We start from the raw sequence: 53,423 nt of genomic DNA on the forward strand, positions 1-53,423 counted from the left end.
CGTCCACGGTGATCTTCTGCGACAGGTCACCCTTCGCCACCGCCGTGGAGACCTGCGAGATGTTGCGGACCTGGCTGGTCAGGTTGCCGGCGAGCTGGTTCACGTTCTCGGTCAGGTCCCGCCAGGTACCGGAGACGCCGCGTACCTGGGCCTGGCCGCCGAGCTTGCCCTCGATGCCCACCTCCCGGGCCACCCGGGTCACCTCGTCCGCGAACGACGACAGCTGGTCCACCATCGTGTTCACGGTGTCCTTCAGCTCCAGGATCTCGCCCTGCGCGGCCACCGTGATCTTCTGCGAAAGATCACCCCGGGCGACCGCGGTGGAGACCTGGGCGATGTTGCGCACCTGAGCGGTCAGGTTCGACGCCATCGAGTTGACGCTGTCGGTCAGGTCCTTCCAGGTGCCGGCGACGTTCGGCACCTCCGCCTGGCCGCCGAGCATGCCCTCGGTGCCCACCTCACGGGCCACCCGGGTCACCTGCTCGGCGAAGAGCCGCAGGGTGTCGGTGAGCGAGTTGAAGGTGTGCGCCAGCTCGGCCACCTCGCCCTTGGCCGACACGGTGATCTTCTGCGACAGGTCGCCCTTGGCCACCGCCGCGGCCACCTGGGAGATGGACCGCACCTGGTACGTCAGGTTCGACGCCATGGTGTTCACCGAGTCGGTGAGGTCCTTCCAGGTGCCGGCGACCCCGCGTACGTCGGCCTGGCCGCCCAGCTTGCCCTCGGTGCCCACCTCACGGGCCACCCGGGTCACCTCGTTGGAGAAGGACGAGAGCTGGTCGACCATGGTGTTGACGGTGCGGCCGATGTGCAGGTACTCACCGCGCAGCGGGCGCCCGTCGATCTCCAGCGCCATGTGCTGGGACAGGTCACCGTCGGCCACCGCCATGATCACCCGGGCGATCTCGGTGGTCGGCCGGCCCAGGTCGTCGATCAGCGAGTTGATCGCTTGCTGGCCCTCCGCCCACGAGCCGTCCAGCCCCTCGTCGTCGAGGCGTTCGGTGAGCCGGCCGTCCCGGCCGACGATCCGGCTGATCCGGCGCAGGTCCAGGTGCTGCCGCTCCTGGAGCGACACCACGTCGTTGAAGGCGTCGGCCACCTGGCCGGCCAGGCCGGCCCGCCGGGGCAGCCGGACCTTGAGGTCACCGCGGCGCACCCGCCGCAGCGCCTCCACCATTTCGCCGAGGAGCACCTCGTGGTCGGGGGCGGACGGGTCCGCGGCTACCGACTTGTTCGCCGTGGTCATCATTCCTCGCTCAGCTCGGGGCCGTCTGGCTCGTGCCGACACGCGGCCATCACACCATTCTGCCCGCCTTCCGTCGAGGCCACGGCCGACGAGCACGCGCCACGCCCGGGCATCCGCGCGAGCGGCGTGATCGGGGGGAGCGCTTGGCACCCGGGGTGGCGGCGGTGGAGGATACGGAGGTGTCAGCGGAGGCGGGGCCGGCGACGAGCGGCGGCGCGGACGAGCATGTCCGGCGGGTCCGCCTCCCCGCGGACCGGCGTACGCCCGCTGCGGCCCGGGCCCTGGTCCGGTCCGTGCTCGGCGAGGCGGACCTGGACGAACTGCTCGACGAGGCACTGCTGCTCACCACGGAACTCACCACCAACGCCGTGGAGCACGCCCGCACCGAACTGGACATCGAGGTCGAAGCGGACAGCGGGGGTCTGACGGTCACGGTCATCGACTTCGCGGCCGGCCCGGTCGACGAGCTGGTGGTCGGCGTGCGCAACGTCACAGCGGACATCACCGAGGTGGCCGAGCGCGGGCGCGGGCTGCTGCTGGTCGACCACTTTGCCAGCCGGTGGGGCACCACCTACCTGCCCACCGGAAAGGGCATCTGGTTCCGGCTCGACCGGCACGACGACGAATCGCCCGCCCTGGCCACGGTCGAGAGCCCCGCGATGGACACCACGGTGGGCGGGGCGGAGGCCGACTCCCCGAACGCGGCCGCGATGAGCGAGCTGATGCAGACCAGCCCCGACCCGTACGCGGACGATCCGCTGCCGGAGTTCGTTACCGGGCTGCTGGCCCGGCTCGCCGAGATGGTGGGCGCGGCCGGCGGCGTGGTCCGGCTGGACCGGGGCGACGGGCAGGGCAGCCAGGTGCTCGCCCGCTACGGCCGGCACCCCCGGGAGGGGAACGAGCTGCTGCGGGTCCCGCTCGCCGTGCACCGGCCCTACGCCGGTGAGTTGGAGCTGGATGCGGCGCCCTCGGCGTACGCCCGGCCGCTGGCGGTGCTGGCCGCCGAACGGCTCTCGCTGCACCTGGAGAACGACCGGCTGCGCCGGGCGGACGTCCGCCGGTCGGCCTGGCTGACCTTCCTCGCCGAGGCGAGCGAGCTGCTCGCCCAGTCGCTCGACGTCGAGCTGACCATGGCGCTCATCCCGCAGCTCGTGGTGCCCCGGCTGGGCCAGTGGTGCGCGGTGCACACCACCGACGAGTGGGGCCGGCTGCGGCTCGCCGCGTCCAGCCACGCCGACGAGTCGGTGCTGCCGCAGCTGCACCGGGTGCTCCAGGAGACCGGGCCGGACTCGATCCAGGCCCGGCTGCGGGAGGCGTCCCGGAGCGCGGCGCAGGTGCCGCTGAGCGGGCCGATGGAGGGGTTCGCCGTACCGCTGATCGCCCGCGGGCAGCGGCTCGGCACCCTGGCCGTCGGCCGCCACCAGGGGCACCGGCACGATCCGGACGAGGTCTCGGTGCTGGAGGACGTGGCCCGGCGGGCGGCACTCGCGATCGAGAACGCCCGCATCCACGCCGAGCGTCGGCGGGTGGCGCAGACGCTCCAGCAGTCCCTGCTGCCGCCGGTGCTACCGGTGGTCGAGGGCATCGGCTTCGCCGCCGAGTACGTCCCGACGGGCGGCGACGCCGAGGTCGGCGGCGACTTCTACGACGTGGTGCCGCTGCCGGACGGCCGGTGGCTGGTGGTGGTCGGCGACGTCTCGGGCAAGGGCGTGCAGGCGGCGGCGGTGACCGGCCTGGTCCGGGACGTGATCCGGGTGCTGGCCGGCGACGGCAAGCCGTTGCCGGAGGTGCTCGTCCGGCTCAACGAGACGCTGGTCGAGCGGGGCAGCGGCCGGTACTGCACGCTGGCGCTGGCGGCGGTCGGGCCGGGCGAGGGGGACCAGCTCGACGTCTCCCTGCACCTGGCCGGGCACGACCGCCCGGTGCTGCTGCACGGCGGCGGTGGGGCCGCCTTCGTCGGCACGGGCGGTACCGCACTCGGGCTGCTCGACTCGATCACCACGCCGACGGCCGAGATCTCGCTCGACCCGGGCGACATGCTGATCTTCTACACCGACGGGGTCACCGAGCGGCGGCGCGGCCGGGAGCTCTTCGGCACCGAACGGTTGCGCGCGTCGGCGGCCCCGCTGGCCGGTTACTCCGCGGACGTGGTGGCCGCCCGGCTGCGTGCCACGGCGATCGGCTTCTCGACCGAGGCTCCCCGCGACGACATCGCCATCCTGGCGCTCCGCAACGACGCGCTCTGACCCCCACCCAGCCCCACAGGCCCGCCGCGTCGATCAAGAGGTTTGCGTCCGGCGTGGGCCGGATCCTGACGCAAACTCCTTGATCAACGAGAGTGGCGGCCCGGGGGTGGGGCAGTTGGGGTCAGAGGCCGCCGGGGAGGCGGCCGGGGGCCAGGCGCTGGTGCGGGTCGAGGTGTGCCTTCGCCGTGCGGAGGCGGGGCAGGGTGGGCAGCTCGCCCCAGAGGTCGACCACCCGGCGCACCGGAGTGGGGGCGGCGACCACCACGCAGCGGCCCTGGCGGGCGAGGAGCACCCCACGGACGGCGGCGAGGATCGCGGCCACCCGGTCTGCCGGCAGGGCGGCGGGCAACGTCGCGTACACCGTGCCGACCCCGGCCGAGCCCCGCACCGGCACCGGAACGCCGACGGCGTCGCGCAGCGCGTAGACCGCCGCGTGCAGGTCGTTGATCGGAACCTCCACCCGCAGCGCGGTGTCGCCCGGGCCGAACGGGTACCGCCCCCACCACTCGGGAGCCGCGGAAGCGGTGGTGGCCTCCGGGCCGAGCAGGGCGGCCAGGCGCTCGGCCCGCTCGGCGACGTCCGCCGGGCCACCCTCCAGCAGCACGACCAGGCTGCCCGCCGCGGCCGGCCGGGCCGGCCGCCCGGCCACCGCCGGATGATCAGGGCGGGCGAAGACGGACGGGTGGGACGGGTGCACCCGCCGGCGCGGCAGCGGCACCGGCACGGGCAGATCCAGCTCGACGGCCGCCGGATCGAGCCGTGCGGCGAGCACCGCGCGGACCAGGTCGTGCACCTCCAACGGGGTCCAGACCGGGCGGGACACCCAGACCCGGCTGGCGGGCACGGCCTGCACCCGCAGGGTCGCCGAGACCAGCACCCCCAGCCCGCCCTGCGAGCCGCAGAGCAGCCGGGCCACGTCCAGCCCCGGCAGGTCGCCGGTGCCGAAGAGCGCCGCGGCGCCGCCCGGCAGGCCCGGGGATGCCGCCGCCCCACCGCCGCCCGCCTGGTCTCGGGCCGTCGGAGCCGCCCGGCCCAGCGACGTCGTGCCGGACTCACCGATGCTGACCAGCTCGCCGTCCGCGTCCAGGTAGCGGACGCCGACGAGCTGGGCGCACGGACTGCCGTGCCGGTGCCGGAGCGGCCCGGCCTCGTCGGCGGCGAGCACCCCGCCCAGGGTCGCCCCGGGAGAGGGCACGTCGACCGGGAGGCGCCGGCCGGTGCGGCCGAGGCTCGCCTGGACCGCCCGCAGCGGGGTGCCGGCGCCGATCTCGGCCAGCGGGGAGCCCTGCGGCTCGTGCCAGACCCCGGCGAGCCGGCCGGTGTCGAGCAGGATGTCGACCTGGGCCGGCGCGGCCCCCCAGTCGATCTTGGTGCCGGCACCGCGTGGCACCACCGTCAGGTCGTGCGCGGCGGCCAGCCGCAGCACCTCGGCGGCGGCGTGCGGGCCGCCCGGCACCGCCACCCAGCGGGCCGTCCGGCCGGCCACCTCGTCGGCCGCGCCGGCGAAGCGGGCGAACGGCGGGCCGCAGATCTCCGCCAGTCGCCGGGTGATCTCGAGGGCTCCGGGTCGATTCGTGGAACTCGCTGCAGCCGCCATGGCGGTCATCGTACACATGTTCGAAAGTCGCGGACGGCAACTTGCCGGATCCGGCCGAGCGACCGCCCGGCAGCGACCGCCTGGCCGGTAACGTGACGCCGTGACCACCGAGACCCCCGACAACTCCAGCTCGGCGCGGCCGGCGCCGGGCCACGACCCGGAGCCGTCGCCCGTACCTGTCGCCAAGCGCGTCCCGACCGAGCGCACCCACCACGGCGACACCGTCGTCGACGAGTACGCCTGGCTCGCCACCAAGGACGACCCTGCGACGATCGCCCACCTGACCGCGGAGAACGCGTACACCGAGGCGCGCACCGCGCACCTGGAGGGGCTGCGCGCCCAACTGTTCGAGGAGACCCGCCGGCGCACCCAGGAGACCGACCTGTCGGTGCCCACCCGCAAGGACGGGTACTGGTACTACACCCGCACGGTCGAGGGCCAGCAGTACGGCGTGCACTGCCGCCGGGCCGTCCGGGACGGCGAGACCGTCCCCCCGATCAGCGCCGACGGCGCCCCGCTGGACGGCGAGGAGGTGCTGCTCGACGGCAACCAGCTCGCCGAGGGGCACGACTTCTTCGCCCTCGGCGCGTTCGACGTCAGCCCGGACGGGCGCTGGCTGGCGTACTCGACGGACTTCGCCGGCGACGAACGGTTCACCCTGCGGGTCAAGGACCTCAGCACCGGCGAGGTGCTGCCCGACGAGGTCCCCGACACGTTCTACGGCACCGCCTGGTCCACCGACGCCTCCACGCTCTTCTACGTCACGGTGGACGACGCCTGGCGGCCGTACCGGGTCTGGCGGCACGCCGTCGGCACCCCGTCGAGTGAGGACGTGGTGGTCCACCAGGAGGACGACGAGCGGTTCTGGGTGGGCGTCGAGCTGACCCGCTCCGAGCGGTTCGTGGTCATCGACATCCACAGCAAGGTCACCAGCGAGGTACGGGTGATCCCGGCCGCCAACCCCACCGGCGAGCCGGCGATCGTCGCGCCGCGCCGGCAGGGCGTCGAGTACTCGGTGGAGCACCACGGACACCGGTTCCTGATCCTGCACAACGACGGCGCGGAGGACTTCGCGCTGGCGTACACCTCGGCGGACGCGCCCGGCGACTGGACGCCGCTGATCGAGCACTCGCCGGGCACCCGGCTGGAGGCCGTCGACGCGTTCGAGAATCACCTGGTCGTCTCGCTGCGCGGCAACGGGCTGACCGGGCTGCGGGTGCTGCCGGTCGGCGGCGGCGACCCGTACGACATCAACTTCCCCGAGCCGATCTACAGCGTCGGGCTGGACGCCAACCCGGAGTACCGCACGAACGAGGTGCGGCTGCGCTACACCTCGCTGGTCACCCCGGACTCGGTCTACGACTACGACCTGGTCACCCGACAGATGGTGCGGCGCAAGCAGAAGCCGGTCCGCCCCGGGCCGGACGGGCGGGCGTACGACCCGGCCGACTACGAGCAGCACCGGGACTGGGCGCTCGCCGACGACGGCACCCGGGTGCCGATCTCGCTGGTCTGCCGGAAGGGCACCCCGCGCGACGGCTCCGCCCCCTGCGTCATCTACGGCTACGGCTCGTACGAGGCGAGCATGGACCCCTGGTTCTCCATCGCCCGGCTCAGCCTGCTCGACCGGGGGGTCATCTTCGCCGTCGCGCACATCCGCGGCGGCGGCGAGCTGGGCCGGCGCTGGTACGACGAGGGCAAGCTGCTCGCCAAGAAGAACACCTTCACCGACTTCGTGGCCTGCGCCCGGCACCTGGTGAAGGCCGGCTGGACGGCCGCCGACCGGCTGGTGGCCCGGGGCGCGTCGGCCGGTGGCCTGCTGATGGGCGCGGTGGCCAACCTCGCCCCGGACGCGTTCACCGGGATCGTCGCGCAGGTGCCCTTCGTGGACGCGCTCACCTCGATCCTCGACCCGTCGCTGCCGCTCACCGTCACCGAGTGGGAGGAGTGGGGCAACCCGCTCGACGACCCCGAGGTGTACGCGTACATGAAGTCGTACACGCCGTACGAGAACGTGGCCACGGTCGACTACCCGGCCATCCTCGCGGTGACCAGCCTCAACGACACCCGGGTCCTCTACCACGAGCCGGCGAAGTGGATCGCCCGGCTGCGGGCCGTCGCGCCGCAGGGCGACTACCTGCTCAAGACCGAGATGGGCGCCGGCCACGGCGGCCCGAGCGGCCGCTACGACGCCTGGCGCGAGGAGGCGTTCATCAACGCCTGGATCCTCGACCGCCTCAACCGCGCCTGACGTGAAAGGAGGGGTCCCCTGTTAACGCCTGCGGCATAGCAGGGGGCCCTTCCTAACAGGTCAGGCGGTGAGCGCCGACGCCAGCACCGCCGGGTCGACGTTGCCGCCGGTGACCACGGCGACGGCACGGCCGGACGGCAGTTCGTCGGCGTGGAAGAGGCGGGCGGCGACCGCCACCGCCCCGCTCGGCTCGACCACCAGGCGGGCGTCGCGGACCAGCCGGCCCATCGCCAGCGCGATCTCCTCCTCGGTCACCGTGACGATGCCGTCCAGGCGGGCCCGCAGGTGGGCCAGGGTCAGCGCGGACAGGTTGGTACGCAGCCCGTCCGCGCTGGTCCGGTAGGTCCGCTCGACGTCCCAGACCACCACCTCACCGGCGGCGAGGGAATCCCGGGCGTCCGCGGCCAGCGCCGGCTCCACCCCGATGACCGCCGCCGACGGGCGCAGCGCCTTCACCGCGGTGGCGACCCCCGAGGAGAGCCCACCCCCGCCTACCGGCACCAGCACCACGTCGACGTCGGGCAGGTCCGCCACGATCTCCAGCCCGATGGTGCCCTGCCCGGCGATGATCCGCCGGTCGTCGAAGGGCGGCACCAGCGCGGCCCCGGAGTCGGCGGCGATCCGCTCCGCCTCGGCCAGCCGGCGGGCCGGCGCGACCAGCACCACCTCGGCGCCGAGCGCGCGGATCCGGTCCACCTTGACCTGCGGCGCCCCCTCGGGGACGACCACGGTGCACGGGACGCCGGACACCCGGGCCGCGTACGCGAGCGCCTGGCCGTGGTTGCCGGACGAGTGGGTCACCACGCCCCGGGACCGGGCGGCCGGATCGAGCCGGGCCACCGCGTGGGTCGCCCCCCGCAGCTTGAACGACCCGACCGGTTGCAGGCTCTCCGGCTTGACGCACAGCTCGTCGTCCCACGGCGTCGACAGCAGCGGGGTACGCACGACGGTTCCGGCGATGTCGTCGGCGGCGGCCCGGATGTCCTCGATCGAGATCAGTTCCATCGACCCATCGTGCCTCGCCGTCGCGACGGTCCGCCGCCCCGGCGCTCGCCAAGATCGCCCTCAATCCCGGAAACACCCCCCATCTCGTGGCAGGAGGCCACTACCTCCACGATCGGGTGGGATCTTGCGAGGACATCCCCGCCGGGGACCTACACTGCGCGGGTGAGCCAGGCCGAGGAGGAGCCGGCCGGGGAGGAACCGGCCCCGGAAGGTGCGGCCCGACGCGGGCCGACCTGGGTGATCCTCGCGGTGGTGGCCTCCGCCCTGCTGGTCTGCTGCTGCTCGGCCGTGATCGGCCTGGCCGTCGCCTGGTCCGCCGGTCTGCTCACCGCCCGCTGACGTCCGCCACGCCCCGCCGGCTCAGCGCACCGGGGCCGGCGGGAACATCGCCGCCGCCTCCCCGGTGCGGGCCATCCGCTCCAGCGCAGCCGGCCGTGGCCGTACCGGCGATCACGGTCATCCGGCGACGCCGTCCGGTCCGGTCCACGAACACCGGCGCCGCACCGCCGGACTGGTTCCGCATGCTTGGTCGTCTCCTGCTGTTCCGCTGCTCGGTCGGCCGGTGCGGCCCCGCTCGGGGGCACCGCCCCAGCCGAACAGCTTCGGCGACGGCCACCGTGTCACGTCAGGTCGTCCGCAGCTCCTCCACCGCCGTGCTGGACCTCAGGAGGAGGACGCCGAATCCGACCGTGACCAGCACCGCGGCCAGGGCGCCGGCGCCATAGAGGGCGAGCAGGTCGGCCGGCACCTGCACGGCCCGCTCGACCGCCGGGACGAGGATCTCGCGGGTGTGCTGCGCCGCCGTCGCCGGGTTGTCGCAGATCTCCGGGCCCGCGTCGCAGGAGCTGTACGACGAGCCGCCCGTCCGGACGGTCCCGCCGAAGACACCCCGGACCAGCAGCGTCCCCACGGTCAACGCGACCAGGATCGCCGGGACGGCCGGCGTGACGGCCTGCCAGAGGAGGGAGCGCCCGAGCACGCCGCGCGGGACGCCGCCGGCCACCAGAGCCGCGTACGCCCGGCGCCGGCTGACCACGTTCTCGGCGACGGCGACCAGCAGCCCGAGGGCGGCGATCACCAGGGCCACGACCACCGCCGCGTGCACCAGGTCCATGGCCCGCAGGTAGAAGTCGTCCGCCTCGGCCACCGGCACGTGCGGCTGCCCGACTGCTTCGTCGAAGCGTCGCCGGTCCTCGGCGAGCGCGGCACTGCGCGTCCGGAAGTGAGCGGTCATCATGGCCGCTCCCGCGCCGAAGATCAGGGCCGTGAGGAGGGCGGCGAAGGTCCGGCTGCCCATCCAGGGATCAGCCATCAGGCGACTCGAGGCGAGCAGGCCCGCCGGCCGCCGGGCGTACCGGCGCAGCAGCCGGCCGGTGATGTGGGAGACCCAGCCGGTGCCGGTGACCACGCCGATCATGGCGAGCAGCGCGCCGCCGACCAGCAGCGTCGGCACCAGCCAGGGGGGTAGCTCCGCATGCCGCCGGTCGTACCAGAGCGTCACCGGCCGGATGGCGGCGAAGGCGACCAGACCCAGGATGATCAGCAGACCGGGCCAGGGCCAGGGGCCTCGGGTCCGCACCCTCCGGACCACGCCGAACGGAGTGGTCGCCACCCGGCGGAGCATCAGCGCGGTGGCCAGCGCGGCGACCACCGGCAGCCCGAGCACCAACGCCGCCATCCCGACGCTCGACGGGTACACGTCGGTGGGCAAGGGAAGCCGGCCCCGCGCGTCCGGCCGGTGCAGCAGCCGGTGACCAGCCAGATAGACGCCCAGTCCAGCCAGCGTGCCGAGCAGGCTCGCCACCCCGGCCTCCGCCATGGCGACCCGGCTGACCTGCCCGGGGGTGGCCCCGGCCAGCCGGAGGGCGGCCAGCCGGCGGTCGCGGGCCGGTGCGCCGAGCCGGGCGCACTGCCCGGCCAGCGCCAGCACCGGGATGGTGAGCAGTAGCAGGGCGAACGCGGTGCCACCGCGCAGCCCCGGCTCGACCAGAAGCTGGTTGGCGTACTGCTCGGACCAGCGCATCTGGTTGCCGTCGGTGGCCAGCGGCGTCGGGATGGCCAGCACGGTCAGCGCCGCGAGGCCGGCGAGGGTGGCCAGCGCGGCGCTGAGTGCGGTCAGTGCCACCCGCGCCAGGTCGGCCCGGGTGCCGGCCAGTGCGAGCCGGAGCAGGGTGCCCGGCGTCACCGGTGGCCGCCCGGCGCCGGCGCGTCCAGACCCAGGCCCGAGTGGTCCACCATCCCGTCGCGCAGCGTCACCTCGCGGTCGGCGTACGCGGCGATGCGCGGCTCGTGGGTGACCAGCACGACGGTGGTGTGCTGCTCGCGGGCGAGCCGGACCAGCTGGGTGAGCACCTGCTCGCCGGTGAGCGTGTCCAGCGCGCCGGTCGGCTCGTCGGCGAAGAGCACCCGGGGCTCGGTGACCAGGGCGCGGGCGGTGGCGCAGCGCTGCTGCTGGCCGCCGGACATCTCGCCCGGCCGGACGTCGGCCACCTCGGCCACGCCGAGCCGTTCCAGCCAGGTCAGCGCCGCCGTCCGCGCCGCTCGCCGCCCCGTGCCGGCGAGAAGGAGCGGAAGGGCGACGTTCTCCGCCGCGGTCAGCTCGGCGACGAGCTGGCCGAACTGGAAGAGCACCCCGAACTCGGTGCGCCGCAGCCGGGACCGGGCCGCCTCCGACCAGGTGTCGACCCGCTCACCCCGCCAGGTGACCTGGCCGGCGTCGGGACGAAGGATGCCGGCGAGGCAGTGCAGCAGGGTCGACTTGCCGCATCCGCTCGGTCCGGTGACGGCGACGATCTCCCCCTCCGCCACGTCGAGCGTCACGCCGCGCAGCGCGGGCGTCCTGTCGTACGCCTTGACCACACCGCGGGCCTCCAGATGCGTCACGAGTGCACCTCCCGGTGCCAGTCGGCGACCCGGTCGAGGGTGGTGTGCAGCCACCGCAGGTCGGCGTCGAGATGGTTGATGGCGAAGTCGGCCGCGATCACGTCGTCGAGGCTGGCCGAGGGGGCGCTCTTCACCGCGGTCAGCTCGCGGAGCCGCTCGGTGTGCGCCCGGCGCTGGGCGATGAGATAGGACCGGGCCCGCTCGACGTCGGCGACCAGGAGTGCGACCACCACCTTGGCGAAGAGGGTGCTGGCCACGTACGGCATCGGCGACTCGACGGTGGCGAGCCACCGGTCGAGCGCCGCCCGCCCGTCCTCGGTGAGCGCGTACGCCGTGCGGTCCGGTCCGCCGTCGCGTTCCTGCCCGGCCGGGACCACCAGGCCGTCCCGCTGGAGCCGGGCGAGGGTGGCGTAGACCTGCCCGAACGCGAGCGGCCGGGACCGGGGCAGCCGCTCGTCGTGGGCGCGCTTCAGGTCGTAACCGTGCCGGGCGCCACCTACGAGCAGTCCGAGCAGGACGTGCGGTGTGGACACGCCCGCAACTATTCACTTGGCGAATAGTGGTGTCAAGAGCGACCCGCGCGGCATGGTGCCACGCGGGTCGAGGGCGTCAGGGCAGCCAGGCCGGATCCCGGCCGGTCCGACCGAGTAGACGGTCCAGCCCGGTGGCGTCGACGGCGGTGGGCACCGGTTCACCGAAGGCCCCCATCCGCCGGCCGGTCTCCCCCATCCGGTCCATGAAGCCGTGCCCCGCCGCGAGCACCGCCGGGTCGACCTCCGCCTCCGGTTGCCCGGTGGCCCGGGCCAGGTCCCAGCCGTGCACGGTGAGGTCGATCAGGGCCATCTCGCCGACCGTCTCCTGCGGCAGCCCCATGCCGGGCGACACGCCCTCCAGCGCCGCCGGGTCCGACCACGCCTCGATCAGGCGTACGGTCTCCGCCGCGAACCCGTCCCGCCAGCCGTCGGTCAGGTGGTCGGTCTTGGCCGACCAGTCCACCTCCTGCCGTCGGGCGAGCGCCTGGAAGTTGACCACCACGTCGTACACGTGGTTGAGCAGGCCGCGCACCGTGTACTCCGGGCACGGGGTGGGTAGGTCGAGCTGGTCGTCGGAGATGCCCTGGACCACGGTCACCGTCCGGGGCGCGACGACGGCCAGCAGCTCACTAGTCTTCGTGGTCATAGGGCCAGCGTATGAGGGTGGTCTTGAAAAAATGCGACACGAACCGCGGCAGGACAGCCGGGGAATCCTCGACCCCGGCCGGCTGCTGCGGCAGGTCCGCTTCCGCCGTCGGCTGCCCGCACCGGCGCTGCGCCCGTACGTCGAGCACTACTGGCTGGTCGACTGGGAGCTGACCGAGCCGCTCGACCAGCGGGTCGTGCCGCACCCGACGGTCAACGTGGTGTTCCAGGCCCGGGAGGGCACGCCGGAGACCGGGGAGATCGCCGGGGTGGACACCGGCCTGTTCACCGTCACCCTGCACGGCGTCGGCCGGGTCACCGGGGTGCAGTTCCGCCCGGGTGGCTTCCGCCCGTTCTGGGGCCGGTCCGTGGCCGAGCTGACCGACCAGCGCCGTCCCCTCACCGCTGCCCGGCCGGTCTGCCCCGGCAGCGACGACGAGCGCTGCGGCCGGCTCGACGAGCTGCTCACCGCCGGGAAGCCGGTGCCGGACCCGCTCGCCGCCCGGGCCACCGCGCTGGTCGAGGAGATCCGCGCGGACCGGAGCATCCTGCGGGTGGACGACTTCGCCGGGCGGCACGGCCTCTCGACCCGGCGGCTCCAGCGGCTCTTCCTGGAGTACGTCGGGGTGGGCCCCAAGTGGGTGATCCGGCGGTACCGGCTCCAGGAGGCCATCGAGCAGGCCACCGCCGGGCCGGTGGACTGGTCGCGGGTCGCCGCCGACCTCGGGTACGCCGACCAGGCGCACCTGGTCCGCGAGTTCACCGCCGTCGCCGGGGTCTCCCCCGCCGCGTACGCCCGCTCGCTGGTCGCCAGCGGCGGGTGACGCTTCGCGGCGGCCGTCCCGTCGCCGGCGCGGGGTCAGCGGCGGCGGACGGCGACCACCGCGACGTCGTCCTGGATCTCGGGCGGTGCCAGCTCGACCAGCAGCCGCTGGCAGAACCGGTCGAGGTCGTCGTCCACCCGGGTGGCGACCGCGCCCAGCGCGGCCATCCCCTCGTCGATGGTCGCGTCCCGGCGTTCGATCAGGCCGTCGGTGTACAGCACCAGCGTCGCCCCGGCCGGCAGCACGAACTCCAGGTCCGGCGGGCGTGGTGCGCGGACGCCGAGCAGCGGGGCGGACTGCTCCACGAACCGCACCCGGCCCGCGCTGCTGACCAGGGCCGGCAGATGACCGGCGCTGGCCAGCCGGACCAGCCCGCTGCCCGGGTCGAGCAGGAGCACGCAGATCGTGGCCAGCTCGCTCGGCAGCAGGACCCGCATCAGCTCGTTGAGCCGGTCCAGGATCACCCCCGGCGGGTGCCCCTCGACCGCGTACGCCCGCATCGCGTGTCGCAGCTCGGCCATCACGGTCGCGGCGTGCAGCGAGTGCCCGGCCACGTCACCGATCGCCATCAGCAGGTGGCCGTCGAGCATCACCAGTTCGTAGAAGTCGCCGCCCACCTCGGTATGGGCGCTCGCCGGCTCGTACCGGACGGCCAGGTCGAGGCCGGCGATCTCGGGCAGCCGGCGGGGCAGCAGGCTGCGCTGGAGGGTCACCGCGATCCGGTGCTCCTGGTCGAAGGAGCGCTGGGCCTCCGCCGCCGACGCGATCGCCTGGGCGAGCTGCACCAGCACCGGCGTGCGGACGGTCTGGGTGGCGGTGGGCACCACCACGTAGAGCGCGGCCCGGTCCTCGCGTAGCCGGGCGGCGGCCACGGTCACGGTGTCCCCGGCCGGCCAGGCGACCAGCTCCCAGTTGCCCGGCTCGTCCACCCGGACGGTGGTGCCGATCGGCACTCCCGTGTCGTCCACCGTCCACGGCACCACCGTCGGTGCCGCATCGGGCCCGGCCGCCACCCCGGCCAGACAGTTGCCGTCGACGGTCTCCGCGATCACCGCCGCCGGGCTCTTGAAGATCCGCGCCGCGCCGGCCGCCGCCGCCTCCATCAGCCGGACGAAGTTCGACGCGGCGTGCATCTGCACCGTGGCGTCGGCCAGCGCGACCAGCCGCTCGGCGAGCAGCTCCGCCCGCTGCCGGGCCTGGTAGTAGCGGAGCACCGCGTGGGCGGTGGCGACCAGCTCCTCCGGCTCGATCGGCTCGGCCAGGTAGGCGTCCGCACCCCGGGTCAGGCCCTGCGCCCGGTCCACCACGTCCATCGCGTGCGCCGAGACGTGGATGACCGGGGTCGCCGGGTGGGACTTCTTGATCCGCTCACACACCTCGAAGCCGTTCAGGTCGGGCAGGCGCACGTCGAGCACCACGAGGTCGATCCGCCCGGTCTCCATCCGGGCCAGCGCCTCGGCGCCGTTCTCCGCCTCGATGGTCTCGAAGCCGGCCCGGGTCAGCCAACTGACCAGCAGGTACCGCTTGGTACGACTGTCGTCGACCACCAGTACGGTCGCCGCCCGGCCGTCCACCGTCACGCCCAGCGCTCGGTCACTCGGTCGGCGTGCTCGCTGAGCAGTCGGGTCAGCCGAGCGCTCTGTTCGGCGCCCAGCGCCATGGTGGCCTCCCTGAACTCTGAACGGGCCGGACTCTATCACCGGTTTCGGTCACACTCCTTGTCCCAGGGCAAAGAAATGATCGACGGCACCGGTGTCGGCTCCCGTTCTGCGTACCACCCACTTGGTGGAGTACGGTTCCACCGAACAGGAGGTCGCGAATGTCCCTGACGGTGCAGACGGAACAGCGCGGCGACGTGGTCGTCGTGTCGGTCGCGGGCGAGCTGGACATGGCCACGGCACCGCAGCTTCAGGACCAGATCACGGATCTGCTCGACAAGGGGCGTAACCGCCTCGTCTTCGACCTGGCGGACCTGTCGTTCTGCGACTCGACCGGGCTGTCGGTGTTCGTCCGCGCCAAGAACAGCTGCGACGAGGCCGGCGGCGTGGTGCGGCTGGCCGCCCCCCAGCGCGGTGTGCTCCGCATCCTGGAAGTCAGCGGCCTCGTCGAGGTGCTGCACACCTACCCGACGGTCGAGCAGGCCGTCGCGGGCGACCCGACGCCGGCCTCCTCCTGACGCTCGACTCTCAGCTGTTCGTCCTCGATGTAGCGGGGTCGGGCGATCACCAGGCCCGACCCCGTCTGCACGGCGAGGGCCACCAGCAGGAGGCCGATCGGCGCCGTCCAACCCCCGGTCGCCTCGTAGAGGATGCCGACCAGCAGCGGACCGAGCGCGGCGATGAGGTACCCGGTGCTCTGCGCGAAGGCCGACAGCGCGACCGTGCCCTCGGCGGTCCGCGCCCGCAGCCCGATGGTGGCCAGGATCAGCGGGAACGCACCCTGCCCGAGGGCGAGCAGCAGCACCCAGAGCGGCGCGAGGCCGTGCGGCGCGACGGCCAGGCCGAGGTAGGACGCCGCCGAAAAAGCGGTCAGCGCGAGCACCAGGGGCCGCAGCGTCCGCAGCCGGCCGGCCAGGGCCGGCATGGCCAGCGCCACCGGCACGCCGAGCGCGGTCACCCCGGCGAGCAGCAGGCCCGCCGCCTCCGGCGCGTAGCCGGCGTCGCGGAAGAGCTGGGCCAGCCAGCCCATGATCGCGTAGCCGCTCAGCGACTGCATCCCGAAGTAGACGGCCATGGCCCAGCCGAGCCGGGTCCGCGCCGGCCGCACCCGGGCCGGGGTCGCGGCGACCGCCACCGGGCCCGCCGCCCGCCGCGCCGCCCGGGCCCGCCGCGCCAGCGGCGCCCAGGGGAGTACGGCCACCGCGGCCAGCCCGGCCCAGACGCCGAGCCCGGCCCGCCACGAGCCGAAGGCGTGTGCCACCGGCACCGCCGAGGCGGCGGCCACCGTCGTGCCCGTGGTCAGCGCCATCGTGTACGCCCCCGTGACCAGCCCGGTGCGATGCGGAAAGTGCTGCTTGACCAGCATCGGCAGCAGGATGTTCGCGACCGCGATGCCGGCCAGGGCAAGCGCGCTGGTGAGCACGAAGAGCGGCGCCGAGTCGGTGACCACCCGCAGCACCTGCCCGGCGGCGAGGGCGACCATGGCCAGCACCAGCACCCGGGCGGCCGGCCAGCGGCGGACCAGCCACGGGGTGAGCGCGCCGAGCCCGGCGAAGGCGACGGTGGGCAGGGTGGTGACGACGCCGGCCATGGCGCCGGAGAGGCCCAGCCCGACGCGGACCTCGTCGAGCAGGGCGCCCAGGCTGGTCACCGCCGCACGCAGGTTGAGCGCCACCAGCAGCATGCCGACCAGCACCAGCGCGCCACCGGTGACCGGGCTGACCGGGCGTGCCGGCGGGGTCGCCGGGCTCGGCGTCGCCTCGGTGGTCGGCGCCCCGGTCAGGGCGGGCCCGTCGACGGCGGGCGCGGCGGTGCTGCTGGCTGGCGGTGTCATGACCTCCAACCTACAATCATGGGATGAATTTCGGGAGGAGTTGTAACCGGTGACACGCACCGTCGATCCGGTCGCCGTGCCCCCGCGCGGCCACCGGGTACGCCAGACCATCGAGCAGCTTCGGGCCCGCATCCTCGGCGGCGAGTGGCCGGTGGGCGGGCGCATCCCCACCGAGCCGCAACTCGTCGCCGCACTCGGCGTGGGGCGCAACACGGTCCGGGAGGCGGTCCGCGCGCTGGTGCACGCCGGGGTGCTGGAGTGCCGCCAGGGCTCCGGGACGTACGTGGTGTCGACCGACGAGCTGGCCCCGGTGGTGGCCCGCCAGCTCACCGACGACCGGATGGCCGAGGTGGTCGAGGTGCGCCGCGCCTTCGAGGTGGAGGCGGCCCGGCTCGCCGCGCTGCGGCGTACCCCGGCGGACCTGGCGGCGCTCGACGACGCGCTCGCCGCCCGGGAGACCGCCTGGCGCTCCGGCCGGGTCGACGAGTTCGTCGAGACGGACGCCGCACTGCACAGCGCGGTGGTGGCCGCCGCGCACAACGGCATGCTGGCCGAGCTGTACGCCTCGGTCGGCGCCGCGCTGCGCAGCACCGTCGCCCAGGCGATGGGCGGCGCGCTGGAGCCCGAGCGGTACGTCGACCACAGCCGGCTGGTCGAGGCCATCCGGGACGGCGACCCGGCGCGGGCGGCGATCGAGGCCGGTGCTTTTCTGGAGGCTCCCTCCGGGGCATAGGTTGTCCCGGACCGAGACACCGGACAGCACGGGAGTGCGGATGTTCAAGGGCTTCAAAGACTTCATCATGCGCGGCAACGTCGTCGACCTGGCGGTCGGTGTCGTCATCGGCGCCGCGTTCACCGGCGTGGTCACCCAGCTCACCAAGTCGTTCCTGGACCCGCTGATCCGGGTCTTCGTGCTGCTCGTGACCGGCAGCGACAAGGGCATCGCGGGCACCGCTCCCACGTTGCTCGGTGTCAAGTTCGACTGGATCGCCTTCGTCAACGCGCTGATCACCTTCCTGCTCACCGCGGCGGCGCTCTATTTCCTGGTGGTCTATCCGATGAACAAGCTCGCCGAGCGGCGGCGGCGCGGTGAGGAGCCGCCGCCGACGGCCCCGAGCGAGGAGATCAAGCTGCTCACCGAGATCCGGGACGCGCTGCTCGCGGGCGGTCACGCCACGCCGGGCCAGCGGGGCGCGCTGGACGACGTGCGGGGCCGCAGGCAGGAGCCGTCCGCCTCGCGCTGACGTCCCGCCCGCATCCGGCCCCCGTGGGAATCCCGCGGGGGCCGACACGTCTCGAACATCTGTTCGATAGAGTCCCCGTCATGGAGCAGCGCAGGCACTGGTGGAACGGGAAATGGGGGCGGCTGGCCCGGCGGGACGTGTTCCTCCGGGTGGACGGCGACCGCTGGCACGTCGAGCAGCGGGCCGGCGGCGCCGAGGGGGTCTCCCGGTTCTACGAGTACGACAGCGTGGAGGAGGCGGAGGATACGATCCGGGCGCTGCTGGAGGGGCCGGACACCTGGCGCGAGCTCTCGCCCCGCCCGCCGAGCGGCTGGGCCCCGCCCGTCTAGCGCCGGGCCGACCCGTCTAGCGCCGGGCCGACCCGTTTAGCGCCGGGCCGACCCGGGAACCGCGCCTGCATGAGCCAGGAGACCATTTCCCGGGTCACCACGGGCATGCGGGTGGTCGACTCGACCGGCGCCGAGGTCGGCACCGTGGATCTCGTCCAGCGCGGCGACCCGAACGCGGTGACCGTGCAGGCGCCCGCCGGGGTGGACCCGGGCGGCAGCCTGGACGAGCTGATCGAGTCGGCGGCGGTCGAGGAACCGGACGTCCCCGCCGACCTGGCCGCCCGGCTGCTGCGCACCGGCTACCTGAAGGTCTCCACCGAACTGGCCCGGACCGGCGCGGTCTACGTGCTGGCCGACCGGATCGCCGCCGTCACCGACGGCGGCGTACGCCTCAATGTCCCGGCCGGGGCGTTGCCCGAGGAGGAGTGAACGGTCGCTGTCGACCTGATGTCGTGGACGACTCAGGCGTCGAGCCGGCGACGCCCTGATCAGCCGACCCGCACCGAAACGACCGGCTCCCCCGCCGGCTGGTCCGCCGGGGGCGGTGCCGACCGGTCGGCGGCCCGCCGGCGGCGGAAGAGCAGGAGCATCAGCCAACCGGCCACCAGGCCCCAGAACGCGCCACCCACCCCGAGCAGGCTCACCCCGGAGGCGGTGACCACGAAGGTGACCACCGCCGCCTCGCGGGCGTCCGGCTCGGCGACGGCCGCCGAGACCGCGCCGGCCAGCGCGCCGAGCAGCGCCAGCCCGGCCACCGCCTCGACCAGGACCGGCGGCGAGAGCAGCACCAGGGCGGTGGCCACCCCGGCACCCAGGCCGAGCAGGGCCATGCCGATCCCCGCGGTGACCGAGGCGATCCAGCGCCGCTCCGGATCGGGATGGGCGTCCGGGCCGGCGGCCAGGGCGGCGGTGATCGCGGCCAGGTTCACCGCGTGCCCGCCGGCCGGCGCGCCGAGGGCGGTGGCGAGCCCGGTCACCCGGAGCGCGGAGCCCAGCGGGGCGCGATAGCCGTAGCCGGCGAGGACGGCCGTCCCGGGCACGTTCTGCGCGGCCATGGTGACCAGGAACAGCGGCAGCGCGAGCCCGACCACCGCGGGCACCGTCCAGGCCGGCGCGGTGAGCGCGACGGTCGGGGCGAGGTGCGTCCGGATCGGCCCGGCGGCGGTCAGCGCGATCGCCACCGTCGCCACCGCCAGCGCGCCCGGCACCGCCCAGCGCCGGGCGAAGCGGTGCAGCACCAGCCAGGCGAGCACCACCGGCCCGGCCAGCCGGGGCACCTCGACCAGGGCCCGGACGGGGGCGGTGCAGAGTGGCAGCAGCACTCCGGCGAGCATGGCGCTGGCGATCGGGGCCGGGATCGCGGCGACCGCCCGGCCGAGCGCCGGGACCAGCCCGGCGGCGGCGATGAGCACGCCGGTGAGCAGGAACGCGCCGACCGCCGCCGGCCAGCCGCCGGGCACCGGGCCGGTGGCGACCAGCAGCGCGGCGCCCGGGGTGGACCACGCGATCGCCAGCGGCAGCCGGTGCCGCAGCCCCAGCCAGACCGCGCAGCAGCCGGTGGCAATGCAGAGCGCGAGCAGCCCGGAGGCGGCCTGCGCCTGGTCCGCGCCGACCGCGCGTAGCCCGGCGAGCACGACCGTGAACGAACTGGCGAAGCCGACGAGGGCCGTCACGACCCCGGCCAGCACGGGTTGCAGCCGACCGGCCACCCATCCTCCCGTCGGTTGCCCGCCGCACCGCCCTTCCGACGGCGGCATCGTTCCGTTTACGGAACGGCACGGTGTAGCACCATAGCCGCATGGCAGCAGCCCCACCAGCCCGGGACCGGGCACCCGAGACGGTCGGCCGGCGCGTCCGCGCTCTCCGCGAGGAGCGGGGGATGTCGCTCTCCACGCTGGCCCGGCTGGCCGGCGTCGGGAAGGCCACCCTCTCCGGGCTGGAGAACGGCACCCGCAACCCGACCCTGGAAACCCTGTACGCGGTCACCGCACAGCTCGGCGTGCCGCTCACCGCAGTGCTCTCCGGGCCGACGGCGACACCCACGGTCAGCGGCGCGGCGGTCAGCGCCACGCTGCTGGAGGTCTTCACCGACACCGACGCGACCTACGAGCTGTACCGGATGCGGGTCGCCCCGGGGCCCGGCCAACTCTCCCCCGCGCACCAACCCGGGGTGACCGAGCACATCACCGTCTTCGCCGGTGTGCTGCGGGCCGGGCCCGTGGACGCCCCGCTGACCGCCGCGGCCGGCGGCCACCTGCGCTGGACCTCCGATGTGCCGCACAGCTACGCCGCGCTCGGAGACGAGGAGGTACGCGCCAGCCTGCTGCTGCGCTACCCGCGCCACTGACCACGGTGGATCGGGCCGCCGTTCCCGGGCAGCGGAATCTTTCTCGGCGTACCCCCGGGTAGCGTAGAGACGGCGGCGGGGTCTTCTTGGCAAGCTTGTCCCATGACGCTGATCCTCCGCTCGGCCATCCGCAACGACGTCGGCCTCGTCCGGACCAACAACGAGGACTCCGCCCTCGCCGGTGACCGCCTGGTGGCGGTGGCTGACGGCATGGGTGGGCTGCCCGCCGGCGAGGTGGCGAGCGAGATCGTCATCCGGATCCTCGACGAGTTGACGCCGCCGACCGTCCCCGACGAGGCCGCCGACGCGCTGCGCGCCGTGGTGAGCACCGCCAACCAACGCATCCGGGCCGCCATCACGGTGGACCCGGCCCGCGACGGCATGGGTACGACGCTGACCGCCGGGCTGCTCGCCGGCGACACCCTGGTCCTCGCCCAGGTCGGCGACTCCCGCTGCTACCTGCTGCGCAACGGCGGGCTGACCCAGCTCACCCGGGACGACACCTTCGTGCAGGCGCTGGTCGACCAGGGTGCGCTCTCCCCCGACCAGGCCCGGCACCACCCGCAGCGGTCCCTGGTCACCCGCGCCGTGCAGGGCTCCGACACCCCACCGGTCATCGGAGCGCTCACCGTCACCCCCGGCGACCGGTTGCTGCTGTGCAGCGACGGCCTGTCGGACTACGTGGAGGACACCGCGATCGCCTCGGCGCTGGCCACGTACGGCGACCGGCAGCAGTGCGGCGAGCAACTGGTCAAGCTCGCCCACCAGGCCGGCGCGCCGGACAACGTCACCGTCGTGGTGTCCGACGTCGCCCAGGCCTGACCCGGCCGCCCGGCTCAGCACGGGCGGCCCCCAGGACAGCTAGGTAGTTGTGCCATCTAGGTAGCACCGCTAGCCTTCCAGACGTGGAGATCGAGCGCCGAGGTCAGTGGTTGCGCGGAGTGCTCGACCTCTGCGTGCTCGGCCTGTTGCGCGACCGCGAGTCGTACGGCTACGAGCTGGCCCAGTCGCTCGACGCGGCGGGCATCGGGCCCATCCAGGGCGGCACCCTGTACCCCGCGCTGCTGCGGCTGCAACGCGCCGGCCTGATCACCGCGCAGTGGCGCGAGGGAACGGGCGGGCCGGCCCGGAAGTACTACCGGATCACCGACACCGGGCGGGCCGCCCTGCACCGGGGTGGACACGACTGGGTGACGTTCGTGACGCCGGTGACCGCCATCATGACGGGAGGAGTCGACGGGTGAACGTCGACGAGTGGCTGCGCGCGTTCGCGGCCGAGCTGCACCGACGCCGGGTGGCGACCGAGGACGTCCGGCACGTGGTCGCCGAGGCCGCCACCCACCTGCGGGACGGCGGCGGCGACCCGTGGACGGTGTTCGGCGCGCCGGACCGGTACGCCGCAGCGATCGCCGACAGCGTCGGCACCCGCCCGGCCCCCCGCCCCGGTCCGGTCCGGCTGCAGGCGGAGGGCATCACCAAGCGCTACGGCCGGCGGACCGTGCTGCGGGACGCCGGGTTGACGGTCCGGGCCGGACAGATCGCCGCGGTGGTCGGCGCCAACGGCTGCGGCAAGAGCACCTTCCTGCGGATCTGCGCCGGCCTGGAGTCGCCGGACGCCGGCCAGGTGAGCGTGTCCGGCCGGCTGGGCTACTGCCCGCAGCAGGGCGGCACGGTCGACTTCCTCCTGCCCGACGAGCACTTCGTGCTGGTCGGGGCCGGCCGGGGGATGGGCCGGGCCAGCGCCCGCCGGGCCGGCCGGGCCGCGGCCCGCCAGCTCGGCTGGGAGTCCGACGAGCCGGTGCTCACCCGGCGGCTGTCCGGCGGCACCCGGCAGAAGCTCAACCTCACCCTGTCCACCCTGAGCGAGCCCGACGTGCTGCTGCTCGACGAGCCCTACCAGGGCTTCGACCGGGGCACCTACGTCAACTTCTGGGACCAGCTGCTGCGGCTGCGGGACGAGGGCCGGGCCATCGTCGTGGTGACCCACCTGCTCAACCAGCTCGACCGGGTCGACGTGGTCCTCGACCTCACCTCCGCCCGACCGGGAGGCCGTCCGTGAACCCGCTGCTGACCGTCGCCGAGATGACCCTGCGGGAGCTGGTACGCCGCCGGGGCGTACTCCTGCTGTTGCTCCTCATGCCGCTCGCCTTCTACCTCATCCGGCGGGACGCCTACGTCGGGCAGTCGGTCCGCGCGCTGCTGCTCGGGATCAGCTGGGCGGTGAGCACCGCCGCGCTCTTCGCCACCGGCGCGGCCCGCGAGCTGGAGCCCCGGCTGCGGCTCGCCGGCTACCGGCCGCACCACCTCTACCTCGGGCGGATGCTCGGCCTCTGGGCGGTGGGGGTCGCCATCGCCGTACCGTTCTTCGCGCTCGTCGCCGTCGACGGGTCCGACCTCCGGTACGGCGGGGTGGCGGCCGCGATGCTCTGCGCGGTCGCCGTGGCGGCGCCGTTCGGCATGCTGATCGGCGCGGTGCTGCCGCGCGAGCTGGAGGGGACCCTGCTGCTGCTCACCGTGGTGGCGGTGCAGATGCTGATCGACCCGGCCGGCGCCGGCGCCCGGCTCACCCCGTTCTGGTCGGCCCGGGAGATCGCCACCTGGGCGGTCGACCACACCGACGACGGCTACCTGGCCCGCGGATCGCTGCACGCGGTGGTGGTGACCGCCGTCCTGGTCCTCGCGGTGGCGGGCGTCTCCACCGCCCGGCTGCGCCGGCGCCGGCACGTCCGGCACCTGCCGGTGACCTGACCGGCAATCGGGTTGCGCCGGCCGCCGGGCCGGGTTGGGATGGTCGAATGATCATCCGCCGGTTGACCGCCGAGGAACGGCTCACCCACAGCTTCCCCCTCCAGGCGTACGCGTTCGAGGCGTCGCCGATGCCGCCGAACCGGGTCGAGGAGTTCCGCGCGTACCTGCCGTACAACGCGGGCAACCGCACGCTGGTCGTCGAGGAGGACGGTGGCTCCATGGCCGCCGCCACGGCGATCCCGATGCGGCAGAACCTGCGCGGACGCGTCCAGCCGATGGCCGGGGTGGCCGGGGTGGCGACCCACCCGCTGGCCCGCCGGCGCGGCCACGTCCGGGCGCTGCTGCACCAGCTCCTCGACGAGATGCGGGCGGAGGGGCACCTGCTGACCGCGCTGTACCCGTTCCGCGCCTCGTTCTACGAGCGCTTCGGCTACGTCGGGCTGCCCGCCCGGCGTACCGCCGTCTTCTCCCCGGCCGACCTGGCCCCGCTGCTCCGGGCCGAGCTGCCCGGCGAGGTGGTGTGGGAGCGGACCGGCGCCGGCTACGACACGTGGCGCGCGTACACCGAGCGGTGCCTGCACGAGCGGCACGGGTTCGCGGTCTTCCCCGACTTCCGGGCGGTCGGCCTGCGCGACCGGGACGACCGCTGGCTGCTCACCGTCGTCCGCGACGGTGCGACGGTCGGCGCGGTCACCTACCGGATCGACGACCACGGTGGCGAGCTGATCGCCGACGACCTGCTCGCCGCCGACCCGTACGCCCGGGCGTCGCTGCTCCAGTTCTTCGCCCGCCACGTCGACCAGGTGGAGCGGATCCGCGTTCACCTGCCCGCCGACGAGCTGCCCGAACTGTGGCTCACCGACCTGGCGGTGCACGTCGAGGCGCGGGTGTCCCGGCCCGGGTCGCCCGCCCCGATGGCCCGGCTGCTGCACCTGGACGCGCTCGCCGGCCTGCCCGCCGGGGCCGGCCGGGTGCGCGTCGAGCTGGTCGGCGACCGGTGGCTCGCCGGCACCCACCTGCTCGACGGCACCACCGGCCGGTTGGAGGTGCTGCCCGGCGACTCCACCGGCGCGGCCACCGTCCCGGCCGCGACCCTCACCGCCGCCGGGCTCTCCGGCCTGGCGTACGGGGTGCTCGACCCGGCCGAGGTCGCCATCCGATCCCTGGGCGAGGTCCCCCCGGACGCCGCCACCGAACTGCGTCGCCTCTTCCCCCGCGCCCTCCCCTACCTCTTCGCCGACTTCTGACCCCGCCCCACCCTGGCTCGCCCCACTGCCTGGCTCCCGTTGATCAAGGGGGTTTGCGTCGGACTTGATCTCCCTGGAGACGCAAACCTCTTGATCAACGCCGACAGGAGCGCGGCTCAGTAGGGGTTGGAGTGGCCGGGGAGGCGGGAGTGGAGCAGGGCGGTGGGGCGGCCGGGGAGCGTGGGATCCGTCGACAGGGGCGGGGCGGTGGTGCCGGTGCGGGCGGCCATGCCGGCGAAGAGGTCGCGGAGGGCGGCGACCGAGTCGAACCGCGGGGTCCAGCCGAGTTCGGTCTCGGCACGATCGCTGGACATCAGCGGGGCGTTCAGGGCCAGCTCGACCCAGCCGGCGTCGACCGGTTGCAGCCGCGCCGCCCAGGTCAGCGCCGCCGCCACGCGCAGCACCGGACCGGCCACCGGCACCGTCCAGCCGTGGAAGTGCCGGGCCACCAGCTCCGGGGTCAGCACCGGGTCCGCGGCCACGTTGAAGGCGCCGCGCGCCTCACCCAGGACCGCCTTCGCGTACGCGTCGGCGACGTCGTCGGCGTGCACCGCCTGCAACCGCAGGCGGCGGTTCGTGGGTACGAGCGGGATGCGGCCCCACCGGAGCAACCGCACCGGGACCAGCGGGCCGAGGAAGTAGCGGCTGATCTCGGTGCCCGCGTCGCGCTGGAAGATCAAGCCCGGTCGCAGCCGGACCACCCGCAGCGTCGGGTGCTCCCGCTCGACCGTGTCGAGCAGCGCCTCCACCTCCGCCTTGTCCCGGCTGTACGACGAACCGACCACCCCGGTCGCCGGCCAGCGCTCGCTGACCGGATGGTCCTTCGGCCCGGGGGCGTACGTGCCGACCGACGAGGCGTACACCAGGGCGGGGACGCCGGCCCGGACGGCCGCGCCGATCACCGCGCGGCTGCCGACGACGTTGGTCTGGTAGATCGTCCGCCGGTCGTGGCTGGGCTGGATCTGCCAGGCCAGATGCACCACTGCCTGCGCACCGGCGAAGATCGCGGCCAGCCGGTCGGGGGCATCCGACGCCCCGATGTCGCAGGAGTGCCACTCCACCCCGTCGTACGGTTCACCCGCGTCCGGTCCGGGCAGCCGGCGGGCCACCCCGATCAGCTCCGCCCCCGACTCCCGCCCCAGCCGGCGCAGCAGGGCCGTGCCCACGTTGCCGGTGGCTCCCACGATCACGATGCGCATGCCCGGTGCCGTACCCGTTGCGGCCGACGCCAACCCCGCGACGATCAGGGTCGGGGGTTGGTCCGCACCCAGCTCTTCTCTCCCGCACGACGGCCCTGGGTGGCGGCCAGGCAGCGCGGGCAGACGTACCCCTCCGGGTCGGCCTCGGTGAGCACGTCGGTGGACGCGTAGTCGAACGGCACGTGCGGGAAGCGGCGCAGCCGGGTACGGCTCAACGGCAGCCCGCAGACCGTCTGGTTCTGCCCGGGCAGCCAGGCGTGCACCGCACCGCCCGGCCGGCGTACCCCGTCCGGCCCGGTCACCTCACTCGACGCCGCCACCGCGGGTGTGCTGCTCAGTCTCATGCCGGACCCGGTTCCCTGCCCGGCCCGCGCCATGCCGGCCGCGCCCCGGTCACGCCACCTCGCCGACCTGGGACGTCACGGCCCGGACGTCAGTCGCCGGCCACCAGGCCACCGATCAGGCAGCCGAACGCCGCGACGGAGGTAACCGTCCGGGCCAGGTTCCACCGCACCCACGACGCCTCGAAGCGCCCACGGACCACCGCCGGGTCGTCCCCCGGGTCGGCCCGGTCGAGCTGCTCGTTCAGCGGCACGTTCCAGCGCATCGTGATCACCAGGGTGGCACCGTAGAGAACCAGAGCCGCGCCGGTCCAGGCCAGCACGGGCCCGTCCGCGACGTGCAACGCGACCGCCGCCACCAGCAACACCAGCGACCCGAGGAAGGCGGTGAGGAACCACCCGTTGAGGATCCGCCGGTTGATCCACTGCATGGTCCCCACGAAGCTCCGGTCGTCCGTCGCCTTCAACCCCGGCATCACCGAACACGAGTACGCGAAAAACAACCCTGCCATCAGCCCGGTCAGCAGGGTCGCCGCGGCCAGCACCCCGGTACGCACGATCGTCATGCCGGTAAGCCAACCGGAGAATGGCGCGGCGGGCCAGCCCCCGTCACGCCAGGCACCGGACATCGACGGGCGGCGGGGAAGCCGGAAAGCCTGGGCGAACGGGTTCCGGTAGCCTGGGCGGGCGGGCCGCTAGCTCAATGGCAGAGCTGTGGACTTTTAATCCATAGGTTCAGGGTTCGAGTCCCTGGCGGCCCACTCCATGACTTGATCTCGCTGTCGAGCTGCCTTCTGCGGTTCGGTGACCGGTGGGTGCGCCCAGTAGGTGGCAGTGCGCGAACCGCAAGCCCGGCTGTGTGCTGTGACGGGGCCGCTGCTCACGTGGATGACAAAACCATGCAGCGGGTCCCCGCGTTGTTCGCGGGGGCGTGAGCGGACGCCAGAATCAAGGTGGCCTGTTCGCTCCGTCAGTTCGGCCGTGGCAGGGTCTCAGCGTCGCCAAGACCCTGCCACGTGCGTCGGAAATGCAGGGTGATCATCCCGGTCAGTACGCGTGTGTCCGGCGCTGCTACAGCAGCGTGCCGCCGGAGGTGTCGATCCATTGGCCGGTCACCCACCGGCTGTCGTCCGAAGCGAGGAAGGCCACCGTGTCGGCGATGTCCTCGGGCGTGCCGATCCGGCCCACCGGCGACAGGGACGACAGCCAGGCCCGGGCGTCGCCGACGAGCCGTCCCTCGTGCATGTCGGTGTCGACGACGCCGGGCGCCACGGTGTTGACGGTGATGCCGCGTGGCCCGAGCTGTTTGGCGAGCGTCGCGGTGAGCACGTCGAGGGCTCCCTTGGACATGGCGTAGGTGATCGACCGGGGCATGGCGGAGCCGCGGGTCAGCATCGTGGAGATGTTGATGATCCGGCCACCGTCCCGTAGTCGTCGCAGGCCATGTTGGGTGATGAAGAATGGGGCCCTGGTGTTGACCGCGAACACCCGGTCGTAGTCGCTTTCGCTGGCATCCTGGAGCTCAGCTTGCTCGCTCAGGATTCCCGCGTTGTTGACCAGGATGTCCAGGCCGTCCGCCTGCGCGTCGAACGCGGCCCACAGCGCCTCGGCGTCGCCGGCTACGCCGAGGCGGGTGTGGACGGTGAACGCCTGCCCACCGGCGGCTTCGATTACGGAGACGGCTTCCTTCGCCGCGGCTTCGTTGTTGCCGTAGTGCACGGCGACGCGGGCACCGTCACGTCCGAGGCGTTCGGCGATGGCCCGGCCGATTCCTCGGCTGCCGCCGGTGACCAGCGCCGTCTTTCCGGCCAGTGTCGTCATGTCTGGTGCGCCTCTCATCGGGTTGTGCTCAGGGGTTGGTAGGGGGAGGTGTTCCTGGCGTCCTTGAGGGCTCGTGCCCACCAGGTCACCTGGTCGAGGAGGATGTTGGCCGCGGCGGCCGGCCGGTGTGCGTCCTTGGGGTTGCCGTCGCCGTCGAACTGTTCCCACACGTTGTGGAAGCTGACCGTGTCTCGGGTGGTGACGGCGTGCAGTTCGGTGAAGACGGCGCGCAGGTGCTCCACCGCGCGTAGGCCGCCGGAGATCCCGCCGTAGGAGACAAACGCCACGGGTTTGGCATGGAACTGGGTGTTGTGCCAGTCGATGACGTTCTTCAACCCGGCCGGGTAGCTGCGGTTGTACTCCGGGGTCACCACGACGAACGCGTCGGCGGCGTCCAGACGTGGGGTCAGTTCGTGCAGTGCCGCCAGCACCTGCGGCGGTGGCGTCATCGTCGGCGCGGCGGAGCCGATCGGCACGTCGGCCAGGTCGACGAGGTCAACGAGGATGTCGTCGCGGTGCCCGGCCTCGCCGACGAACCAGTTGGCCACGGTAGGGCCGGTCCGGCCGTCTCGGATGCTGCCGAGGATGACGGCAAGCCGTAGTCGGTGGTCAGACATGAGTCTCCTCCAGAACGGGTGCAGGGGTGGAACGTTCTTCCCGTAGCGGTGTCTCGCGGACGAGCCAGGCGAACGCGAACGCGACGGTGCCGAGGGCCGCGCCGGCGAGGGCGATGGCGTGTACGCCGCTGGTGACGGCAGCGTGTACGGCATCCTGGGCGGCGGCTGGGAGTTGGTGGACGGCGCTGGCGGTCAGCTCGCCGCCGGAGAGGATCCGGCCGGCCTCGGCGACACCGAGGCGGTCACGGAGCGTGTTCTGCAGCTGGTTGGTGTAGAGGGCGCCGAGCGAGGCGGCGCCGAGCGAGGCACCCATGGTGTGCCAGAGCGTGACGGAGCCGCTGGCCGCGCCCATGTCACGCGGCGGCGCGCTGTTGATAGTGACGATCGTGGTGCTCTGCATCAGCAGGCCCACACCCGCGCCGCCGAGCAGCGTGAGCACCGATGTGAGCGCCACCCCGGTGCCCGGCCCGAGTGCGAGCAGGACGAGCATCCCGCCAGCCAGCAGCGCGCCGCCGAGGATCGGGTAGGCACGGTAGCGGCCGGTGCGGCTGATGAGCTGGCCACTGCCGATCAGCACTACGACCATGCCGAGCATCGCCGGCAGGATCAACATGCCGCTCGCGGTCGCGGAGGCCCCCTTGACCAGCTGCATGTACTGGGGCAGGAACGTGGCAAAGACCATCATCCCGGCGCCGGCCAGCAGGCGCAGGATCTGGGCGAGGGTGAAGTCACGGTTGCCGTACAGCCGCAGCGGGACGACCGGCTCGGCGGCGCGCCGCTCGACAGCGACGAACGCCGCCAGGGCGGCAAGGCTCACGACGGCGAGCGCGGCGATCGGCGCCGACATCCAGGCGTACCGGCTGCCGGCCCAGCTCGCCAGCAGGCTCAGCGCGACCAGGGCGGCGGTGAGCAGCAGCACGCCGGGGACGTCGATGCGGGCCTTGATCCGTCGGGGCGCGCCTGGAACCGCGGCGGCGATGAGCAGCACGGCGGCGACGCCGACCGGGATATTGACGTAGAAGGCCCACCGCCAGCTCAGGTGGTCGACGAAGAAGCCGCCGAGCAGCGGGCCGGCGATGAAGGCGACGGGCATCATCGTGCCGAACAGGCCCATGAGCCGGCCACTCTGGCGGGGCGGAACCAGCTCGCCGATGAGCGCGAGGGCGCCGACCATGAGACCGCCCCCGCCGAGGCCCTGCACCGCCCGGAAGCCGATGAGCTGGGTCATGTCCTGGGCTGCCCCGGACAGCCCGGAGCCGAGCAGGAACAGCAGGATCGCCGACAGGTACGCCCGCTTGCGTCCGTACAGATCGCCGAGCTTGCCCCAGATCGGCGTTGCGGTAGCCATGGCGACGAGGTAGGCCGTCACGACCCAGGAAAAGTTCTCCAGGCCGCCGAGATCACCCACGATCACCGGCAGCGCGGGCCCCAGCATCATCCCGTCGAGCGGGGCCGTGATCATGCCGAGGACCACCCCGACCAGGCCCACATGAAGAGATCGACTCATGATCCACCCCAATCGCGTACGTTGTACTCGAAATGCAAGCTAGCGTTTCGAGTACGATGTACGCAAGAAAGGAAGGTGTGATGTCCGCCGCCGAGCAGCAGGTCAGCATCTGGATGCGCCCGGAGCAGGTTGAGCGATCCGGTCCGGGCCGTCGACCCGGGTACAGCCGGGCCCAGATCACCCAGGCCGCCGTCGAGATCGCCGACCGGGAAGGGCTGGACGCCGCCACCATGCGCCGCATCGCCCAAGAGCTGGGCACCGGCGCCATGTCGCTGTATCGGTACGTGCCCAAGCGGGACGACCTGATCGACCTCATGCTCGACGCGGTGGTCGGTGAGATCGAGTTGCCCGAGCGGGCCAGCGGTGACTGGCGGGCGGACCTCTCGCTGGTGGCCTACCAGACCCGCGCGGTCGGTCTGCGCCACCCCTGGCAGGCCGCGCTAACCCGGCGCCCCACCCTGGGTCCCAACTCGCTGCGGGTCTACGACTTCTCGCTCAGCGCCCTCGACGGGTTCGGCCTACACATCGACGAGATGACCAGCCTCTGCGGCATGGTCGGCGACTACGTCGCCAGCGCCGTGCGCGACGAGATCGGCTGGCTCGAACATGCCCGGCACACCGGCATGGACCGCAAACATTGGATGGCCGAGTACGTCGGACCGTACGTCAAGCAGGTGGTCGAATCCGGGAAGTACCCGATGTTCAACCGCACCATTCGCGAGGGACGGCTCTCCCACATGTCGCCTGACACGCGCTTCCAGTACGGACTGGACCACGTTCTCAACGGCATTGCCGCCGCCCTGCCGAACACGAGGAAACGGTAAGAGGCCAGCCAGGCGGCTCGACTCGACAGAGTGCACCCCGCCTTCCGGTGATCAGACGATCGGTCGCGTCAGGCCATCCGCCGCCATACCGTTGACGAAGCTCGCGCGGTCGCCGATGAGCTCGGCCTGCCGCACTGGTGGCTCAACGAGCGAGCGAGCGCCCACGTGGCTCCCGGTGGCGATGCGGCAGCCCCTCGCGTCTTTGGCCACCCTTGATCCACCCGAAACGGATACCCGAACGGAGGGGTCAAGACAGCTGCTGATCCACACCGTGCCGCGCGGTCCTCCGCATGGCGTACCTGTCGCCTCCCGCCAGGGAGGGGCATCGTAGGTTGGCATGGTGCAGTCCCTCGCCGCTCATCTTCGTACCCTGACCGAGGAGCAGCTCACCAGTCTGGTCGAGATTCGTCGCGACGCGACCCTCGAGCCTGCGCCGAAGACTGTCGAGCAGCTCGCCGTACGGCTGCTTCACCCGTCGTCGATGGCGGCTGCCTGCGCGTTGCTTACCCTGCCGCAGCTCCAGGTGGGCGAGGCCGCCGCGGCGCTGGGCGACGGGTGGACCACCGCGCGGCTGGCGACGCTGTTGGGCGTACCGGAGGGCGACGCGGACCTGGCCGCGGCGCTGCGCCGGCTCACCGAGCTCGCCCTGATCTGGCCGTACGCCGACGGTTTCGCGGCGGCACATCTGAGCCCGGTGTGGCCGCACCCGCTGAACCTCGGACCCGGCGCCGCCGAGCTGCTCGTCGCCCGGAACATGACCGAGCTGCGCAGGCTGGCGAAGGTGTACGGCATCCCCGTGACAGGCCGCGGCAAGGACGAGTTGATCGTTGCGTTGGTCGGCTGGCTGGCGCGGCCGGAGAACGTGCGCCGGCTCGTGGCGCAGGCCCCCGCCGAGGTTCGCGCCCGGCTCGCCGCGCTCGCCTTGCGGCCGGCACAGCCCTTCCATCTGCGAGGGATCATGTTTGGCTCGGCCGGGGTGGCGCTGCCGTGGGCCGCCGAACGTGGTCTCGTCGTCGGCTCCGCGTGGGGCGTCGAGGAGATGCCCCACGAGGTCGCCCTCGCGCTGCGGGAGGGCTACGTCGCTGCGTTCGACCCGCAGCCGCCGGCCGTGCCTACCACCCCGGTCGAGCCACAGGACGCCGAACGGGAGGCCGCAGCCGCCGCCTCGGAGACCCTCGCCGCGATCACCGCAGTCGTCGGAACCATGAGCGGCGGCCCGGTGCCCCTGCTCAAGACGGGCGGTCTCGGCGTACGTGAACTGCGCCGGATCGCCAAGTCGTCCGGCCAGGACGAGGATCGTGCCCGCCTGACCATCGAACTGCTCGCGGCGGGCGGGCTCACCGAGGCCTCCGACACCGGTCTCGCCCTCTCGCTGGCCTATGACGAGTTCGCCGCCGCCGAACCGGCGGACCAACTGCTGGACATCGTCGACACCTGGCTGACCATGCCCGCGTGCCCGCTCGCCCCGGCCGACTCCACCGCGGTCTCCTCCCGTGTCCTCTACTGGGACGAGGGCGAGGAGATGACGTTGACTGCTCTGCGCGCCCTGACCTTGCGCACTCTCGCCGACGTCCTACCCGAAGGTCACGCCACCGACCCCGGCCCGCTCGCCGACCGGCTGGCCTGGCAGAGCCCTGTCCTGACCGACCAGGCCGACGAGGATCTGCACCGATACGTCACCGGCATCTGGCGGGAAGCCCACCAGCTCGGTCTGCTCGCTCACGGAACAGCGACCAGCCTCTGCCGTAGCCTGCTGACCGGTGACATCGACGCGATTCATCGGCACGCTCAGGCCATGCTGCCCCGGTCCCGCGACACGGTCCTGTTGCAGAACGACCTCACCGCGGTGGTGACCGGCACCCCATCGGCCAACCTGCTGGCTCTGCTGGACAGCGCGGCCACGCCAGAGTCCCGCAGCGGCGCCTGGACCTGGCGTTTCTCGCCGGCCAGCATCCGCGCCGCACTCGACGCCGGAAGCGCCCCGGCCGGCCTGCTCGCCCGGATCACCGACGTGGCCGAAGGCGGCCGCGTGCCGCAGACCCTCACCTACCTGATCAACGACGTAGCCCGCCAACACGGACGCGTTCAGGTACGCCCAGCCGGCTGCTGCCTGTGCAGCGACGACGAAACCCTGCTCACCGAGATCCTCAACACCCGCTCACTGCAGGCCCTACACCTGGTCCGGCTCGCCCCGACCGTGCTCGCCAGCGCAAAATCGCAGGCCGAAACCCTGGCCGCACTGCGCGCCGCCGGCCACGCCCCGGCCGCCCTCCGCCTCGACGGCAGCCCAGCGATCGAGCTTCCGCAACGACGCCGCGCCGATCCACCACCCACCGCGCCGGACAACGACGACCTGGTCCCGCTGCCACGCCTGAGCGACCCGGCCGACGTCGCCCGGACCCTGCTCGGCAACCGCTGACCAGCGAGGCTCGGGACGGTCCGGCGCTCAGGCCGGGCGCCGCCAGCGTTCAAGGACCCGATCGATGTCGTCCCGGACCCGCTCCCGGGCCTGCTCCCGTGGCACACCGGCCATCAACAGCTCGTCGTACGCGGTGTCCTCGTGCCGCACGGAGGCGACCACGGCCCGGGTCACGGCGTCCGGGTCAAGCGCCCGCCCGGCTGCGCTGCGCCCCACCCGGCCACTGCCGCGGGTGCCGGTGTGCCGGCTGATCGCCGCCGCCCGCATCGGCGGGCAGCTGGGGAACAGCCGGCCGATCTGTTCGGCCAGATCCTGCTGGAACCGCTCGTCCGCGGCCTCTCGCCGCTGCCGGTCCCGCTCGCGGCGGCGGGCACGGGCCTCCTCGTCGGAGAGGCACTGCTGCTCGGCCTGCTCGACCGCGGCCTCCTCGACCAGCAGTCCCTGCCGCTCGTGGCGCTTGCGGGAGCGGCTGAACCGAACCACCACCGCCGAGAGCCGGCTGGCCTGTTTGGCCCGACGGGTCAGCGCCGCGTCGCCGGCTGGCAGGAACACCAGGTGGTCGAGGTCAACGCAGGTTAGGCACGCCGGCCCCGGGTCCTCCATCATCAGCATGTCGGCGTCGATGCGCCCGCAGCCGACGCAGGTGAACGCCTTCAATGGCTGCACCACCACCAGGTCCGGCGGCTTGCTCTGCCGGGCAGCCAGCCGCTCCCGCTGCCGCTCCGGCAGGTCCGCCGGCGTCCAGTGCGTGCGGTACGTCAACTCAAGCGTGAGATCGCCGGCGGCAGTGAAGCGCAGCGGACGCCGGTCGCGGGTGGCGGCGAGGTACTCGACCTGGCTGGGCCGCAGGCCACGGCTGGCCGCCCAGCGGCGGAACACTTCCAGCGCGTCGGCGAGCCGGTCGGCCGGCACGGCCGCGACCGCTTCCAGATGCGGTGCCCGGCCCTGCCGCCAGTCCGTCACCAGCCCGAGCGGCACCCAGCCCATCCCGGTCAACACGTCGAGTGGACTCACGTGACGCTGGCGACTCAATGCCTGCTCGGCAGCGGTCACCACCCGGCGCTCCAGCTTCGAGGCAGGCTGCATAAGCGGCAGGCTACCCGGCGGGACGCTCCCCCGGTCGGCAGCGCTGCGATGCTGGGCCGCATACTGCCGCCCCACCCGGAGTGCCGGACGAGGCCTTGGTGACCGTCACCGGCACGCCCATGATCCTCACGAGCTGATCTGCTGCACGATGGCCGCGAGCTCCCGATCGGGGCTGACATGGCGCTTGTAGAGCGGGCTGCACGGTGTCGCGGCCAGCCGCAGGGCCAGATCGAGAAGGTTCGGCTTGGCGGTGTTGCGCCAGGTGTCGGCGAGGAAGGCGAACTCGGTCATGATGCCGACGACGCTGCGATTGGTTGTCGGCACGATCCGCCACTGGCGCATCTGGTCGACCTCGGCGCGGATGACCGGGTCGGGCACACCGTGGGCGGCGAGCACCGCGCCGACCTGGTCGGCGACCCGAGCCGGCATGGTGGCGGCCGGCGCGAGGGGCATGAGCACCGGCAGCAACGTCCGCTCGTTGACGAGCAGCGCGACCTGCGGCCGCCACGGGAGCATGGTGGCGTACCAGTCACCGAGCAACGTCGTGGACCGCTCGCCGTCGGGCGGGGCGAACGGGCCGATGCGTTGGCGCAGCTTCGCGGTCGCGGGCAAGAGGAACATCCGCCCATCCTCCCGCCTACGCGCGTCCGCTTCCCGGCACCGACCGTGTCACGCGACGGTTCACGGCACATCGTTCAGCATGAGGTACCGGGCAGTTTCGGCGTGAACATGCAGGTCGGGGGGCTGCGGGCGACGAATCGCGCCCGCGGTGTTGGCCGGACGGCCCGTGCTGGCAAGCGGCATGTCGGGGCGGCAGCCCTTCAGCGGCAGCCCGGGGATAATCTGCCATCGAGGTCGATTCCGTCAGGCGATCGGGATTCTGGATCTTTCATTGCCGGAGCCGGCACCGGCCGGCGCGGAGTGGATCGAGGCGTACCGGCACTGGGCGGGCGTGTGATCCCCATGGTGGAGGGTGTCGGCGGTGAGTGAGTACCAGTACTACGAGTTCGTGGCGGTCGACCGGCCGTTGACGTCGGTGCAGCAGCGGGAGCTGCGGGCGTTGTCGACGCGGGCCCGGATCACATCGTCGAGTTTCGTCAACGACTACCAGTGGGGTGACCTGAAGGGCGACCCGCGGGAGTGGATGGAGCGATACTTCGACGCGTTCCTCTACCTGGCGAACTGGGGAACACACCGGATCGCCCTGCGGCTACCCATCGCGGTGCTCGACCCGGACACGGCTGCGGAGCACTGCGCCGGGGAATCGGCCTGTTCCTGGGCGACCCGCACCCACGTAATCCTCGACCTGCACAGCGAGGACGAGGACGGCGACGAGGAGTACGACGGCGGGGGCCACCTCGCCGCGATCCTTCCCGCTCGGGCAGAGTTGGCGGCCGGTGATCGGCGGCTGCTGTACCTGGCGTGGCTGCTGTGCGTACAGGGCCGGGAGCTGGACGACGACGAACCGGAGCCGCCCGTACCGTCCGGTCTGGGGGACCTGTCCGGGCCGCAGCGCGCCCTGGTCGACTTCCTGCGGCTGGACCCGGATCTGCTTGCCGTGGCAGCCGAGTCGAGCACGCCGCTCAAGGAGCAGACGCCATCGGTGGCGGCGCTGTCCCGCTGGGTGAAGGCGCTGCCCGAGTCGGAGAAGGACGATGTCGTCGTACGACTGTTGCGCGCTGACAACGCGCACCTGCGGTCGGAGCTCCTGGCCCGCTTCCACGGCGCGACTCCGAACGAGGGCACTGGCCGTCGCCGCATGGCCGGGGAGTTGTTGGCCGCCGCCGGGGAGCGCTGGTTACGACGCCAGCGGGTTGCCCGCGAGTGCGAGGCGGCCGAGCGGGAGCGCCGGGAGCGGGCGGCTGCTGCTGCCCGCGAGCAACACCTGAACGCGCTCGCCGGACGGAGGGAGCAGGCGTGGCAGCGGGTGGCCGCGATGATCGAGACGAAGAAGCCGAAGGAGTACGACGCCGCCGTCGCGCTGCTGTCCGACCTGAAGGCGTTGGCCGATCGGGACGGCGACACCGAGGCGTTTCTGCGGCGTGTGGGGCAGTTGCGGGAGCGGCATGCCCGTAAGCCGAGCCTGCTGGACCGCTTCGATCGGGCTGGGCTCGGCTGACAGCCCAGACCAGTTTCGATCAACCGCCGCTGCTCTCGGCGATGGTGAAGCCGAGTTGGGTGTAGGAGCGGGATCACTTGCGCCACATGGCGGCGAGCACGCCAACGTGTTCGCCGCCGTAGTCGTGGACCTCGAAGAGCGTTCGGGGCGATCCATCTGAACGAGAGCAGTAGACGGGGCGGGACGCACCGGTGGCGGGCGCTCGGTCCCACAGCGAGATCAGTGCGGGATCCAGGTCCGCGCCGACGGGTCCCAGACGCCGATCGCTGTTGCATCGAGCACGGGATCGAAAATCTGGCTCGCGAGGCTGATGGCGGTGTCGTAGTCCGGGACGGTGCCGGGTGCCTCTGCTGCGACTCTCGGGTAGCGTGCGGCCCAGCCGACGGCGTCGGGCACGACGAATCGTTCGGGTAGTTCGATCTTGCGCATCGCCGCGTTGCTGACGACAGCGGTGCGCAGCGTATCGGCGCTGATGGCGTGCGTGATGGCGATGATGGCGATGTCGACGAGGTCCTTGACCCGGGTGCTCCTCGCGGGCTGCCCGTCTCGGGCGTAGGTACCGATGGTCGCGCAGAGCTTGTCGGCCAGGTGGTCGGCGATCGGGAAGACGCGATAGTTCGGCCGAACGAGTCCCTCGATGTTCAGTGGCGTCAGCGGAGCGACGACGTCTGGTGTGCCGGTCATGACGGTGCCGACAACAACATCGATGTGGAAGCCGGCAAACGACGTCGGGCCGAGTCGGGCGTTGACGTGTACGCGGGCTCCTCTGGCCTCCTCTTGGAGGGGAGCGACGCGTGTGACGTCGAAGGCGAAATGATCGCCGAGGTCGATCCGGAGCGCGGCACGCAGAGCGTCGACGGCGTCGTTGACATCGGCGTCGGTGGCGTTGAAGAACACGTCGACGTCCTTGCTGTGCCGGGCCGTGGTGAGCCGGGCCAACAGCGCTCCAGCGCCCTTGAGCACCCACCGGTCGGCGTCATCGGATCTGAACAACCGGGCGAGTGCCCGGTCGTAGGCGAACTGACGCTGGAGTTCGTCGAGCCGGTAGCGCCGATCAATTCGCGCGATCTGCCCGAAGCGTTCCTTGAGTGCTGTCCGGAACGCCGAAGGCGTCTCATACCGGAACGTGGACCGGCTCATCTACGCGTCCCCTCGCCGACGAGCACCCGGACAAACTCTCCCGGGTCAGGGTGGCCGTAGGCGACCGCGTGTGGCGCGATGATGGCGTTGAGCGCGTCGTTGTGCAGAAGGCCCAGAGCGAGGGCGTCCTGCACGACCTGTGCCACTGCGGACTCGTCCTCTCCATCGGTGAGCAGATCGTCGATGATCGCTGGCACGGTCCGTACGGGCAGGCCACCCCAGACCTCCCAGCTATCCGGGGCGATCTGCGAACGTACGCGGAGCTTGATGTCGTTGCGGCGAGGTCGCAGCCGGGTGGTGGCGTAGAACTCGTGCTCATGTGCAATCAGATCACCGAGGCCGCGCAGATGGGCGGCACTGCGGTGGCTGACGATGGCATCGGGGGCGGCGATACGCTCGTGCCATGACTTGGCGCCCCCGAGTTGCAGCCAGGCCGCGCGTAGCGGATCCAGCTCTGGGTCTTCGGGCGCACCCGTGAGCCGGTACACGCGTGCGGCCTGATCCGCGATAGCAAGCGTCCCGTCGTCGACGAGTCGTTTCAGGTCTTGCCGGGAGACATCAAGACGGCGGGCCTGCCCTGCTGTGATCATGCCCCATTGCTCGCTGGCCACCGGGCTGATCGCAGCCAACGCCGCACCCCTGGACATGGAGCGATCGTATCACTATTGCGACGATTGCTCCATCCACGTACTGTGGTGGCGGCGGGTGGTGCGAGGGCGACAGAAGCTCCCGCGGAGGCGAGTCCCCTCCGCGCATCCTTGCGTCGGCGGGCCGCCGTCAGGGGGGGTGGCGTGAGTCGCAGGAGGGCGAGCACGCTTCAGCCCGTGACGAGCAGCGACTTGTGGGACGAGGACACTGCGGAGCGGTACGACGAGACCTCGGCCGAGATGTTCGCGCCCGAGGTGCTCGATCCCGCTGTCGAGTTCCTCGCCCGGCTGGCCGACGGCGGCCCCGCATTGGAGTTCGCGGTCGGTACGGGTCGGGTGGCGATCCCACTGGCCGCCCGAGGCATCCCCGTGACCGGGATCGAGCTGTCGCAGCCGATGGTCGACCAGCTACGACGCAAGGTGCCCGCGGAGGCGTTGCCGGTCGCCGTCGGCGACATGGCCACAACGACCGTCCCCGGCCAGTTCTCGCTCGTGTACGTGGTGTGGAACAGCATCGGCAACCTCCGCACCCAGGACGAGCAGGTGCAGTGCTTCCGCAACGCCGCCCAGCACCTGTCACCGGGTGGTCGCTTCGTCATCGAGCTGTGGGTGCCGGGCATCCGGCGGTTTCCGCCTGGCCAGTCGGCGGTGCCGTTCGAGGTGACCGACCGGCACGTCGGCTTCGACACCTACGACATGGTCACGCAGCAGGGGACCTCCCACCACTACCGGCGGCTGGCGGACGGGAGCGCCCGCTACGGCTACAGCAACTTCCGCTACATCTGGCCCGCCGAGTGCGACCTCATGGCCCGGCTGGCCGGCTTGACGCTGGAGCAGCGCGTGGCGGACTGGAACGGGGCGCCCTTCACCTCGGACAGCGAGAGCCACGTGTCGGTCTGGCGCAAGCCGCTGAACACCTCGAACGAGGGTTAGGTTCTCCGCGCCCTCGGCCGCCGCTCGACCCGGCCCCACGGACCGTGAGGCGACGCGCCGACCTCACAGTTCGGGGCGATGTTTCGTCGAACTGGTGGGCAGCTGCGAGCAACGGGAGTCGGCGAACCATGACCAACCGATCCGGGCCAGGACACGGCCGGCCCGATCCGGGTTTCAGCGCGATCATGAGTGAGCGGCGTCAGCTGACCAATCTCGCGTACCGGCTCCTCGGCTCGCTGGCCGATGCCGAGGATGTCGTCCAGGAGACGTACGCCCGCTGGTACGCCATGTCGCCACACCAGCGGGACGCCATCGAATCCCCGGGCGCCTGGCTGACGACCGTCGCCAGCCGCATCTGTCTCGACCTGCTCGGCTCGGCACGGGCCCGGCGGGAGCGCTACGTGGGCGAATGGATCCCGGAACCGCTACCCGAACGTACGGAGTGGACCAACGGGCGGTCGGACGGCGTCGCCGCCGACCCGGCCGACCGGGTCACCCTCGACGAGTCGATCAACATGGCCTTCCTCGTCGTGCTCGAATCGATGACCCCGGCCGAGCGCGTCGCGTTCATCCTGCACGACGTCTTCCGCTACTCCTTCGCCGAAGTGGCCGAGATCGTCGGCCGTACCCCGGCGGCGTGCCGCCAGCTGGCCTCGTCGGCCCGCCGTCGCCTCCGCACGTCGCAGGCTCCCGCCACTCCGGCGGCTCGGCGCGCCGACGTCGTCAGGGACTTCAGACAGGCCTGGGAAGCCAAGGACATCGAGGCTCTCATCGGCCTCCTCGACCCCGATGTCACGGCGGTCAGCGACGGCGGCGGCCTCGTCAGCGCCGAACTCCGCCCGATCCGGGGTGGCGAGCAGGTCGCCCGCGTGCTCGTCGACGTCGCCGGCCGGGCCCCAAACCTGACGATCCTCGAGCGTACGGTCAACGGTCAGCCCGGCCTGGTGGCTCAGCTGGACGGCGTCACCGTGACGGTGCTGGCGTTCGACGTGGCAGGCGACCGGATCACGCGCATCTGGGCGGTGCGCAACCCGGAGAAGCTCCGGACCTGGACGACGGGCTGACGCACCCCCGGCGGCCCCTCGTGCCAGGTCAGCGCCGACACACCGCGGCCCGTCCTGTCCGTGATCCGGCTGCGTACGCGGTTCACCTGGTACGACGGTGGGAGGCACGGCTCGACGAGGAGGTACCGATGACCGGTGGGCGGGAGACGGTGGAGGTCGACCCGGTGGTGTTCCGCGCCGTCTACGACTCGCCCGCCTCGCTGCCGGGTCGGCACCGCTGGACCACCTCGGAGCAGGACGTACGCCGGTTGGAGAAGCTGCTGAACCTGCCGGCGCGCTGCATCGGCGCGCCGCTCTGGGTCAGCGGCGACGAGCCGGACTGCCCGAAGTGCGGTCGCCGGGTGAGCTGGTACGACATCGTCGCCTCCGCCCTGCACACGGTGCACGACCCGGCGATGATCGCCCGCGTCATCCTCGGCGAGCGCAAGTACGTCAACACCGAGGTGCCGGACGCGATCCCCGGCGTGCACTGCGCCGACTGCCGTACCCCGATCGAGGGGCTGCGCAGCTTCAAGTGCCACAACTGGGCGTACGCCTTCCCCGCGCTGGAGGAGGTCGTCGAGCGGATGACGGGCACGCCCGGCCAGCCGGCGCAGCGCCGGCCGTCCGACCCGGACGGCGCGACCGCCCACTGACCCCGGCCCGCCACGGCGGCCCGGTCAGGTGGTGAGAAGCAGGGTCAGCGCGGTGGCGATGATGAGGAACGGGCCGAAGGGCAGGTGGCTGGACCAGCGGACCCGGCGGGCCGCCAGCAGCGCCAGGCCGACCAGCGCGGCGAGGCTGACGGCCAGCACCAGCCCGGCCATCAGCACCGGCCAGCCGTACCAGCCGAGCAGCGCGCCGGCGCCGAGCGCCAGCTTGGCGTCGCCGAGCCCGAACCCGCGCCGGCCGAGCAGCAGGGTGGTCGCCGCGAAGCCGGCGGCGAGGGCCAGCCCGGCCACGGTGGCGCGCAGCCAGGGCGCCGGGTCGGCCCCGGCCAGCGCGGCCGCCCCGAGCAGCACCCAGACGCCGCCCGCCGCCGGATAGGTGAGCCGGTCCGGCAGCCGGTGCACCGCGGCGTCGACCAGGGCCAGCGGCACCGCCCAGGCGAGCCACCAGGCCATCGCCGGCCGCGCACCGGCCGGGCCGCCGGCCAGCACGAGCACCGCCAGCGCCGCGACCAGCGCCAACTCGACCGTGCCGGGTGCCGCGCCGACCCGGCCCCGGCACGCCGGGCACCGGGCCGCCGGGCCGAGCGCCGGCAGCGGCCGGTCCAGGCCGATCGGCGCGGCGCAGCCGTCGCACCGGGCCCGGTCCGCGGAGCCGGGGGGTACGGCGTACCGGGCGACGGCCAGCCGCATCGGCGGGACGACCGCCAGGGCGGCGAGCAGACGTACCGCTGGACGCCGGGCGTCGACCCGCGGCGGGTCGCGGCGGAGCCGTTCGGCGGTCATGCCAGCACCCCGACCCGATCGCGGACCGTCTCAACGGGAGGCACGGAGAGTAGTTTTCGTCGCCTCGGCACGTGGCGGACGGCGCCGAAAACGGCGCTCCGGCCGGACCGGCGAGCGACCCCCGGTCCGCCGCGTGACCGGTCCGGACCGGCGCCGACGCCAGCGGGACGGATCGGGCCAGAGGCGTCGATGCCGCCCATTTCTCCGCCGCATGGCGGCCGGCTGGCGCCCCGGACCACTTGACAGGACGAGGAGACCGGGGCCTCCGGCCCGGCCGACCATCGACTGCGGATCGCCCTTCGGACACCCACCGGGCCACCACCACCTGTCATCACTGAGGGTAATTGATTGAATTACCTCTGTTGTATCGGCGGACGTCAGCCTATGCTCGCCCCTTGGGTGCGACGCAACCCCGGATCCATTGGCGTCGTACGCCGACCGGAGACAGCACGTTTCGAATTCGTTAAAGATCAGCACAGGTAAATACAGCGGCAGCCACTTGAGGCCCGGGTGAAACCATCCGGGTGCGCTTCCGCATGCCGGAGCGCGCTCCCGCAACCGCTCCGGGTCGCCACCGAGGAGGGCGCGGTGTTGCGAACACGGCATTCCCGCCGATGGGAAATCTGCCTGCTCAGCCTGGCGCTGCTGGCGGCCAGCGCCGGTTGCGGCACCGATCCGGAGGCGGCCGGCGACCCACTGACCGGGCTCGGCGACCCACCGGCAACCCATTCCACAGCGGACGAACAGGCGGCCGGGAAAGCGGCCCTCGCCGCCTATTCCGGATATCTGGCGGCGTCCCAGGCGGCGAGCGTACGGAGCGACCCCCGCCATCCCGCGCTGACCCGATTCCTGGCGGATCCACTGCTGACCCGGGAACGGATGGCAATTCGCGAAGCGAAGGAGCACGGCGCGATGCGTACCGGAACACTCGTTTCCGATCCCACCGTCGTATCGGTCGATCTGGCCGCCGACCCACCCACCGTGGAGATCCAGGACTGCCTGGACGCCACCGGCTACCGCCTCGTCTACGCCAAGGATCACCGGGTGGTACCCGGCTCACGCGGCGGGCGGTACCTCGCCACCGCCATCGCCACCCGCTACCCGGACGGCCGGTGGCTGATCAACGCCGGCGCCGCACATCAGGACCAGCCGTGCTGACCTGGGGAGGAAGGGGTGCCCCGGCCCACCCGACCCGGGCCGGGGCACCCCGCCGGCTGCTGCTCGCCGCCGGTCTGGCGCTGGTGCTCGCGCTGACCGGCGTACCGGCACGGGCGGGTGGCCCCGGCGGGAACTGCCCGCCCGGGCAGACCGACTGCAACGTCTGGGACGACGACCCGGGCGTACCGGGCGGGCCGGGCGGGCCGGGCGGCGGCGGTAACCCCGGCGGAGGCGGTGGATCCGGTGGCACCGGCGGGAAGTGCCAGTGGAACGGCCGGACGATCCCCTGCTACCACGACCAGCTGGGCTGGTTCAACAACGGCGACGGCTGCTACTACAAACTCGCCGAGCCGCAGCAGACCGCGCCCCCCGGCAAGCAGTGGTACACGCAGACGTGCAACGGCGGTGACCTGGGCCAGCAGACGGTCGTCCTACGGGACGGCCCGCCACCCGGCTTCGGCGCGCCGCCCGACCCGGAGGAGCTGGCCCGCCGCGCGCTGGCCTCGATCTCGCTGCTGCCGCCCCGGATCGCGGTGGCACCCTGGCGGAACAACGGGCCGGGCCTGGTCGGCCTGCCCGTCTGGATGTGGGCCAGCAGGGGAGCTTCCTACTTCGGGCCGCTGCGGGCCTCCGCTTCGGACCGGGGGTTGACGGTCCGGATCGAGGCCAAGGTGACCCACGTCGTCTGGGACATGGGCGACGGCTCCAAGATCACCTGCACCGGGCCCGGCACCGCGTACGCCGCGAACGGTCCGTGGGCCGGGCAGCCCTCCCCCGACTGCGGCTACGACCGGGGGTACGCCCGAGCCGACACCTACCGGGTCAGCGCCACCACGTACTGGACCGTGCGCTGGCGGGCGGGTGGTACGAGCCACCAACTCCCAGTGCAGACCCGGGTCAGCAACACCGTCCCGGTGCAGATCAACGAGCTTCAGGTGGTGACCCGATGAGTGTGGCGACCCGGAACGGGATCTCGGTGGACGCGCCGGTGGCGCCGCCCCGGGTGGTCCGGCAGCGGCGGGTACGCCCCGGCCTGCTCGGCCTGGCGGTGCTGCTGATCGCCCTCGGTGGGCTGGGTGCGGCCTTCGCGGTCACCTCCGTCCGGTCGACCGGCACCTACCTGGCGGTGGCCCGGCAGGTGGAGGTGGGTCAGCAGCTCAGCGCCGGCGACCTGGTCGCGGTCCGGGTCTCCGGCGGGCAGGGGCTGCGACCGGTGCCCACCAGCCGGCTGAAGGAGGTGGTGGGCCTGCGGGCCGCCGTCCGGCTGACCCCGGGCACCCTGCTGACCGCCGCCCAGCTCACCGACGCCCCGCTGCTCGGGCCCGGGCAGCAGCAGGTCGCGCTCGGGCTCAAGCCGAGCCGGGTGCCGGCCCGTACGCTCCACCCCGGCGACAAGGTTCTGCTGATCAGCACCCCCGATCGCAACGCGAACGCCGGGGGCGCGGCAAGCGGCGGCGGCACCCGGTTCGAGGCCACGGTGATCGACACCGCCGCCCCCGAGAACGACGACGTGGTCGTCTACGTGGCCCTGGCCGTACGCGACGTGCCGGCGGTGGTGGTGCTGGCCGCGGACGACCGGATCGCGCTCGTACTCACCGAGGCGGCCTGATGGCGATCATCGCCCTGCTCTCGGCGAAGGGTTCGCCCGGCGTCACCACCTCCGCGCTGGCCGCCGCGCTGAGCTGGCACCGGCGGCTGGTGCTGGCCGAGTGCGACCCGGCCGGCGGCTCGATCCTCGCCGGCTACCTGGGCGGGGCGCTCGACGGTCCCCGGGGCATCGGCGAGCTGGCCGTCGGGGAGCTGCGCGACGGCAACCTGGACAGCGCCTTCTGGTCCCAGCTGGTCGACCTGGACGCGCCGAAGCGGGAGCGGCTGCTGCTGCCGGGCGTGGTCGACCCGGCCCAGGCCGGCAGCGTGACGCCGCTCTGGCAGCGGTTCGCCGACTTCTTCACCGACCTGGAGCGGGGCGTCCCCCCGTACGACGTGCTGGTCGACTGCGGCCGGCTCCAGGTGGCCGGTCCACCGTGGCCGGTGCTGCGGGCCGCCGCGATCGTGCTGCTGGTCACCCGCGCCCACCTGCCCGACCTGTCGGCCACCCGAGCCACGATCCGCGCCGTCGAACGGGACTTCACCGAGCACCGGGTGCCCCCGGGCACGCTGCGCCTGCTGGTGGTCGGCGACGGGCACGGCAACAGTGAGATCAGCAAGGCGCTGCGGCTGCCGGTGATCGCCCGGTTGCCGCACGACCCGCGTACCGCGGCGGTGCTCAGCCTCGGCGGCACCGTACGCTCCGGCCGGCCGCTGATGCGCGCGGCCGGTGCCCTGGAGGTGCCGGTCCGGGCGCTGCTGGACCGGCGGCAGGCCCGGCTGGCCTGGCCGGGCGCGGCACAGCCCCGCGCGGTGACCGCGCCGACCGCGCCGGGGGTGTCCGGTGCGGTTTGAGCCCGTCTCGCACGACCCGCGCGGGCAGCAGCCCGGCGCCACCTCGACCATGCCACCGCTGGCCCCGCCGAACGGGCAGCCCCACCCCCCGACCGTCGCGCCGCCGGCGCCCCCGGCGCCGCCCCGCCCCCGGGTGGACTTCGCCGTGGTCCGCGAGCTGCGCCGGGAGCTGAGCGAACGGCTCACCCTCTGGCAGCGGGGCCGGGAGTTCGACGCCGACGCCGAGGAGGTCGAGCGGGCGCGGCTGGCCGTCGCGGTGGTCTCCGCGTACGCGGACTCGGTGCGCCGGGCCGGCACGCCCATGGCGGCCGACGAGGAACGGCTGCTGCTCGACCAGGTGACCGCCGAACTGGTCGGCCTGGGGCGGCTCCAGACGCTGCTGGTCGACGAGACCATCGAGGAGGTGCACATCCTCGGCTGCGACCAGGTGCGCATCACCCGGCACGGGGGCGGGGTGGACTGGGCCGAGCCGATCGCCGACAGCGACGACGAGCTGGTGGAGATCCTCCAGGCGGCGGCCCGCCGGGCGGGTGCCACCGAACGCTCCCTGTCCACCTCGAAGCCCACGCTCGACCTGCAACTGCCCGACGGCAGCCGGCTCGCCGCGGTGTTCCTGGTCAGCCACCGCCCGTACGCGGTGATCCGCAAGCACAACACCCTGGCGGTGAGCCTGGAGGACATCGCCGGTGGCCGCCCCGACCTGGACGAGATGATCGACCCGCTGCTGCGCGACTTTTTGCGCGCCTCCCTGCGGGCCGGGCTGAACATCATGGTCGCCGGGCTGGCCGGGGCGGGCAAGACCACGGTCATCCGGGCGCTGATGGACGAGATCCCGGCGGACGAGCCGTACGTGCTGCTGGAGGAGAGCCGCGAGCTGCTGCCGGCCCGCCGGGGGCACAAGCACCGGGCGGTGATGAGCTTCGAGGCCCGCGAGGGGCACGGCGAACGCGGGCTGGACGGCCGCCCGGCCGGCGAGGTCACCATCGCCGACCTGATCCCGGTCTCGCTGCGGATGGGCGTGCTGCGGATCATCGTCGGCGAGGTCCGCTCCCGGGAGATCGTGCCGATGCTCCAGGCGATGACCACCAGCCGCGGGTCGATGTGCACCATCCACGCCCGTAGCCCGGCGGGGGTGAGCGAACGGATCATCGAGCTGGCGCTCTCGCACGGCCGGGAAATGACGGTCGACCAGGCCCGCCGGATGGCGGGCAACGCGCTCGACCTGATCGTCTATGTCAACGTCGAGGACGAGACCGCGATCGGTGGCCGCAAACACCGCTTCGTCTCCCACGTCGAAGAGGTGGTCGGGGTCGGTGCGAACAACCGGATCACCACCACCACCGTCTTCGGGCCGGGGCCGGACGGCCGGGCGGTCCCCCGACACCTGCCCGAGCGGGTCCGTGACCAGCTCCTGCGGGTCGGCTACGACGCCCGGCTGCTGACCCGGTTCATCGAGGCCGGCACCGGTGCCTGGCGCCGCCCCCGGCACACCCGCCTCGGACAGCGGTAGCAACCATGTCGACGATCGAGCTGGTCGCCCTCTTCTCCGGCGCGGCGTGCGCGGCCGGGCTGGTGCTGGCCGTGGTCGCGCTGGTCGGCACCGGCCGGCCCGCCGGGCCGACCCCGGGTACCCAGCCTGGCCTGCGCCGGCTCCGGCCCGGTGCCGGGGCGGGACGACGCGAGCAGCGGCGGCGCCGGGTGCTGCTCGGCGCGGCGGTGGTGGCCGGCGCACTGACCTTCCTGCTGACCGGGCTGCCGGTGGTCGGGCTGCTCGTCGCGCTGGCCGTGCCCGGGGTGCCGTGGCTGTTCGCGGTCGGCCGGGCCGAGCAGCGGACCATCGCCCGGATCGAGGCGGTCGGCGAGTGGACCCGCCGGCTGAAGGACATCTGCGGCACCGGCCAGGGCCTCCAGCAGGCGATCATCGGCACCATCGCCACCGCCCCGGAGGAGATCCAGGAGGAGGTACGCACCCTGGCCGCGCGGCTCCAGGCCGGCTGGCTGGCGAAGTCCGCCCTGCTCGCCTTCGCGGACGAGATCGGCGACCCGGTCTGCGACCAGGTGGTGGCCGCGCTGATCCTGCACCTGACCGACCGGGGTGAACGGCTCGGCGACGTGCTCGGCTCGATCGCCTCGGCCGCGTCCGCCGAGGTGGCCACCCGCCGGGAGATCGAGGCGAAGCGTACGCAGCCCCGGTTCGCGGTCCGCTTCCTCACCGGGATGACCCTGGCCGCCCTCGCGTACGGGCTGGTCAACACCGAGTACATCCGGCCGTACCGGACCCCGGTCGGGCAGCTGGTGATGGCGGCGCTCGGTGCCGCGTTCGTCGGGCTGCTGATCTGGGTGCGCTCGATGAGCCAGCCGCCCCGGCCGGCGCGTTTCCTGCCCGCCCCCGACCCGGAGGAGACGATCGCGTGAGCGTGCTCGTCAACTGGCAGCTCGCCGTCGCCGTGCTGGGCGGGGCGGCCGTCGGCCTCGGCCTCTTCCTGGTGGTACGCGAGGCACTGCCGGCCACCCCGGCGCTCGGCCCCGCGTTGCGCCGGCTGCACCAGCCCCCCGGCCCGGCGGTGGCGGGCCGGCGCGGGCCGGACTGGCTCGGCGGCTTCTCCCGCTGGCTGCGCCCGCCGCACCGGCAGCTCGCCCTGCTCGACCGGACCCCGGAGCAGTACGCCCTGTCGGTGCTGCTCTCGGCGCTCGTCGGGTTCGCCACGCCGGCCCTGGTGTCGGCCCTGCTCTTCCTGGCCGGGGTGCCGCTGCCGGTGGTCGTACCGGTGCTGGGGAGCCTGGGGTTGGCCCTGGTCGCCGGCCTGGTCGCGCACCGCGACGTGCTGGCGAAGGCGGACGCCGCGCGGGACGAGTTCCGCCAGGCGGTCTGCACCTACCTCGACCTGGTCGCGTTGCAGCTCTCCGCGGCGCACGGCCCGGTGCAGTCGCTGGAGCGCGCGGCAGGGGTCTGCGACGGCTGGGTCTTCGACCGGATCCGGGAGGCGCTGCGGATCGCCCAACTCCAGATGCACTCGCCCTGGGACGAGCTTCAGGAACTGGCCGACCGGATCGGCATCCCGGAGCTGGGCGACGTGGGCGCGATCATGCGCGCCTCCGGCAGCGAGGGCGCCCAGGTGCACGAGACCCTGCGCAGCCGCGCCGACTCGCTGCGCGACCAGATCCGTACCGACAACCTGGCCCGGGCCGAGGGGGTGACCAGCCGGCTGGACATCCCGGGCTCGCTGCTGGTCTTTGTCCTGCTCGGCTTCGCCGTCTATCCGTTCCTGGCCCGTCTGTGAACCCACCCCGGAGAAGGAGAACCCGATGCGCCTCTACACCTACCTGTACGCCACGGTGACCAGCCGCCTGGCCGAGCTGCGGCGGGACACGGAGCGGGGCGACAGCCCGGTGCCGACCGCCGTGATCATCTTCGGCCTGGTCGCCGTCGCCATGGCCGTCACCACCCTCGCCCTGACCAAGGCCAACAACTGGATGCGGGCCATCCCGAACAACACCGCGCCGTGATGCCCCGCCCCGCCCGTACGGACCGGAGGAGCCGGCCGGCGTCCGCCGCCCGGCCCACCGGCCTGCGCGGCCCGGGGCGGCTCGCCACCGCGGTCCGTGGCCGGCTCGCCGAGGGCGGGGCGGAGCGGGGGGCCAACCCGGTCGAGCTGGCGGTGGTGATGCCGGCGATCCTGGTGCTGCTCTTCGCCTCGATCCAGCTCGCCGTCTGGTTCGTCGCCCGCTCCACCGCCCTGAACGCGGCGCAGACCGGGGTGAACGCCCAGCGCACGCTCCAGGCGCCGCCCGGCGCGGGCCGGGACCGGGCTACCACCTTCCTGCGCGCCGCCGGTGACTGGCTCGTCGACTGGCAGACCCCCGGCCCCACCTGCACGACCACCGCCACCGAGGTCACCTGCACGGTCAGCGGGCGCTCCCTGTCGGTGATCCCGGGGGTCGACTTCCCGGTCCGGCAGACCGCGCACGGACCGGTCGAACGCTGGACGACGGGGTGAGGCCGGTGCGCGAACGAGGCTCCGTCTCGATCGAGGTGGCGGTGCTCGCCCCGGCCTTCATCCTGCTGATGGTGCTGGCCGGGGTGGCCGGGCGGACGGCCGTGGCCGACGAGGCGGTGGAGTCGGCCGCGCACGATGCCGCCCGGGCCGCCTCGCTCGCCCGGGACGCGCGTACCGGCCGGACCGCGGCCACCGACGCGGCCCGCCGCCAGCTTGACTGGTCGGGGCTGGACTGCACCGCACCGCCGGCACTGACCTTCCGCGGCTCGGTCCGGGGCACGGCGACCAGCTTCGCCGCCGCGTACCGCAGCGCACCCGGGGTGCCGGCGACCGTCACGGTCACGGTGACCTGCAGGGTCTCCTTCGCCGACCTGAGGGCGCCGGGGCTGCCCGGAGTGCCGGGCGGCAAGACCGTCTCGGCGAGCTTCACCTCCCCGCTGGACACCTACCGGAGCCGACGATGACCGCGGCGCGCACGCCGGAGAGCGGCCGGGTGAGTCTCTTCCTCGCCGTGGCGATGACCGGCGTACTCGTGATCATCAGCCTGGCGTACGACGGGGCCGGGCAGTTGCGGTCGTTGCAACGTGCCGACAACCTCGCCGCCGAGGCGGCCCGCAGCGGCGGCCAGATGATCGACCGGGCCCGGGCCATCGAGGGCGGCCCGAAGGAGATCGACGAGGCGGGCGCCCGGGACGCCGTCGCGAGCTACCTGCGCGCGGCCGGCGGGGTCAGCGGCCACCAGGTCAGCTTCCCGGTTGTCGACGGCGAGAAGCAGATCCGGGTACGCGTCCGCATCACCTACCGCCGGGACCTGCTCGGCCTCTTCGGTCTCGGCAACTCCGTCACCGTCACCGGTGAGGCCACCGCACGGGCGCTCACCGGGGCACCGTAGGAAGGGAAACCAGCCATGGCCGTACCCCGACGTTCCACCGCCCGGCGGACCGGCCAGGTCCTCACCGGGCTCGGCGCCCTCGTCGTGCTCTGCGCGGTGCTGGCCGGCGGGCCGATCGCGCTCCTCGCCCTCGCCGGCAACCCCCTCCCCGATCATCTGCCCACCCTCGCCGAGGTGGGCACCGCGCTGACCAGCCGCGACGACGGGCAGCTCTTCCTGCGGGCGCTGGCCGTGGTGGGCTGGTTCGGCTGGGCGACGTTCGCCTTCTCCGCACTGGTGGAGCTGCTGGCGGCGGCGCTGCGCCGGCCGGCCCCCCGGCTGCCCGGGATGCGCCGGCAGCAGCGGGCGGCGGCCGCGCTGGTCGGCTCGGTGGCGCTGATCCTGGCGGCGAGCCCGGCCGCCGCGAGCGCCGCCACCCTCACCGCACCGCACCCGACCACGGCGAGCGTCGCCACCGTCACCGCACCGCACCCGGCCGCCGCGCAGGTCGCCCGGGGGGTCGCGCCGCCCGACCAGGCCGTCCCCCCGCTCGCCACCCCGCCGGTGCGGGCCTCGTCGGACGCCGACGAGCCGGCGGTCTACCGGGTGGCGAAGGGCGACTACCTGGGTACGGTCGCCGAGCGCTACCTGGACGACTTCGAGCGCTACCGGGAACTGGCCCGGCTCAACCGGCTCGCCGACCCGGACCGGATCCACCCCGGCCAACTGCTCGAACTGCCCGAGGGGGCGGTGGACGAGGGGGCCCGCCGCCACGCCACGGGGCGGCTGGTCAGCACGCCGGCGTCCCGTCCGGTGCCCGCCCCGGGTACGCCGGCTGCCCGCCCCGCCACACCCGGCGACGCAGCGGGCACGTCGGTTCCGGGCGGCGCGGTGGAGGCGATCGGCCCGGCTCCCACCGCGAAGCCGTCGCCGCAGGCTCCGACCGCGAAGCCGTCCCAGCGGACCCCCACCGCGAAGCCGTCCCCGCAGACCCCCACCGCGAAGCCGTCGCCGCAGGTGACCGGCGCGCCGGGGTCGTCCGGCGTGGCGGTGGACCCGGCGGGACGGCCACCGGCGATGGCGGCCGGCGCATCCCCGGCCGCCGTCGAGGACGGGATCAACCGGCCGCTGGCGATCTCGGCGGTGCTGGTGGTGGCGAGCATCGTCGGCGCGCAGATCGGTGCGGTGCTGGGTCTGCGGCGCCGGCCGGCTCCCCGGGCCGACGGGCAGACCCTGGCGGTCGGCCGGCACCGGAAGGGCTGACCGGCGGCTCGGCTACCGTCGTCGCCATGCCGACGCACGTGGTCCGCGCGACCAGTCTGGACGTCCCGCACGAGCCGCTCCCCGCCGCGCAGGTACGGCAGGGTGCCCCGACCACGGGCGCCGTCCCCGTGCCCGCGGTGGCCGGGCTGGACGTGGGGGTGTGGGAGCACAGCCCGGGGGTGAGCACCGACGTGGAGGCGGACGAGGTCTTCGTGGTGCTCTCCGGCCGGGCGAGCGTCGCCGTGGAGGGCGGCCCGACGCTGGACCTGGCCCCGGGTGACCTGTGCGTACTGGAGGCCGGCGCCCGGACCACCTGGACGGTGCACGAGACGCTGCGCAAGGTGTACGTCAGCCCGACGCGCTGACTGACCGCCCCGTCCGAGGAAGGGTGACTGGCCGGCGCCGGTCAGGGCAGGCGGGCCTCGAGGCGGCCGTCGACCACCCGGGTCGGCAGGAGCACCTGGTCGTTGGCGGACGGCCCGTGCACCACCTCGCCGCCGTTGAGCCGGAACGTGCTGCCGTGCCACGGGCACACCACACAGTCGTGTCCGTTGATCTCCTGCACCTCGCCCTGGCCGAGCGGGCCGCTCTGGTGCGGGCAGCGCTCCAGCATCACGGTCACGTCGTCGCCGTGCCGGTAGACGATCACCGCCACGTCGTCGATCTCCCGGGTGACGAGCTGGCGCTGCGGCAGGCTGGCCATGTCGCCCAGCGGGTGCCACCCCTCGCTCATCAGGTGCATCTCCGAGATGCTCTGGCTGACCTGCGCCCCCTGCTTGTACGCGAGGTGCCCACCCAGGTACGCCCCACTGCTCGCCGCCGTCAATCCCAGATACGCCAGCGCCCGGCCCATCCCGTACCGGCCGTTGCGCCGCGCGGCCAGCGAGCCGGCGTAGCAGGCCAGCCCGATGGTGTTGGCGGCGGCGTGCACCAGGCCGATCCGGCGCTGGTCCCGGGAGAGGGCCGCCCAGTCGTTGAGGCCGGCCACGGCGGCCGGCAGGGCGCTCAGCGTGCCGATCCGGATCAGGGTGGTGGCGGCCCGCTGCTGCCCGGGCATCATGTCCAGCACCGCGCCGCTCATCCAGGCCCCGACGGGCACCTGCACCATCGCCGGGTGGAGCGGATGCCCCAGCCAGACACCGTGCAACAGGTCCCGGACCCGCCGGCTGCGCAGAGTGCCCTGGACGATCTGCTGCAGCCGGTCGCCGATCCGGTCGAGCCGGTTGGCCTGTTCGAGTTTGTTCAATAGTCCGCGCACGTGGTCCGACTTCCCGGCAGCCGAGCCCCCAAACCGGGCGGCCCCCACGAATCACCCCATCGGGTGCCTCCGCGCTGCCGGTGTCAGCGCCAGTCCTTGACCTTCGGATACAGCGTGGCGCCACGGAAGAGCGAATCCAGGTTGCCCCCGAGCTTGCGGAGGGTGGCCTGGTCGTGCGCGCTCATCTCGACGTAGAGGCCCTGCACGCCGTACACCTGGAGGCTGGCGCCGCCGTCCGGCGACGAACGGCGGCGGGCCGGGTGCCCGTCGATGGTCGAGTCGGGGCCACCGAGCACGCTGTTGTCACCGGAGGGCGACAAGCGGGGAATCATCAGCACGACCAGCGGCCAGTCGCCGTACTTCGTACGCCTGCCGCTGCCGTAGGACAGCTCCACGTTCCAGCTACCGCCAGCCGAGGTGCCGACCCGGTAGGCCATCGGCTTCAGGCCGGCCGGGAGGTTGGCGAAGCGCACCGGCAGCCGGATCGGCCGGTCCACGCCGTAGCGCACGTCCTCGGCGATCCGACGGGCGAGCGCGCGGGGGTCGCTGCCCTCGGATACGGCCTGCACGGTCACCTCGGCCCAGGCGCCCGGGGCGTACTCCCAGCGCAGGGCCGCGCCGCGCGCATCGGAGGCAAGCCTGTTCC

57 protein-coding genes and 1 tRNA gene (1 of these 58 only partly in view) are annotated in these 53,423 nt (G+C 73.3%); 35 read left to right on the forward strand and 23 right to left on the reverse strand.

Features of this window, described 5'->3' with window-relative positions:
* The coding region (locus ABZ570_RS11645) for a HAMP domain-containing protein (protein WP_358060708.1) at positions 1-1,246 on the reverse strand (1,246 nt) is incomplete at its 3' end.
* A 179-nt stretch (positions 1,247-1,425) separates the two neighbouring features.
* On the opposite strand from ABZ570_RS11645, the gene ABZ570_RS11650 reads away from it, so the two are divergent.
* A complete protein-coding gene (locus ABZ570_RS11650) occupies positions 1,426-3,492 on the forward strand; it encodes a SpoIIE family protein phosphatase (RefSeq protein WP_358060711.1) in 2,067 nt (688 codons plus the stop codon).
* A gap of 121 nt (positions 3,493-3,613) precedes the next feature.
* On the opposite strand, the gene ABZ570_RS11655 is transcribed toward ABZ570_RS11650, so the two are convergent.
* On the reverse strand, positions 3,614-5,089 hold the full coding sequence (locus ABZ570_RS11655) for an FAD-binding oxidoreductase (protein WP_358060714.1): 1,476 nt from the start codon (positions 5,087-5,089) through the stop codon (positions 3,614-3,616).
* 100 nt (positions 5,090-5,189) lie between these two features.
* On the opposite strand from ABZ570_RS11655, the gene ABZ570_RS11660 reads away from it, so the two are divergent.
* The gene (locus ABZ570_RS11660; protein WP_358060717.1) at positions 5,190-7,340 is read left to right on the forward strand and encodes a S9 family peptidase; all 2,151 of its coding nucleotides are present in this window, start codon (positions 5,190-5,192) and stop codon (positions 7,338-7,340) included.
* A gap of 60 nt (positions 7,341-7,400) precedes the next feature.
* Here ABZ570_RS11660 and ABZ570_RS11665 read toward each other — a convergent pair whose 3' ends face one another.
* Positions 7,401-8,345 (reverse strand): threonine/serine dehydratase, encoded by a 945-nt coding sequence (locus tag ABZ570_RS11665; RefSeq protein ID WP_358060720.1) that lies wholly within the window; start codon positions 8,343-8,345, stop codon positions 7,401-7,403.
* 162 nt (positions 8,346-8,507) lie between these two features.
* Here ABZ570_RS11665 and ABZ570_RS11670 point away from each other — a divergent pair, with 162 nt between their 5' ends.
* Entirely contained in the window at positions 8,508-8,684 is a 177-nt protein-coding gene (locus tag ABZ570_RS11670; RefSeq protein ID WP_358060723.1) for a hypothetical protein, read from the forward strand.
* A gap of 286 nt (positions 8,685-8,970) precedes the next feature.
* Here the strand turns inward: ABZ570_RS11670 and ABZ570_RS11675 are convergent, their stop codons facing one another.
* The 4 genes from ABZ570_RS11675 to ABZ570_RS11690 all read right to left on the reverse strand — a co-directional run bounded on the left by ABZ570_RS11675 (position 8,971) and on the right by ABZ570_RS11690 (position 12,407).
* Positions 8,971-10,530, reverse strand: coding sequence for an FtsX-like permease family protein (locus ABZ570_RS11675; protein WP_358060726.1), 1,560 nt, complete (start codon positions 10,528-10,530; stop codon positions 8,971-8,973).
* Entirely contained in the window at positions 10,527-11,228 is a 702-nt protein-coding gene (locus ABZ570_RS11680; RefSeq protein WP_358060729.1) for an ABC transporter ATP-binding protein, read from the reverse strand. Before ABZ570_RS11680 ends, ABZ570_RS11675 begins: the two co-directional genes overlap by 4 nt.
* Positions 11,225-11,761, reverse strand: coding sequence for a PadR family transcriptional regulator (locus ABZ570_RS11685; protein WP_358060732.1), 537 nt, complete (start codon positions 11,759-11,761; stop codon positions 11,225-11,227). Before ABZ570_RS11685 ends, ABZ570_RS11680 begins: the two co-directional genes overlap by 4 nt.
* 76 nt (positions 11,762-11,837) lie before the next feature.
* The gene (locus ABZ570_RS11690) at positions 11,838-12,407 is read right to left on the reverse strand and encodes a TIGR03086 family metal-binding protein (RefSeq protein WP_358060735.1); all 570 of its coding nucleotides are present in this window, start codon (positions 12,405-12,407) and stop codon (positions 11,838-11,840) included.
* Between the two features lie 31 nt (positions 12,408-12,438).
* Here ABZ570_RS11690 and ABZ570_RS11695 point away from each other — a divergent pair, with 31 nt between their 5' ends.
* Positions 12,439-13,230: an AraC family transcriptional regulator gene (locus ABZ570_RS11695; RefSeq protein WP_358060738.1), complete on the forward strand. Its 792-nt coding sequence runs from the start codon at positions 12,439-12,441 to the stop codon at positions 13,228-13,230.
* A 35-nt stretch (positions 13,231-13,265) separates the two neighbouring features.
* On the opposite strand, the gene ABZ570_RS11700 is transcribed toward ABZ570_RS11695, so the two are convergent.
* On the reverse strand, positions 13,266-14,804 hold the full coding sequence (locus tag ABZ570_RS11700; protein WP_358060937.1) for a SpoIIE family protein phosphatase: 1,539 nt from the start codon (positions 14,802-14,804) through the stop codon (positions 13,266-13,268).
* 245 nt (positions 14,805-15,049) lie between these two features.
* Between ABZ570_RS11700 and ABZ570_RS11705 the strand changes: the two genes are divergently transcribed.
* Entirely contained in the window at positions 15,050-15,406 is a 357-nt protein-coding gene (locus ABZ570_RS11705) for an STAS domain-containing protein (protein ID WP_358060741.1), read from the forward strand.
* Here ABZ570_RS11705 and ABZ570_RS11710 read toward each other — a convergent pair.
* A complete protein-coding gene (locus ABZ570_RS11710; protein ID WP_358060744.1) occupies positions 15,352-16,722 on the reverse strand; it encodes an MFS transporter in 1,371 nt (456 codons plus the stop codon). The genes ABZ570_RS11705 and ABZ570_RS11710 overlap by 55 nt on opposite strands.
* A gap of 49 nt (positions 16,723-16,771) precedes the next feature.
* Between ABZ570_RS11710 and ABZ570_RS11715 the strand changes: the two genes are divergently transcribed.
* From ABZ570_RS11715 to ABZ570_RS11730, 4 genes are all read left to right on the forward strand, one after another.
* Complete coding sequence (locus ABZ570_RS11715) at positions 16,772-17,455, forward strand: FCD domain-containing protein (protein ID WP_358060747.1); 684 nt, start codon at positions 16,772-16,774, stop codon at positions 17,453-17,455.
* A 40-nt stretch (positions 17,456-17,495) separates the two neighbouring features.
* Complete coding sequence (gene mscL / locus ABZ570_RS11720) at positions 17,496-17,966, forward strand: large conductance mechanosensitive channel protein MscL (protein ID WP_358060750.1); 471 nt, start codon at positions 17,496-17,498, stop codon at positions 17,964-17,966.
* A gap of 80 nt (positions 17,967-18,046) precedes the next feature.
* Entirely contained in the window at positions 18,047-18,295 is a 249-nt protein-coding gene (locus ABZ570_RS11725) for a hypothetical protein (RefSeq protein ID WP_089004487.1), read from the forward strand.
* A gap of 69 nt (positions 18,296-18,364) precedes the next feature.
* The gene (locus ABZ570_RS11730) at positions 18,365-18,724 is read left to right on the forward strand and encodes a hypothetical protein (protein ID WP_358060754.1); all 360 of its coding nucleotides are present in this window, start codon (positions 18,365-18,367) and stop codon (positions 18,722-18,724) included.
* A gap of 59 nt (positions 18,725-18,783) precedes the next feature.
* Here ABZ570_RS11730 and ABZ570_RS11735 read toward each other — a convergent pair whose 3' ends face one another.
* Positions 18,784-20,004, reverse strand: a complete 1,221-nt coding sequence (locus tag ABZ570_RS11735; RefSeq protein ID WP_358060757.1) for a benzoate/H(+) symporter BenE family transporter — start codon at positions 20,002-20,004, stop codon at positions 18,784-18,786.
* An 89-nt stretch (positions 20,005-20,093) separates the two neighbouring features.
* Here ABZ570_RS11735 and ABZ570_RS11740 point away from each other — a divergent pair, with 89 nt between their 5' ends.
* The 6 genes from ABZ570_RS11740 (at position 20,094) to ABZ570_RS11765 (ending at position 24,637) form a co-directional block, all read left to right on the forward strand.
* Entirely contained in the window at positions 20,094-20,642 is a 549-nt protein-coding gene (locus ABZ570_RS11740) for an XRE family transcriptional regulator (RefSeq protein WP_358060760.1), read from the forward strand.
* 102 nt (positions 20,643-20,744) lie between these two features.
* Positions 20,745-21,464 (forward strand): protein phosphatase 2C domain-containing protein, encoded by a 720-nt coding sequence (locus tag ABZ570_RS11745; protein ID WP_358060763.1) that lies wholly within the window; start codon positions 20,745-20,747, stop codon positions 21,462-21,464.
* 83 nt (positions 21,465-21,547) lie between these two features.
* Positions 21,548-21,886: a PadR family transcriptional regulator gene (locus ABZ570_RS11750; protein WP_358060766.1), complete on the forward strand. Its 339-nt coding sequence runs from the start codon at positions 21,548-21,550 to the stop codon at positions 21,884-21,886.
* Positions 21,883-22,701: an ATP-binding cassette domain-containing protein gene (locus ABZ570_RS11755; RefSeq protein WP_358060769.1), complete on the forward strand. Its 819-nt coding sequence runs from the start codon at positions 21,883-21,885 to the stop codon at positions 22,699-22,701. Before ABZ570_RS11750 ends, ABZ570_RS11755 begins: the two co-directional genes overlap by 4 nt.
* Positions 22,698-23,390 (forward strand): ABC transporter permease, encoded by a 693-nt coding sequence (locus ABZ570_RS11760; protein ID WP_358060772.1) that lies wholly within the window; start codon positions 22,698-22,700, stop codon positions 23,388-23,390. The genes ABZ570_RS11755 and ABZ570_RS11760 overlap by 4 nt, the downstream gene beginning before the upstream one ends.
* Positions 23,391-23,437: 47 nt before the next feature.
* Positions 23,438-24,637, forward strand: a complete 1,200-nt coding sequence (locus tag ABZ570_RS11765) for a GNAT family N-acetyltransferase (RefSeq protein ID WP_358060775.1) — start codon at positions 23,438-23,440, stop codon at positions 24,635-24,637.
* A 116-nt stretch (positions 24,638-24,753) separates the two neighbouring features.
* On the opposite strand, the gene ABZ570_RS11770 is transcribed toward ABZ570_RS11765, so the two are convergent.
* The 3 genes from ABZ570_RS11770 to ABZ570_RS11780 form a co-directional block, all read right to left on the reverse strand.
* Complete coding sequence (locus ABZ570_RS11770; protein WP_358060778.1) at positions 24,754-25,836, reverse strand: NAD-dependent epimerase/dehydratase family protein; 1,083 nt, start codon at positions 25,834-25,836, stop codon at positions 24,754-24,756.
* Positions 25,837-25,880: 44 nt separating this feature from the next.
* Positions 25,881-26,180 carry a hypothetical protein gene (locus ABZ570_RS11775; protein ID WP_358060781.1) on the reverse strand — a complete coding sequence of 100 codons (300 nt, stop codon included), beginning with the start codon at positions 26,178-26,180 and terminating at the stop codon, positions 25,881-25,883.
* 89 nt (positions 26,181-26,269) lie between these two features.
* Complete coding sequence (locus ABZ570_RS11780; protein ID WP_358060784.1) at positions 26,270-26,743, reverse strand: anthrone oxygenase family protein; 474 nt, start codon at positions 26,741-26,743, stop codon at positions 26,270-26,272.
* Positions 26,744-26,866: 123 nt separating this feature from the next.
* Between ABZ570_RS11780 and ABZ570_RS11785 the strand changes: the two genes are divergently transcribed.
* Positions 26,867-26,938, forward strand: a tRNA-Lys gene (locus tag ABZ570_RS11785).
* 310 nt (positions 26,939-27,248) lie between these two features.
* On the opposite strand, the gene ABZ570_RS11790 is transcribed toward ABZ570_RS11785, so the two are convergent.
* The 3 genes from ABZ570_RS11790 to ABZ570_RS11800 are packed head-to-tail and all read right to left on the reverse strand — an operon-like array spanning position 27,249 to position 30,122.
* On the reverse strand, positions 27,249-28,079 hold the full coding sequence (locus ABZ570_RS11790; protein ID WP_358060787.1) for an SDR family oxidoreductase: 831 nt from the start codon (positions 28,077-28,079) through the stop codon (positions 27,249-27,251).
* A complete protein-coding gene (locus ABZ570_RS11795) occupies positions 28,013-28,615 on the reverse strand; it encodes an NAD(P)H-dependent oxidoreductase (protein WP_358060790.1) in 603 nt (200 codons plus the stop codon). Before ABZ570_RS11795 ends, ABZ570_RS11790 begins: the two co-directional genes overlap by 67 nt.
* On the reverse strand, positions 28,608-30,122 hold the full coding sequence (locus ABZ570_RS11800) for a DHA2 family efflux MFS transporter permease subunit (RefSeq protein WP_358060793.1): 1,515 nt from the start codon (positions 30,120-30,122) through the stop codon (positions 28,608-28,610). The genes ABZ570_RS11795 and ABZ570_RS11800 overlap by 8 nt, the downstream gene beginning before the upstream one ends.
* A gap of 80 nt (positions 30,123-30,202) precedes the next feature.
* Between ABZ570_RS11800 and ABZ570_RS11805 the strand changes: the two genes are divergently transcribed.
* Positions 30,203-30,946, forward strand: coding sequence for a TetR/AcrR family transcriptional regulator (locus ABZ570_RS11805; protein ID WP_358060796.1), 744 nt, complete (start codon positions 30,203-30,205; stop codon positions 30,944-30,946).
* A 337-nt stretch (positions 30,947-31,283) separates the two neighbouring features.
* On the forward strand, positions 31,284-33,365 hold the full coding sequence (locus tag ABZ570_RS11810; protein WP_358060799.1) for a helicase-associated domain-containing protein: 2,082 nt from the start codon (positions 31,284-31,286) through the stop codon (positions 33,363-33,365).
* 27 nt (positions 33,366-33,392) lie between these two features.
* Here the strand turns inward: ABZ570_RS11810 and ABZ570_RS11815 are convergent, their stop codons facing one another.
* A complete protein-coding gene (locus ABZ570_RS11815; RefSeq protein ID WP_358060801.1) occupies positions 33,393-34,451 on the reverse strand; it encodes a DUF2293 domain-containing protein in 1,059 nt (352 codons plus the stop codon).
* Positions 34,452-34,577: 126 nt separating this feature from the next.
* On the reverse strand, positions 34,578-35,072 hold the full coding sequence (locus tag ABZ570_RS11820; RefSeq protein ID WP_358060804.1) for a hypothetical protein: 495 nt from the start codon (positions 35,070-35,072) through the stop codon (positions 34,578-34,580).
* A gap of 361 nt (positions 35,073-35,433) precedes the next feature.
* Between ABZ570_RS11820 and ABZ570_RS11825 the strand changes: the two genes are divergently transcribed.
* Positions 35,434-36,570, forward strand: coding sequence for a hypothetical protein (locus tag ABZ570_RS11825; protein WP_358060807.1), 1,137 nt, complete (start codon positions 35,434-35,436; stop codon positions 36,568-36,570).
* Between the two features lie 219 nt (positions 36,571-36,789).
* Here the strand turns inward: ABZ570_RS11825 and ABZ570_RS11830 are convergent, their stop codons facing one another.
* The gene (locus ABZ570_RS11830; protein WP_358060810.1) at positions 36,790-37,710 is read right to left on the reverse strand and encodes a nucleotidyl transferase AbiEii/AbiGii toxin family protein; all 921 of its coding nucleotides are present in this window, start codon (positions 37,708-37,710) and stop codon (positions 36,790-36,792) included.
* Positions 37,707-38,357 carry a hypothetical protein gene (locus ABZ570_RS11835; protein WP_358060813.1) on the reverse strand — a complete coding sequence of 217 codons (651 nt, stop codon included), beginning with the start codon at positions 38,355-38,357 and terminating at the stop codon, positions 37,707-37,709. Before ABZ570_RS11835 ends, ABZ570_RS11830 begins: the two co-directional genes overlap by 4 nt.
* A gap of 177 nt (positions 38,358-38,534) precedes the next feature.
* Here ABZ570_RS11835 and ABZ570_RS11840 point away from each other — a divergent pair, with 177 nt between their 5' ends.
* From ABZ570_RS11840 to ABZ570_RS11850, 3 genes are all read left to right on the forward strand, one after another.
* Positions 38,535-39,290 (forward strand): class I SAM-dependent methyltransferase, encoded by a 756-nt coding sequence (locus ABZ570_RS11840; protein WP_358060816.1) that lies wholly within the window; start codon positions 38,535-38,537, stop codon positions 39,288-39,290.
* Positions 39,291-39,475: 185 nt separating this feature from the next.
* Positions 39,476-40,354: an RNA polymerase sigma factor SigJ gene (gene sigJ, locus ABZ570_RS11845; protein WP_358060819.1), complete on the forward strand. Its 879-nt coding sequence runs from the start codon at positions 39,476-39,478 to the stop codon at positions 40,352-40,354.
* 128 nt (positions 40,355-40,482) lie between these two features.
* On the forward strand, positions 40,483-40,989 hold the full coding sequence (locus tag ABZ570_RS11850) for a hypothetical protein (protein ID WP_358060822.1): 507 nt from the start codon (positions 40,483-40,485) through the stop codon (positions 40,987-40,989).
* A gap of 24 nt (positions 40,990-41,013) precedes the next feature.
* On the opposite strand, the gene ABZ570_RS11855 is transcribed toward ABZ570_RS11850, so the two are convergent.
* On the reverse strand, positions 41,014-41,787 hold the full coding sequence (locus ABZ570_RS11855; protein ID WP_358060825.1) for a prepilin peptidase: 774 nt from the start codon (positions 41,785-41,787) through the stop codon (positions 41,014-41,016).
* Between the two features lie 591 nt (positions 41,788-42,378).
* On the opposite strand from ABZ570_RS11855, the gene ABZ570_RS11860 reads away from it, so the two are divergent.
* From ABZ570_RS11860 to ABZ570_RS11920, 13 genes are read left to right on the forward strand one after another with little or no spacing between them, the layout of a single operon-like run.
* The gene (locus ABZ570_RS11860) at positions 42,379-42,945 is read left to right on the forward strand and encodes a hypothetical protein (protein WP_358060940.1); all 567 of its coding nucleotides are present in this window, start codon (positions 42,379-42,381) and stop codon (positions 42,943-42,945) included.
* Positions 42,939-43,895 carry a hypothetical protein gene (locus tag ABZ570_RS11865; protein ID WP_358060828.1) on the forward strand — a complete coding sequence of 319 codons (957 nt, stop codon included), beginning with the start codon at positions 42,939-42,941 and terminating at the stop codon, positions 43,893-43,895. Before ABZ570_RS11860 ends, ABZ570_RS11865 begins: the two co-directional genes overlap by 7 nt.
* The gene (locus ABZ570_RS11870; protein ID WP_358060831.1) at positions 43,892-44,554 is read left to right on the forward strand and encodes an SAF domain-containing protein; all 663 of its coding nucleotides are present in this window, start codon (positions 43,892-43,894) and stop codon (positions 44,552-44,554) included. Before ABZ570_RS11865 ends, ABZ570_RS11870 begins: the two co-directional genes overlap by 4 nt.
* The gene (locus ABZ570_RS11875; protein WP_358060834.1) at positions 44,554-45,387 is read left to right on the forward strand and encodes a ParA family protein; all 834 of its coding nucleotides are present in this window, start codon (positions 44,554-44,556) and stop codon (positions 45,385-45,387) included. Before ABZ570_RS11870 ends, ABZ570_RS11875 begins: the two co-directional genes overlap by 1 nt.
* Positions 45,377-46,897, forward strand: coding sequence for a CpaF/VirB11 family protein (locus tag ABZ570_RS11880; protein WP_358060837.1), 1,521 nt, complete (start codon positions 45,377-45,379; stop codon positions 46,895-46,897). Before ABZ570_RS11875 ends, ABZ570_RS11880 begins: the two co-directional genes overlap by 11 nt.
* 5 nt (positions 46,898-46,902) lie before the next feature.
* On the forward strand, positions 46,903-47,802 hold the full coding sequence (locus ABZ570_RS11885; protein ID WP_358060840.1) for a type II secretion system F family protein: 900 nt from the start codon (positions 46,903-46,905) through the stop codon (positions 47,800-47,802).
* A 2-nt stretch (positions 47,803-47,804) separates the two neighbouring features.
* Positions 47,805-48,668 (forward strand): type II secretion system F family protein, encoded by an 864-nt coding sequence (locus tag ABZ570_RS11890; RefSeq protein WP_358060943.1) that lies wholly within the window; start codon positions 47,805-47,807, stop codon positions 48,666-48,668.
* Between the two features lie 25 nt (positions 48,669-48,693).
* Positions 48,694-48,894, forward strand: a complete 201-nt coding sequence (locus tag ABZ570_RS11895; protein WP_358060843.1) for a hypothetical protein — start codon at positions 48,694-48,696, stop codon at positions 48,892-48,894.
* Complete coding sequence (locus tag ABZ570_RS11900; protein ID WP_358060846.1) at positions 48,894-49,385, forward strand: TadE family protein; 492 nt, start codon at positions 48,894-48,896, stop codon at positions 49,383-49,385. Before ABZ570_RS11895 ends, ABZ570_RS11900 begins: the two co-directional genes overlap by 1 nt.
* Positions 49,382-49,849 carry a TadE/TadG family type IV pilus assembly protein gene (locus tag ABZ570_RS11905; RefSeq protein ID WP_358060849.1) on the forward strand — a complete coding sequence of 156 codons (468 nt, stop codon included), beginning with the start codon at positions 49,382-49,384 and terminating at the stop codon, positions 49,847-49,849. Before ABZ570_RS11900 ends, ABZ570_RS11905 begins: the two co-directional genes overlap by 4 nt.
* Positions 49,846-50,277, forward strand: coding sequence for a hypothetical protein (locus tag ABZ570_RS11910; RefSeq protein WP_358060852.1), 432 nt, complete (start codon positions 49,846-49,848; stop codon positions 50,275-50,277). Before ABZ570_RS11905 ends, ABZ570_RS11910 begins: the two co-directional genes overlap by 4 nt.
* 15 nt (positions 50,278-50,292) lie before the next feature.
* A complete protein-coding gene (locus ABZ570_RS11915) occupies positions 50,293-51,519 on the forward strand; it encodes a LysM peptidoglycan-binding domain-containing protein (RefSeq protein ID WP_358060854.1) in 1,227 nt (408 codons plus the stop codon).
* Between the two features lie 26 nt (positions 51,520-51,545).
* Complete coding sequence (locus ABZ570_RS11920) at positions 51,546-51,884, forward strand: cupin domain-containing protein (RefSeq protein ID WP_358060857.1); 339 nt, start codon at positions 51,546-51,548, stop codon at positions 51,882-51,884.
* A gap of 41 nt (positions 51,885-51,925) precedes the next feature.
* Here ABZ570_RS11920 and ABZ570_RS11925 read toward each other — a convergent pair whose 3' ends face one another.
* On the reverse strand, positions 51,926-52,777 hold the full coding sequence (locus tag ABZ570_RS11925) for a Rieske 2Fe-2S domain-containing protein (protein ID WP_358060860.1): 852 nt from the start codon (positions 52,775-52,777) through the stop codon (positions 51,926-51,928).
* Between the two features lie 83 nt (positions 52,778-52,860).
* Positions 52,861-53,423, reverse strand: partial view of a hypothetical protein gene (locus ABZ570_RS11930; protein ID WP_358060863.1) — the 3' portion only. Its footprint extends 547 nt past the window's final position; only the last 563 of its 1,110 coding nucleotides appear in the window; its start codon lies beyond the right edge, outside the window; it ends in the stop codon at positions 52,861-52,863.

The sequence above is a fragment of the Micromonospora sp. NPDC007271 genome (assembly GCF_040634005.1).
Classification (GTDB): Bacteria; Actinomycetota; Actinomycetes; order Mycobacteriales; family Micromonosporaceae; genus Micromonospora.

What these genes read in the sequence shown, in the direction of transcription:
- ABZ570_RS11775 (WP_358060781.1), bottom strand. Translation starts at nt 26,180, where the DNA reads ATGAGACTGAGCAGCACACCCGCGGTGGCGGCGTCGAGTGAGGTGACC.
- ABZ570_RS11910 (WP_358060852.1), top strand. Translation starts at nt 49,846, where the DNA reads ATGACCGCGGCGCGCACGCCGGAGAGCGGCCGGGTGAGTCTCTTCCTC.
- ABZ570_RS11820 (WP_358060804.1), bottom strand. Translation starts at nt 35,072, where the DNA reads ATGTTCCTCTTGCCCGCGACCGCGAAGCTGCGCCAACGCATCGGCCCG.
- ABZ570_RS11805 (WP_358060796.1), top strand. Translation starts at nt 30,203, where the DNA reads ATGTCCGCCGCCGAGCAGCAGGTCAGCATCTGGATGCGCCCGGAGCAG.
- ABZ570_RS11725 (WP_089004487.1), top strand. Translation starts at nt 18,047, where the DNA reads ATGGAGCAGCGCAGGCACTGGTGGAACGGGAAATGGGGGCGGCTGGCC.
- ABZ570_RS11850 (WP_358060822.1), top strand. Translation starts at nt 40,483, where the DNA reads ATGACCGGTGGGCGGGAGACGGTGGAGGTCGACCCGGTGGTGTTCCGC.
- ABZ570_RS11835 (WP_358060813.1), bottom strand. Translation starts at nt 38,357, where the DNA reads ATGTCCAGGGGTGCGGCGTTGGCTGCGATCAGCCCGGTGGCCAGCGAG.
- ABZ570_RS11765 (WP_358060775.1), top strand. Translation starts at nt 23,438, where the DNA reads ATGATCATCCGCCGGTTGACCGCCGAGGAACGGCTCACCCACAGCTTC.
- ABZ570_RS11870 (WP_358060831.1), top strand. Translation starts at nt 43,892, where the DNA reads ATGAGTGTGGCGACCCGGAACGGGATCTCGGTGGACGCGCCGGTGGCG.
- ABZ570_RS11915 (WP_358060854.1), top strand. Translation starts at nt 50,293, where the DNA reads ATGGCCGTACCCCGACGTTCCACCGCCCGGCGGACCGGCCAGGTCCTC.
- sigJ (WP_358060819.1), top strand. Translation starts at nt 39,476, where the DNA reads ATGAGTGAGCGGCGTCAGCTGACCAATCTCGCGTACCGGCTCCTCGGC.
- ABZ570_RS11855 (WP_358060825.1), bottom strand. Translation starts at nt 41,787, where the DNA reads ATGACCGCCGAACGGCTCCGCCGCGACCCGCCGCGGGTCGACGCCCGG.
- ABZ570_RS11665 (WP_358060720.1), bottom strand. Translation starts at nt 8,345, where the DNA reads ATGGAACTGATCTCGATCGAGGACATCCGGGCCGCCGCCGACGACATC.
- ABZ570_RS11780 (WP_358060784.1), bottom strand. Translation starts at nt 26,743, where the DNA reads ATGACGATCGTGCGTACCGGGGTGCTGGCCGCGGCGACCCTGCTGACC.
- ABZ570_RS11770 (WP_358060778.1), bottom strand. Translation starts at nt 25,836, where the DNA reads ATGCGCATCGTGATCGTGGGAGCCACCGGCAACGTGGGCACGGCCCTG.
- ABZ570_RS11920 (WP_358060857.1), top strand. Translation starts at nt 51,546, where the DNA reads ATGCCGACGCACGTGGTCCGCGCGACCAGTCTGGACGTCCCGCACGAG.
- ABZ570_RS11830 (WP_358060810.1), bottom strand. Translation starts at nt 37,710, where the DNA reads ATGAGCCGGTCCACGTTCCGGTATGAGACGCCTTCGGCGTTCCGGACA.
- ABZ570_RS11800 (WP_358060793.1), bottom strand. Translation starts at nt 30,122, where the DNA reads ATGAGTCGATCTCTTCATGTGGGCCTGGTCGGGGTGGTCCTCGGCATG.
- mscL (WP_358060750.1), top strand. Translation starts at nt 17,496, where the DNA reads ATGTTCAAGGGCTTCAAAGACTTCATCATGCGCGGCAACGTCGTCGAC.
- ABZ570_RS11900 (WP_358060846.1), top strand. Translation starts at nt 48,894, where the DNA reads ATGCCCCGCCCCGCCCGTACGGACCGGAGGAGCCGGCCGGCGTCCGCC.
- ABZ570_RS11710 (WP_358060744.1), bottom strand. Translation starts at nt 16,722, where the DNA reads ATGACACCGCCAGCCAGCAGCACCGCCGCGCCCGCCGTCGACGGGCCC.
- ABZ570_RS11875 (WP_358060834.1), top strand. Translation starts at nt 44,554, where the DNA reads ATGGCGATCATCGCCCTGCTCTCGGCGAAGGGTTCGCCCGGCGTCACC.
- ABZ570_RS11795 (WP_358060790.1), bottom strand. Translation starts at nt 28,615, where the DNA reads ATGTCTGACCACCGACTACGGCTTGCCGTCATCCTCGGCAGCATCCGA.
- ABZ570_RS11730 (WP_358060754.1), top strand. Translation starts at nt 18,365, where the DNA reads ATGAGCCAGGAGACCATTTCCCGGGTCACCACGGGCATGCGGGTGGTC.
- ABZ570_RS11690 (WP_358060735.1), bottom strand. Translation starts at nt 12,407, where the DNA reads ATGACCACGAAGACTAGTGAGCTGCTGGCCGTCGTCGCGCCCCGGACG.
- ABZ570_RS11895 (WP_358060843.1), top strand. Translation starts at nt 48,694, where the DNA reads ATGCGCCTCTACACCTACCTGTACGCCACGGTGACCAGCCGCCTGGCC.
- ABZ570_RS11705 (WP_358060741.1), top strand. Translation starts at nt 15,050, where the DNA reads ATGTCCCTGACGGTGCAGACGGAACAGCGCGGCGACGTGGTCGTCGTG.
- ABZ570_RS11815 (WP_358060801.1), bottom strand. Translation starts at nt 34,451, where the DNA reads ATGCAGCCTGCCTCGAAGCTGGAGCGCCGGGTGGTGACCGCTGCCGAG.
- ABZ570_RS11745 (WP_358060763.1), top strand. Translation starts at nt 20,745, where the DNA reads ATGACGCTGATCCTCCGCTCGGCCATCCGCAACGACGTCGGCCTCGTC.
- ABZ570_RS11810 (WP_358060799.1), top strand. Translation starts at nt 31,284, where the DNA reads ATGGTGCAGTCCCTCGCCGCTCATCTTCGTACCCTGACCGAGGAGCAG.
- ABZ570_RS11655 (WP_358060714.1), bottom strand. Translation starts at nt 5,089, where the DNA reads ATGGCGGCTGCAGCGAGTTCCACGAATCGACCCGGAGCCCTCGAGATC.
- ABZ570_RS11885 (WP_358060840.1), top strand. Translation starts at nt 46,903, where the DNA reads ATGTCGACGATCGAGCTGGTCGCCCTCTTCTCCGGCGCGGCGTGCGCG.
- ABZ570_RS11740 (WP_358060760.1), top strand. Translation starts at nt 20,094, where the DNA reads ATGGCAGCAGCCCCACCAGCCCGGGACCGGGCACCCGAGACGGTCGGC.
- ABZ570_RS11695 (WP_358060738.1), top strand. Translation starts at nt 12,439, where the DNA reads ATGCGACACGAACCGCGGCAGGACAGCCGGGGAATCCTCGACCCCGGC.